At 73.2% G+C, this 57,671-nt stretch carries 49 protein-coding genes (1 of these 49 running past the window's edge); 15 read left to right on the top strand and 34 right to left on the bottom strand.

The window, feature by feature from the left end; all coding sequences use genetic code 11:
- The 4 genes from LG395_RS11950 to LG395_RS11930 form a co-directional block, all read right to left on the bottom strand.
- A protein-coding gene (locus LG395_RS11950) for a YlbL family protein (RefSeq protein ID WP_171152991.1) crosses the window boundary here: on the bottom strand, positions 1-147 show its 5' end (the start). The gene continues 951 nt to the left of window position 1, outside the view; only the first 147 of its 1,098 coding nucleotides appear in the window; its start codon is at positions 145-147; the stop codon falls past the left edge of the window.
- Positions 148-197: 50 nt separating this feature from the next.
- The gene (locus tag LG395_RS11945) at positions 198-371 is read right to left on the bottom strand and encodes a hypothetical protein (RefSeq protein ID WP_171152993.1); all 174 of its coding nucleotides are present in this window, start codon (positions 369-371) and stop codon (positions 198-200) included.
- Between the two features lie 707 nt (positions 372-1,078).
- Entirely contained in the window at positions 1,079-1,540 is a 462-nt protein-coding gene (locus tag LG395_RS11935; protein ID WP_171152995.1) for a molybdenum cofactor biosynthesis protein MoaE, read from the bottom strand.
- A gap of 115 nt (positions 1,541-1,655) precedes the next feature.
- The gene (locus tag LG395_RS11930; RefSeq protein WP_171152998.1) at positions 1,656-2,819 is read right to left on the bottom strand and encodes an SDR family oxidoreductase; all 1,164 of its coding nucleotides are present in this window, start codon (positions 2,817-2,819) and stop codon (positions 1,656-1,658) included.
- Positions 2,820-3,011: 192 nt separating this feature from the next.
- Between LG395_RS11930 and LG395_RS11925 the strand changes: the two genes are divergently transcribed.
- Positions 3,012-4,481 (top strand): zinc-dependent metalloprotease, encoded by a 1,470-nt coding sequence (locus LG395_RS11925; protein ID WP_225809340.1) that lies wholly within the window; start codon positions 3,012-3,014, stop codon positions 4,479-4,481.
- The gene (locus LG395_RS11920) at positions 4,478-4,999 is read left to right on the top strand and encodes an NUDIX hydrolase (RefSeq protein WP_171153002.1); all 522 of its coding nucleotides are present in this window, start codon (positions 4,478-4,480) and stop codon (positions 4,997-4,999) included. The genes LG395_RS11925 and LG395_RS11920 overlap by 4 nt, the downstream gene beginning before the upstream one ends.
- A 49-nt stretch (positions 5,000-5,048) precedes the next feature.
- Here LG395_RS11920 and LG395_RS11915 read toward each other — a convergent pair whose 3' ends face one another.
- From LG395_RS11915 to LG395_RS11900, 4 genes are all read right to left on the bottom strand, one after another.
- Positions 5,049-5,804, bottom strand: coding sequence for an AIM24 family protein (locus LG395_RS11915; protein ID WP_171153004.1), 756 nt, complete (start codon positions 5,802-5,804; stop codon positions 5,049-5,051).
- Between the two features lie 17 nt (positions 5,805-5,821).
- A complete protein-coding gene (locus LG395_RS11910; RefSeq protein WP_171153006.1) occupies positions 5,822-6,502 on the bottom strand; it encodes an AIM24 family protein in 681 nt (226 codons plus the stop codon).
- 12 nt (positions 6,503-6,514) lie between these two features.
- A complete protein-coding gene (locus LG395_RS11905; protein ID WP_225809339.1) occupies positions 6,515-8,185 on the bottom strand; it encodes a TerD family protein in 1,671 nt (556 codons plus the stop codon).
- A 194-nt stretch (positions 8,186-8,379) separates the two neighbouring features.
- Entirely contained in the window at positions 8,380-8,985 is a 606-nt protein-coding gene (locus LG395_RS11900; protein ID WP_225809338.1) for a M48 metallopeptidase family protein, read from the bottom strand.
- 238 nt (positions 8,986-9,223) lie between these two features.
- On the opposite strand from LG395_RS11900, the gene LG395_RS11895 reads away from it, so the two are divergent.
- Complete coding sequence (locus LG395_RS11895; protein ID WP_225809337.1) at positions 9,224-10,438, top strand: TOMM precursor leader peptide-binding protein; 1,215 nt, start codon at positions 9,224-9,226, stop codon at positions 10,436-10,438.
- Complete coding sequence (locus LG395_RS11890; RefSeq protein ID WP_225809336.1) at positions 10,431-11,813, top strand: ABC1 kinase family protein; 1,383 nt, start codon at positions 10,431-10,433, stop codon at positions 11,811-11,813. Before LG395_RS11895 ends, LG395_RS11890 begins: the two co-directional genes overlap by 8 nt.
- A 72-nt stretch (positions 11,814-11,885) precedes the next feature.
- Here LG395_RS11890 and LG395_RS11885 read toward each other — a convergent pair whose 3' ends face one another.
- From LG395_RS11885 to LG395_RS11865, 5 genes are all read right to left on the bottom strand, one after another.
- Positions 11,886-12,098, bottom strand: coding sequence for a hypothetical protein (locus LG395_RS11885; RefSeq protein ID WP_225809335.1), 213 nt, complete (start codon positions 12,096-12,098; stop codon positions 11,886-11,888).
- A gap of 161 nt (positions 12,099-12,259) precedes the next feature.
- Entirely contained in the window at positions 12,260-12,583 is a 324-nt protein-coding gene (locus LG395_RS11880) for a putative WhiB-interacting protein (protein WP_225809334.1), read from the bottom strand.
- Positions 12,580-12,948, bottom strand: coding sequence for a WhiB family transcriptional regulator (locus LG395_RS11875; protein WP_041665490.1), 369 nt, complete (start codon positions 12,946-12,948; stop codon positions 12,580-12,582). Before LG395_RS11875 ends, LG395_RS11880 begins: the two co-directional genes overlap by 4 nt.
- A gap of 174 nt (positions 12,949-13,122) precedes the next feature.
- Complete coding sequence (locus tag LG395_RS11870; protein ID WP_171153017.1) at positions 13,123-13,446, bottom strand: hypothetical protein; 324 nt, start codon at positions 13,444-13,446, stop codon at positions 13,123-13,125.
- A 166-nt stretch (positions 13,447-13,612) separates the two neighbouring features.
- Complete coding sequence (locus tag LG395_RS11865) at positions 13,613-15,922, bottom strand: ATP-dependent DNA helicase UvrD2 (RefSeq protein WP_308071237.1); 2,310 nt, start codon at positions 15,920-15,922, stop codon at positions 13,613-13,615.
- A 299-nt stretch (positions 15,923-16,221) separates the two neighbouring features.
- On the opposite strand from LG395_RS11865, the gene LG395_RS11860 reads away from it, so the two are divergent.
- Positions 16,222-16,464, top strand: coding sequence for a mycoredoxin (locus LG395_RS11860; protein ID WP_103817699.1), 243 nt, complete (start codon positions 16,222-16,224; stop codon positions 16,462-16,464).
- A 64-nt stretch (positions 16,465-16,528) separates the two neighbouring features.
- On the opposite strand, the gene nudC is transcribed toward LG395_RS11860, so the two are convergent.
- From nudC to LG395_RS11835, 5 genes are all read right to left on the bottom strand, one after another.
- A complete protein-coding gene (gene nudC / locus LG395_RS11855) occupies positions 16,529-17,473 on the bottom strand; it encodes an NAD(+) diphosphatase (protein ID WP_225809333.1) in 945 nt (314 codons plus the stop codon).
- 160 nt (positions 17,474-17,633) lie between these two features.
- Positions 17,634-19,037, bottom strand: a complete 1,404-nt coding sequence (locus LG395_RS11850; RefSeq protein WP_225809332.1) for a dipeptidase — start codon at positions 19,035-19,037, stop codon at positions 17,634-17,636.
- Between the two features lie 53 nt (positions 19,038-19,090).
- Positions 19,091-22,705: an ATP-dependent helicase gene (locus tag LG395_RS11845; RefSeq protein ID WP_225809331.1), complete on the bottom strand. Its 3,615-nt coding sequence runs from the start codon at positions 22,703-22,705 to the stop codon at positions 19,091-19,093.
- Positions 22,706-22,815: 110 nt separating this feature from the next.
- Complete coding sequence (locus LG395_RS11840) at positions 22,816-26,232, bottom strand: ATP-dependent helicase (RefSeq protein ID WP_225809330.1); 3,417 nt, start codon at positions 26,230-26,232, stop codon at positions 22,816-22,818.
- A gap of 257 nt (positions 26,233-26,489) precedes the next feature.
- Positions 26,490-26,897: an MGMT family protein gene (locus LG395_RS11835; protein ID WP_225809329.1), complete on the bottom strand. Its 408-nt coding sequence runs from the start codon at positions 26,895-26,897 to the stop codon at positions 26,490-26,492.
- Positions 26,898-27,308: 411 nt separating this feature from the next.
- Here LG395_RS11835 and LG395_RS11830 point away from each other — a divergent pair, with 411 nt between their 5' ends.
- The 3 genes from LG395_RS11830 (at position 27,309) to LG395_RS11820 (ending at position 33,296) form a co-directional block, all read left to right on the top strand.
- A complete protein-coding gene (locus LG395_RS11830; RefSeq protein WP_225809454.1) occupies positions 27,309-29,951 on the top strand; it encodes a lysylphosphatidylglycerol synthase domain-containing protein in 2,643 nt (880 codons plus the stop codon).
- Between the two features lie 96 nt (positions 29,952-30,047).
- Positions 30,048-31,592 (top strand): alpha/beta hydrolase, encoded by a 1,545-nt coding sequence (locus LG395_RS11825; RefSeq protein ID WP_225809328.1) that lies wholly within the window; start codon positions 30,048-30,050, stop codon positions 31,590-31,592.
- Positions 31,593-31,736: 144 nt separating this feature from the next.
- Positions 31,737-33,296: an alpha/beta hydrolase gene (locus tag LG395_RS11820; protein WP_225809327.1), complete on the top strand. Its 1,560-nt coding sequence runs from the start codon at positions 31,737-31,739 to the stop codon at positions 33,294-33,296.
- Positions 33,297-33,391: 95 nt separating this feature from the next.
- Here LG395_RS11820 and moeZ read toward each other — a convergent pair whose 3' ends face one another.
- The 13 genes from moeZ to LG395_RS11765 all read right to left on the bottom strand — a co-directional run bounded on the left by moeZ (position 33,392) and on the right by LG395_RS11765 (position 48,273).
- Positions 33,392-34,570: an adenylyltransferase/sulfurtransferase MoeZ gene (gene moeZ / locus LG395_RS11815; protein ID WP_171153032.1), complete on the bottom strand. Its 1,179-nt coding sequence runs from the start codon at positions 34,568-34,570 to the stop codon at positions 33,392-33,394.
- Positions 34,571-34,633: 63 nt separating this feature from the next.
- On the bottom strand, positions 34,634-35,383 hold the full coding sequence (locus tag LG395_RS11810) for a spherulation-specific family 4 protein (protein ID WP_225809326.1): 750 nt from the start codon (positions 35,381-35,383) through the stop codon (positions 34,634-34,636).
- Positions 35,371-36,330 (bottom strand): NAD-dependent epimerase/dehydratase family protein, encoded by a 960-nt coding sequence (locus LG395_RS11805; RefSeq protein ID WP_171153036.1) that lies wholly within the window; start codon positions 36,328-36,330, stop codon positions 35,371-35,373. The genes LG395_RS11810 and LG395_RS11805 overlap by 13 nt, the downstream gene beginning before the upstream one ends.
- Positions 36,327-36,449: a hypothetical protein gene (locus LG395_RS41140; RefSeq protein ID WP_263982449.1), complete on the bottom strand. Its 123-nt coding sequence runs from the start codon at positions 36,447-36,449 to the stop codon at positions 36,327-36,329. Before LG395_RS41140 ends, LG395_RS11805 begins: the two co-directional genes overlap by 4 nt.
- Positions 36,450-36,515: 66 nt before the next feature.
- Positions 36,516-37,595 carry a hypothetical protein gene (locus LG395_RS11800; RefSeq protein WP_443743010.1) on the bottom strand — a complete coding sequence of 360 codons (1,080 nt, stop codon included), beginning with the start codon at positions 37,593-37,595 and terminating at the stop codon, positions 36,516-36,518.
- Between the two features lie 350 nt (positions 37,596-37,945).
- Positions 37,946-39,787, bottom strand: a complete 1,842-nt coding sequence (locus LG395_RS11795; RefSeq protein WP_225809325.1) for a DUF3492 domain-containing protein — start codon at positions 39,785-39,787, stop codon at positions 37,946-37,948.
- A gap of 250 nt (positions 39,788-40,037) precedes the next feature.
- On the bottom strand, positions 40,038-41,675 hold the full coding sequence (locus tag LG395_RS11790) for a dipeptide ABC transporter ATP-binding protein (RefSeq protein WP_225809324.1): 1,638 nt from the start codon (positions 41,673-41,675) through the stop codon (positions 40,038-40,040).
- Entirely contained in the window at positions 41,672-42,670 is a 999-nt protein-coding gene (locus LG395_RS11785) for an ABC transporter permease (protein WP_225809323.1), read from the bottom strand. The genes LG395_RS11790 and LG395_RS11785 overlap by 4 nt, the downstream gene beginning before the upstream one ends.
- On the bottom strand, positions 42,667-43,701 hold the full coding sequence (locus tag LG395_RS11780; RefSeq protein ID WP_171153043.1) for an ABC transporter permease: 1,035 nt from the start codon (positions 43,699-43,701) through the stop codon (positions 42,667-42,669). The genes LG395_RS11785 and LG395_RS11780 overlap by 4 nt, the downstream gene beginning before the upstream one ends.
- Before the next feature lie 4 nt (positions 43,702-43,705).
- Positions 43,706-45,424, bottom strand: a complete 1,719-nt coding sequence (locus tag LG395_RS11775; protein ID WP_225809322.1) for an ABC transporter substrate-binding protein — start codon at positions 45,422-45,424, stop codon at positions 43,706-43,708.
- Positions 45,425-45,616: 192 nt separating this feature from the next.
- Positions 45,617-45,712 (bottom strand): Ms4533A family Cys-rich leader peptide, encoded by a 96-nt coding sequence (locus LG395_RS41650; protein WP_309550493.1) that lies wholly within the window; start codon positions 45,710-45,712, stop codon positions 45,617-45,619.
- A gap of 57 nt (positions 45,713-45,769) precedes the next feature.
- Entirely contained in the window at positions 45,770-47,266 is a 1,497-nt protein-coding gene (locus LG395_RS11770; RefSeq protein ID WP_225809321.1) for a DUF3152 domain-containing protein, read from the bottom strand.
- Positions 47,267-47,274: 8 nt separating this feature from the next.
- Positions 47,275-48,273 (bottom strand): alpha/beta fold hydrolase, encoded by a 999-nt coding sequence (locus tag LG395_RS11765; RefSeq protein WP_225809320.1) that lies wholly within the window; start codon positions 48,271-48,273, stop codon positions 47,275-47,277.
- A 197-nt stretch (positions 48,274-48,470) separates the two neighbouring features.
- Between LG395_RS11765 and LG395_RS11760 the strand changes: the two genes are divergently transcribed.
- The 4 genes from LG395_RS11760 to LG395_RS11745 all read left to right on the top strand — a co-directional run bounded on the left by LG395_RS11760 (position 48,471) and on the right by LG395_RS11745 (position 50,415).
- Positions 48,471-48,713: an Rv3202a family protein gene (locus LG395_RS11760; protein ID WP_171153051.1), complete on the top strand. Its 243-nt coding sequence runs from the start codon at positions 48,471-48,473 to the stop codon at positions 48,711-48,713.
- A 261-nt stretch (positions 48,714-48,974) separates the two neighbouring features.
- Complete coding sequence (locus tag LG395_RS11755) at positions 48,975-49,616, top strand: TetR/AcrR family transcriptional regulator (protein ID WP_171153052.1); 642 nt, start codon at positions 48,975-48,977, stop codon at positions 49,614-49,616.
- A gap of 133 nt (positions 49,617-49,749) precedes the next feature.
- A complete protein-coding gene (locus LG395_RS11750) occupies positions 49,750-49,977 on the top strand; it encodes a DUF3107 domain-containing protein (RefSeq protein ID WP_212768354.1) in 228 nt (75 codons plus the stop codon).
- 168 nt (positions 49,978-50,145) lie between these two features.
- The gene (locus LG395_RS11745; RefSeq protein ID WP_171153056.1) at positions 50,146-50,415 is read left to right on the top strand and encodes a hypothetical protein; all 270 of its coding nucleotides are present in this window, start codon (positions 50,146-50,148) and stop codon (positions 50,413-50,415) included.
- 105 nt (positions 50,416-50,520) lie between these two features.
- Here the strand turns inward: LG395_RS11745 and LG395_RS11740 are convergent, their stop codons facing one another.
- Positions 50,521-51,267 (bottom strand): ferritin-like fold-containing protein, encoded by a 747-nt coding sequence (locus LG395_RS11740; protein ID WP_263982447.1) that lies wholly within the window; start codon positions 51,265-51,267, stop codon positions 50,521-50,523.
- 504 nt (positions 51,268-51,771) lie between these two features.
- Between LG395_RS11740 and LG395_RS11735 the strand changes: the two genes are divergently transcribed.
- Both LG395_RS11735 and LG395_RS11730 read left to right on the top strand, forming a co-directional pair.
- On the top strand, positions 51,772-54,531 hold the full coding sequence (locus LG395_RS11735) for a DEAD/DEAH box helicase (RefSeq protein ID WP_225809452.1): 2,760 nt from the start codon (positions 51,772-51,774) through the stop codon (positions 54,529-54,531).
- A gap of 164 nt (positions 54,532-54,695) precedes the next feature.
- A complete protein-coding gene (locus LG395_RS11730; protein WP_225809319.1) occupies positions 54,696-55,619 on the top strand; it encodes an alpha/beta fold hydrolase in 924 nt (307 codons plus the stop codon).
- Here LG395_RS11730 and LG395_RS11725 read toward each other — a convergent pair.
- Positions 55,616-56,521: an NYN domain-containing protein gene (locus tag LG395_RS11725; protein WP_225809451.1), complete on the bottom strand. Its 906-nt coding sequence runs from the start codon at positions 56,519-56,521 to the stop codon at positions 55,616-55,618. The two genes, LG395_RS11730 and LG395_RS11725, sit on opposite strands and share 4 nt — an antisense overlap.
- Positions 56,522-56,738: 217 nt before the next feature.
- On the opposite strand from LG395_RS11725, the gene LG395_RS11720 reads away from it, so the two are divergent.
- The gene (locus tag LG395_RS11720) at positions 56,739-56,891 is read left to right on the top strand and encodes a DUF8834 family protein (RefSeq protein ID WP_171153060.1); all 153 of its coding nucleotides are present in this window, start codon (positions 56,739-56,741) and stop codon (positions 56,889-56,891) included.
- Positions 56,892-56,964: 73 nt separating this feature from the next.
- On the opposite strand, the gene LG395_RS11715 is transcribed toward LG395_RS11720, so the two are convergent.
- Positions 56,965-57,570 carry a MarC family protein gene (locus tag LG395_RS11715; protein ID WP_225809318.1) on the bottom strand — a complete coding sequence of 202 codons (606 nt, stop codon included), beginning with the start codon at positions 57,568-57,570 and terminating at the stop codon, positions 56,965-56,967.
- Positions 57,571-57,671: the final 101 nt, after the last annotated feature.

Below are 57,671 nucleotides of genomic sequence, written 5' to 3'. Positions count from 1 at the left end.
CACCGGCTCGCCGTCGTGCTCGCCGAGCGTGTTCACGGTCGGGCCGGGAGACATCTCCGCATACGGCACGGGGATGAGGACTCCCGCGCACAGGAGCGCGATCAGCATCAGGGTCGAGGCGAGCATCGTCGCGGTGCGGCGTGGCATGCCACGACAGTACGGGACGCCTCTGTCAGCGCACTGTCAGGGCACCCCCGTCAGGCGCCGCGCGCACCCGTGTGGGACTTCTCCATGGCCTCGCGGAACCGGGCGTATCCGTCCAGCTCAGGGCCGTCGCTCCGCGTCTTGCGGGTCCGATTGGCCCAGGTACCCCACAGCCCGCCGCCGATCGCGGCCAGAAGCGGGATCAGCAACCAGACGAGCACCCCCATGCCGACCTCCCATACGCCACGAGCGTCCGCAAATGACTGATCAGCAGATTAACGGTCTGCACGGACAACGCTCACGCTAGGGTCCCGGTTACGCAACCGGGGGAAACCGTGTGCCGCGTGTGACGCCTTCGGGGGACGCCGAAAGCCCAGACGGATCAGCGGCGGGGGACGAAAGCGGCGGTCCGGGGGGCGGGCGCCGCTCTGGAGAGGGGGTGGGGCCGGCGTCGGCGGGCGCCGGACTCGGGGTGGGGCTGGACCCGCCGGGTGGATGGCCAGGGCCGGCGGACCAGCGGCGCCGGGCCCGAACAGGGGCGTCGAAGGGCGCCGGGCGGGGGCAGCGGCCGCCGGGCGCGGATCGGCGCGCGGCCGTCCGGCGGCAGAGGGCTCGGGTCTCCGGCAGGCGGCCACGCCGGGACGAGCCGGCGACGGGCCGGGAGTCAGCAGGCGCCGGCCCGGACACGCGGGCGGCCGTAGGGCACCGGTGATCCCCGGCCGGGTCAGCGGGAATCACGCCAAGACCACCTGAGGACCGGACCGGAAGTCCGCGGGCGACCAGGGCGCGAGAGCGCATACGCCCGCCCGACCCGGGAGGCTGCCATCCGGTCTCGGTGGCCCGGCGCGCTGACCGGGCGGTCCGTCCGGCGCGGGCGGGTTCCGGTCGGAACACGCCGGCTCCCCCGACCGGGATCAGGTGGCGGTCGGTGGGGTCAGCAGGCGCCCACCCACTCCTCCGTGCCGTCCGAGAACTTCTGGTGCTTCCAGATGGGCACCTCGTGCTTGAGGTCGTCGATCAGCTTGCGGCAGGCGTCGAAGGCCTCCGCGCGGTGCGGGCAGGCCACGGCGACGACGACGGCGAGGTCCCCGATCCGCAGGTCCCCCACCCGGTGGACGGCGGCCAGCGCGCGCACGGGGTGGTCCGCGACGACCTTCTCGGCGACCCGCCGCATCTCGGCCTCGGCGCTCGGGTGGCAGGAGTACCCGAGCGCGTCCACGTCGGCACCCCCGTCGTGGTTCCGCACGGTCCCCACGAACAGCGCGACACCCCCGGCCGCGTCGTCCCCGACGGCCTGGAACACCTCGTCCACGGAGAGCGGGGTCTCCCGGATGCCGATCAGCTTGATGGGGTCCTGAGCGGCCTGCTCACCGGGGTGATCGTTCGTAAGCGCCATGCCCCCATCGTGCCCCACGGGGGTGACAACGCGGAATACGAGTTTCCGCAGGCACGCGCGCGGGCCGCTTGGAGGCTCCTACAGCGGGGCTTCCGCATCGGCCGCTCCCCGCACGTCAGACGCGTCGCCGGGCCTTCCGGGCACGCCGTACGACGGCTGCCGCGCCCAGCAGGGCGACCGTCGCCCCCGCCGCACCGGCGGCCGTCGCGTCCTTGCGGCCCAGCCGTCGCCCGGCCACCGTGTGCCGGCCGGACACCTCCTCCAGCAGCGCGGCGAGGACCTCCTCGTTGGTCCACTTCGGCCGCCACCCGGAATCGTGCAGCCGGCTGCCGCTGACCACCCAGGGGTACATCGTGTACGCGAGGTCGCCCGCCGGGGACGGGGTGAGCCCGATCCGGTGCAGCCGGGCCGCCGCGCCGAGCGCGACCGTGGAGGGCAGCTCCATCCGCCGGATGCCGCTCAGCTCCTCGACCTCCTCCTGCTCCAGCCATCCGTCGCAGCCGACGGCCAGTTCCCCGTCGACCTTCTCCAGCACGGCGTACTCCAGGGCACTGCACAGGTCCTCGACGTGGCAGAACTGCCACGCGGGCCGCGACCCGGCCACGACCAGCAGCCGCGGCGACTCGAAGTACCTGGTCAGGGCGGTGTCCGTGCCGCCGACCAGGACGGCCGGCCGCACCACGGTGACGTTCAGGCCCGGGTGCGCGCGGGGGGCGCGCCGCGCCAGGCGCTCGATTTCCAGCAGGTCCCCGACGCCGGTCGCCTCGGCGGTGGCGCGCAGCTCGGCGTCCTCCGACAGCGGCAGTTCGTTGTCGGGCAGCGCGCCGTAGACCATCGCGGAGGTGCACAGCACCACCCGGTGCACGCCGGCCGCCGCGGCGGCGGTCAGGACGGTCTGTGTCCCCCGGACGTTGTAAGCGGTGCGTGCCGCCGGGTCGGTCTCCAGGTCGAGGTCGAGCGCGAGGTGGACGACGACGTCGGCGCCCCGCAGCTTGTCCGCGATGGCGGGGTCGCGGACGTCGAGGATGTGCCACTGCGCGTCGGCGCACTCGCCTCGCCGTTCGTCGATGGCGAGGACCTGTCTGATCTCCTGCGACGCGGCGAGTCGCTCGGTGAGCAGGGCGCCGACCCCGGTGGCGGCGCCGGTCACCGCGACGACGGGCCCGCGCACGGCGGTCGTCTCGCCGGCGCGCAGCGCCGTCGTCGAGGGGCGGTGGTCGGGCGACGGGTGGGCTGAGAGGTTTCGCGCTGCGCGAACCTGAGGGTCTGGGGAACTCACCGGGCGTCTCCAGCGGTTGTCTTCAGTACGGGCGCGAGTGACGCGTACGTACCAGGTGCATCCATCCTGCCGCAGGCGTTCCGTGGGCGAAGCACCGAGGCCCGATCGGGTCGGGGTGTCTACGCTGGGTGGTGTTGTCGGGCAGCCGCGCCACCGGAGCGAAACCGGTGGCCTTACCAGCCGAGGATTCCCGTGAGTGACACCCCATTCGGTTTCGGCCTTCCGCCGGAGGAGCCGGAAGACGGCGACGAGGGCAAGAAGAAGGACCAGCAGAGCGGTGGTGGGCAGGGACCGGCCAATCCGTTCGGTTTCGGCGGCCTGCCCGGAGCCGGCGGCTTTGGCGGCCCCGGTGCCGACAACCCGCTCGCAGCCATGTTCGGTTCCCTGAACCCCACCGACCTGGGCGCCGCGTTCCAGCAGCTCGGCCAGATGCTCTCGTACGAGGGCGGCCCGGTGAACTGGGACATGGCCAAGCAGATCGCCCGCCAGACGGTCGCCCAGGGCACGTCGGACGGCACGAAGGACGCGAGCGTCGGCCCGTCCGAGCGCAGGGCGGTGGAGGAGGCCGTCCGCCTGGCCGACCTGTGGCTGGACGACGCGACGTCCCTGCCGTCGGGCTCCGGCTCGGCGGTGGCCTGGTCGCGCGCGGAGTGGGTCGAGGCGACCCTGCCCGCCTGGCAGGAGCTGGTCGACCCGGTCGCCGAGCGGGTGGGCGCGGCCATGGGCGACGTGCTGCCGGAGGAGATGCAGGCCATGGCGGGCCCGCTGATCGGCATGATGCGCTCGATGGGCGGCGCCATGTTCGGCACCCAGATCGGGCAGGCCGTGGGCGTGCTCGCGGGCGAGGTCGTCGGCTCGACCGACATCGGCCTGCCGCTGGGCCCGGCCGGCAAGGCCGCGCTGCTCCCGGCCAACGTGGCGGCGTTCGGCAAGGACCTGGGCGTCCCGCAGGAGGAGGTGCGGTTGTACCTGGCGCTGCGCGAGGCCGCGCACCAGCGGCTGTTCGCGCACGTGCCGTGGCTGCGCTCGCACCTGTTCGGCGCGGTCGAGGGTTACGCCCGTGGCATCAAGGTCGACACGGCCAAGCTGGAGGACGTGGTCGGCCAGTTCGACCCGCAGAACCCGGAGCAGTTGCAGGACGCGCTCCAGCAGGGCATGTTCCAGCCGGAGGACACGCCCGAGCAGAAGGCCGCCCTCGCCCGTCTGGAGACCGCCCTGGCGCTCGTGGAGGGCTGGGTGGACGCGGTGGTCCACGCCGCGGCGAAGCCGCGCCTGTCGTCCGCCGACGCCCTGCGCGAGACGCTGCGCCGCCGCCGCGCGACCGGTGGCCCGGCGGAGCAGACGTTCGCCACGCTGATCGGCCTGGAGCTGCGTCCGCGCCGGCTGCGCGACGCCTCCCGGCTGTGGGCCTCGCTCACGGACGCGCGCGGGGTCGACGGCCGGGACGGCCTGTGGGCCCACCCGGACATGCTGCCGACCGCGACCGACCTGGACGACCCGGACGGCTTCGTCCACCGCGAGCAGATGGACTTCTCCGAGCTGGACAAGATGCTCGGCGAGGCGGCGGGCGGCTCCGCGGGCAAGCCCGACCTGCGCAAGAAGGACGGCGGCGAGAAGGACGAGGCCGAAGGCGACGGCGGCAAGGGCGACGACACCGAGTGAGCCTGTACGACGACGCGGTCCTCGTCCTGAAGGGGTACGAGGGCCAGGAAGAGCTGCGCCAGGCCTACCTGGACCATCTGGCGGCCCACCCGGACGGCCTGTGGAAGGCCTGCCACGCGGGTCATCTCACGGCCAGCGCCCTGGTGGTCGACCCGGAGCGCGGCAGGGTGCTGCTCACGCTGCACCGGAAGCTGCGGATGTGGCTGCAGATGGGCGGCCACTGCGAGCCGGGCGACCCGACGCTCGAGGCGGCGGCCCTGCGGGAGGCCACCGAGGAGTCCGGCATCACCGGGCTGACGCTGCTTGCCGGTGGCCCGGTGCGGCTGGACCGGCACCCGATCCCGGCGCCGTGCCACTGCCATTTCGACGTCCAGTACGCGGTCCTGGCCCCGCCCGGCGCGGTGCACGGGATCAGCGACGAGTCGCTCGACCTGCGCTGGTACGCCTACGACGAGGTGGCGGGCGTGGCCGACGCGTCGGTCGTACGCCTGCTGGACGCCACGCGCGCCCGGCTCTGAGCGTGCGAGGGGTGGCCGCCGGGGCGGTCACCCCCTCGCCTCGCGCGGCTCAGCTCCAGACGTTGCCCTGGTTCTGCCCGCGCGCGCCCTGCTGTCCCATGCCGAACTGGGCGGCGAGGCCCTGTCCGATCACCGCGTTCTGCGGCGGCAGCAGTTCGCTGGGCTGGACCAGCGCGAAGCCGGTGCCCATGAAGCTCAGCTCCCAGCCCTCACCGGTGTTGCCGCGCCGGCGCCACACGCCGGAGGAGTGCGTCTGGGCCTGCATCTGCACGCGCAGCCCGGTGGACCAGGCCACGATCGCGTCGGCGTCGCAGTTGACGTACCGGTCGGGCGTGACCTGCATCAGCAGCGGCGCCCCGGAGGTCATGAGGGCGACCCGGCCCCGGCCGGTGATGTTGAGCTGGTACTTCCCGGAGCCGGAGATGCCGTAGAGGCTGTCGACGGCGACGACCTCGTGGTGCAGCGAGGAGTCCATGGCGAGGACGTAGGAGCTGTCGACGGTCAGCCCGTCCTGCTCGACGTCCATGATGTGCACGTGCTGGGCGAGGTTCGCGAGGTAGACGGTGCCCTGTCCGTGACAGCGCATCAGGTCCAGACCCTCACCGGTGTACGCACGCGCGCGTGCCTGGCCGTTGCTGCGGTACTCGGCGTCGAACTCGACCAGGCCCTGGTAGGCGACCATGGTGCCCTTGCGGGCGAGCAGGTCGTCGTGGCCCTCCAGGGTGACCCGGAGCATCTGCGGGTTCTGCAGGCTCCAGCGCTCCTGCGTCTGGACGTCGTTGTGTGCGAAAAGCGGGCTCTGCATGGTGTTCTGGCTCCCCCTCAGCCCCGGAACCGGAGGCGGTCGGTGCTGTCCTCGCTGGGCTGGACGACGACGATGCCCTGGCCGGAGAAGGCCATCTGGTAGGCCTCGCCGCTGCCCCGGCCGATCAGCGACTGGGCCTTGAAGCTGCGCTTGCCCTTCACCTTCAGGTTCGGCGACCAGGCGACGAGCGCGTCCGGGTCGACGTACGTCTCGTCCTCGCCGCCGCCGCAGTCCACGACGATCGGCTTGCCACGGGAGGTCAGCGCGACCCAGCCCTGCCCGGAGATCCTCGTGTTCCACAGGCCCTGGCCGGCGAACTTCGCGAGTCCCTTGACGCGCTCCACGCCCCAGGTCAGGTGCGCGTCGAAGGCGAGGAGGTTGGTGGCGTTGACGGAGATGCCGTCGCCGTTGAGGTTGATCACGACGACGTCGGCGCCGTAGTCGGCGAGGTAGAGCAGGCCGTCGCCGGAGCACTTCATCAGCGGCGCGCCCTCGCCGGTGACCCAGTCGCGGGCGATCTGGCGGACGGCGGGCGGGTTGGGCTCGTACTGGATGAAGCCTTCGTAGGCGACCATCGACCCCACGCGCGCGAGGAGGTCGTTCCCGGTCTGGAGGGCGACCTTCAGCATGTGGTTGCCGTGGTTCTCCATGCGGGCGGTGACGGGTGCGGGGGCGAAGCCCGCGAGCGGCTGGTTCATGACGGGCTCCCTCTAGACCTCGTAGGGCTGGACGACGATGAAGTTGCCGGGCGCGCCCCGGAACTGGAGGTTGACGCTCTCGCCGGTGTCGCCCGGGTAGGCGTTGCGGCGCATGCGGACCTGGCTGGAGACGATCACCTGGGAGGCGGCCGACCAGGCGACGACGGCGTTGCAGTCGGCGAAGGTGGTCGGCGTGACCGGCAGCACCACGGGGGTGCCGTGCGTCTTGACGACGATCGTGCCGGTGCCCTGGAACTGCATGGTGAACAGCGCGCCGCCGGGGATGCCGTGGCCCTCGATGCGGCGGACCTCGTACTGGAGGCTCTCGTCGAAGGCGAGGACGTTCTCGGCGGACACGCAGATCGCGTCGCCCTGGAGCTCCACCGGGTGCAGGTGGGTGGAGCTCTCGGCGAGGAACACCTGGCCCTGGCCGGTGCAGCGCATCAGCTGCATCTCCTGGCCGGTGGCGTTGCCGACGATCCGCCCGGCGAACCCGGCGCCCTTGTAGCTGAAGTCGACCTTGCCCTGGTAGAGCACCATGCTGCCCTGCTTGGCCAGCACGGGCTGACCGCCGATGCCGAGGTCGACGCGGATCAGCTTCTTGTTCTGCTGGGTCCAGCGCTGCCCGGTCGGCGTCTCCTTGAACGCCTGGAGCGCGGCCGTCACCCCGGCACCGCCCTGGGGCGCGCCCTGCGGCACTTGGTACTGGGCGGGCTGCTGGCCGGGGACCTGTCCGTAGCCCGGGGGCATGGGCGGGGTGGGCTGGCCGCCGTAGGGGGCGGGCTGGCCGTAGCCGGGGGGCAGCGGCGCGCCGGGCTGGCCGCCGTAGGACGGCTGCTGCGGGGGCTGGCCGTAGGGCGCGGGGGCCGGGGGCGCGGCCGGCGGCGGGACGGTGCCGGCGCCGGGCGGGGTCAGGGGTGCGACGACCGTCGGCGCCGCGTGCACGTCCGGGCCGGGCGCCGGGGCCGGGGGCGGGGTGTGGCCGGGCGGCGGGGCGAACCCCTGCGGGGCGGGCGCGGGGGCCGGAGCGGGTGCGGGGGCTGGGGCTGGGGCTGGGGCGGGCGCGGGGGCCGGGGCGCCGAAGGCGGGCGGGGCGAAGCCGGGTGCCGCGCCGGCCTGCGGCTGCGGCTGCTGCGGGGCGGCGGGCGCCTCCTCCTCCAGCACCTCGCCGCCGAAGTTCTTCAGCAGCGCCTCCAGACCGCCGTCGAACCCCTGTCCGACGGCGGCGAACCGCCACCCGTCCTTGAAGTAGAAGTCACCGAGCATCACCGCCCGCTCGGTGGAGAACTCCGCGCCGCTGAAGGAGTACCGCGCGACCTCCTCGCCACCCGCCACGATGCGCAGGTATCCGGGAGCGATCTGGGACATCTGTCCGGCGCCGTCGACGGTCGCCGTGAAGGACAGCTTGCGGATGTGCGAGGGGATCCGGTCGAGCGTGACTCGGAACGACTCCGTGTCACCCGCCTGGGCGCCCAGCAGCTGGATGGACTCCTCCGGGGACTTCGGCTGATTGAAGAAGACGAAGTACCGGTCGTCCGAGAGACGCTCGTCGGCGTCCAGACCGAAGCAGCTGATGTCGAAGGTCAGTCCCGGGCCGGAGATCTGCACGCCTACGTACAGATCCGTGCCCGCGGTGAGGTCACTGATCCTGGCCTTGTGGCCGCGTTGGAATTCCCTGGCCATGCGTTACGACCGTCCCCCATCCCGAATGTGAGTGCGTCGCGCCAGGCTAACGGCAAAGACCGACAGTGACCCCCGAGGGTGCTGGTCGGTACAGACCCGGTACACAACCGCACCCGGCCGCTCACACGGACGGTGCCCGGCGCGCCGGACGGCTCCCGCTCACCCCGGCGGGGCGCCGGCCGCCCGGAGGCCGCTCAGGTCTCCTGCTCGTCACGTGCACCCGGCACGTGCGGCAGCCGGGCGGCGGCGACCACCCCTTCGAGATAGCCGCGGGCCCGCTCCGTGCGCGGGTAGGACTCCAGCAGCCGCCAGAAGTCGGCACCGTGACCGGGGACCAGCAGATGCGCCAGTTCGTGGCAGAGCACGTAGTCGACCACGTACTCCGGCATCCCCTGCAGCCGGTGCGACAGCCTGATGCTGCCCTCGGCCGGGGTGCACGAACCCCAGCGGGTGTTCTGATTGGTGACCCAGCGCACCGAGGCGGGCCGGGCCCGGCCGTCGAGGTACTGGGCGGACAGCCGCTCGGCACGCTCGGCCAGCTCGGCGTCGCCCAGCACCCGCTTGCTCTCCTGGGCGGCGAGCTTGTCGAGCATGAGGGTGACCCAGCGCTGCTCCTCCGCCTTCGACATCCGGGCGGGAATCAGTACGACGGTGCGGTCGCCCTCGCGGTACGCGGAGACCGTCCGGCGGCGCCGGGCGCTCCTGCGGACCTCGATCGCGCTCGTCCCCGAGCCGCGGGGCGGCTGGCTCGTCGTACTGCGCTGTGGTTCACCGGCGCGGTGCAGTGGGTCGGCGGGCACGCCCCGACGTTACCCGCTGAACAGGGGCAATGTCCCGGCCCGGGGACGGGGCACTCCGCATCCCCCACCATGCGTTTGATTCGTACGACCGATTCATTCATCCTTTTTGCACCACTTCACCCCGCCCAATTGATATGAAGAACACCCCCAACCTGTGGATAACTCCCGACACCCCGGCCACGCCCCGGGCATGCTGGCGCAGACACGCACTCACGGACACGGACACGGGGGACCAGTCATGCATCCGGTGGTGAAGCCCGCGCTGCGGCGCGGCTGGCGCGACCGCAACACCGTGCAGTTCGGGATGACCCCGGCGCACGCCCTGACCCTGGGCCCGGTCGCCACGGCGACCGGCAGCTTGCTGGACCTGCTCGACGGCACCCGCGGACTGCCGCTGCTGCGCGAGGAGGGCCGCCGCGCGGACGTCCCGGCCCACCACGTCGACGCGCTGGTGGAGCGCCTCGCCCGCGCGGGCCTCCTCGACGACACGCGCGGCGGCGGACCGGCCGCCGACGCACTGCGGAAGAAGACGGGCGTCCTCGAACGGCTGCGCCCCGACCTCGCCTCACTGTCCCTCCTCACACCCGAGCCGGGCGGCGCGCTCGCGCGGCTCGCGGCCCGGCGCGCGCTGCGTGTCCGGGTGCACGGCGCGGGCCGGGTCGGCGCCCTGCTCGCGTCGGTGCTCTCGGGCGCCGGCGTCGGCGAGGTCGACGTGGGCGACGTGGGCCGGGTGGAGCCGTGGGACCTGGCACCGGGCGGGCTGACCGCCGAGTCGCTGGGCGACCGCAGGGACGCCGCCGCCCGGGCCGCCGTCCGCCGCGCCGCACCGGACCGCCCACCACGCCACGCCCACTCCCCGGGCTCCGGCGCAGAGGAGCCCGGCCTCTCCCTGGTGATCTTCGCGCCCCGCGACGACGTCGCCGTACACGCCCCGGACCCGTCCACCGCCGAACCGCTCATGGCCACCGGCACCCCTCATCTCTACGCCGGCGTCGTGGAGGGCACGGGTGTCGTCGGCCCGCTCGTCCTGCCCGGCGAGTCGGGCTGCGCCGGCTGCCTGGACCGGGACCGCACGGACCACGACCCGGCCTGGCCCCGTCTGGTCACCCAGTGGCGGTCCGGAAGGGCCCGCCGGGTCGGGGCCTGCGACCTGACGCTGGCCACGGCGGTGGCCGGCCTCGCCGCGGCACACGCCCTGGCCTTCCTCGACGGGTGTTCACCGTCCGCCGCGGGTACCCGCTGGGAGGTGTCCCTGCCCGGTCTGGACTGGCGCGCCCGGCAGGTCCGGCCGCATCCGGAATGCGACTGCGGGGCGGCCGGGCGAGTAAAACGGCAGCACTCCGCAACCGATGGCGGGACGCGCGCGACAATGGCGGTGCGACGGCCGTCGACGAAGCGGCGACGCGAAGCAGGCGCGGCACGGCCGACTGGCACCTGGAGGGCGCATGTCTGATCTTCCCCGGAAGGCGGTCACCCGGACCGCCAAGCTCGCCGCGCTCCCGCTCGGCTTCGCCGGCCGGGCCACCTGGGGGCTGGGCAAGCGGATCGTGGGCGAGTCCGCGGAGATCGTCGGCCGTGAGCTGCAACAACGCACGGCGGAGCAACTGTTCAAGGTGCTCGGCGAGCTGAAGGGCGGCGCGATGAAGTTCGGGCAGGCCCTGTCCGTCTTCGAGTCGGCGCTGCCGGAGGAGATCGCCGGCCCCTACCGCGTGGCCCTGACCAAGCTCCAGGAGGCCGCCCCGCCGATGCCGACCCGCACCGTGCACGGGGTACTCCAGGAACGGCTCGGGCCGGACTGGCGCGACCTCTTCGAGGAGTTCGAGGACAAGCCGGCCGCCGCGGCCTCGATCGGCCAGGTGCACCGGGCGGTGTGGCACGACGGCCGTGAGGTGGCGGTCAAGGTGCAGTACCCGGGCGCGGGGGAGGCACTCCTCTCCGACCTCGGTCAACTGAGCCGGTTCGCCCGGCTGCTGGGTCCGCTCATCCCGGGCATGGACATCAAACCGCTGATCGCCGAGCTGAGGGACCGCGTCTCGGAGGAGCTGGACTACGGGCTGGAGGCCCAGGCGCAGAGCGCCCACGCGCAGGAGTTCGCGGACGACCCGGACGTGGTCGTCCCGGCGGTGGTGCACCAGTGCGAGCAGGTGCTGGTCACCGAGTGGATCGACGGCATCCCGCTGTCCGAGGTCATCGCGGACGGCACCCGGGAACAGCGCGACCGGGCCGGCCAGCTCCTGGCCCGTTTCCTCTTCTCCGGCCCCGCCCGCACCGGCCTGCTGCACGCCGACCCCCACCCGGGGAACTTCCGGCTGCTGCCCGGCGGCCCGGACGGTCCGGACGACTGGCGCCTGGGAGTGCTGGACTTCGGCACCGTCGACCGGCTCCCCGGCGGCCTGCCGACCCCGATCGGCGTCTCGCTGCGCCTGACGCTGGACGGCGAGGCGGAGACGGTCTACGAGCTGCTGTGCGCCGAGGGCTTCGTGAAGGAGACCGTCGAGCTGGACCCGGACGCAGTCCTCGACTACCTGCTGCCGATCATCGAGCCGGCCCGCGTGGAGTCGTTCACCTTCACCCGCTCCTGGATGCGCAGCCAGGCCGCCCGCATCGCCGACCCCCGCTCCCCCGCCTACCAGCTCGGCAGACAGCTCAACCTGCCGCCGGCCTACCTGCTGATACACCGGGTGACCCTCAGCACGATCGGGGTCCTGTGCCAACTGGGCGCCGACGTACGCCTCCGCGAGGAACTGGAGGAATGGCTGCCGGGCTTCGCGGCCGAGGCACCCGAGGACACCGGCACCGACGACGGGGAGTCGGCGGAGGGGGCGTAATCGGCGTGCCTTGAGTTCTGGGGGGTGGGGGGAGGGGTGGGGGCGGGGGGGAGGCCCCCAGGAGAAGGAAGCTCACCACCAGGCCGAGTCCAGCCGCCCCTCGATCGCCCGGAGGTTTTCCCGGGAGCAGGCGTCGCAGAAGTACTGGCGGGCGCCGTTCTCCACCGAGCAGGTCCAGGTGGCCGGCTGGGGGCCGTCGGCGGGGGAGCCGCAGCGGGCGCACACCGGGCGGTGGCGTTCCGCGGTGGAGCCGCCCTGATCACTTCCGCCGGGAAGACTCGTCACCCGGTGACGATAACTCCGTGACCGCCGGATCGTCGTGCGCAACGCACCGCGGGGCCGCGTGCGCAACGCACCGCGGGGGCCGGTCCGTTCGGCCGGACCGGCCCCCGCGGGGAGGCTTCGCCTCCCTGTTGGGGGAGGCCACCGCTGCTCAGGTGTGTCCGTTACTGCATGACGGCCATGGCGAGCGCGCGGCGGGCGCGCAGCGAGGCGCGCTCGGCTCGCCGCTGCATCCGCTGCGCGACCGCCAGGCGCACGGCCCGGCGTTCCTGCGCGGCGTCATGGAGTCGCTCGTGCATATGGGCACGAGCCAGGGCTTCTTGCATGAGTTGCATCTCACGGTTCCTGTTCTGGCGCGCTTCGGTCGGGCCGGTGGTGGTGAAGTCTGTGGTCGCGGAGCCGGCGGGCTCGCTGGTGGACGGCTTCATCGGGGCCTGCTTCTTGGGGTCGTGCGTGAGGGGGCGGTCGATCGTTCCTGCGGTGTTCATGCTGTGACCGGGTTCTTCCGCGGGCGGCCACGGGGACGCTTCCGGGCGACGACGACGCCCTGGACGAACAGCTCGCCACCCCAGACGCCCCAGGGCTCGCGCCGCTCCTTGGCGCCGGCGAGGCAGGCCTCCATCAGCGGGCAGGTGCGGCAGAGGGACTTGGCGTACTCCACGTCCGCCGGCGACTCGGCGAAGAAGACCTCGGGGTCGTAGGAGCGGCAGGGGACGGGTACGCCGAGGTTCTCGATGGCGTCGTCGAGCGCGGTGAGCGCGGTGAGGGGGGTCAAGGCGGAGTCCTCCGTGAGGCCGGGCGGGGGGATGGTTTGCGAAGGCGGTACGGACGGGGCGTGCGCTTCGAGTTGCACGGGTGGTCTTCCTCGTCTGGTCGTTCCGGCCGGTTGACCGGGTGTCGGCTGGGTACCGGGTTCTCTTCCTGTCCCGAGGCCCCTTCGCTCCGTCGTCCCCGTTCGGGGAAAACAGAAGGGCCGCGGATCCCGGATGGGGTTCCGCGGCCCTGAAGGCGCCGGCCTGATCGGCGATCAGGCTGGATCACTCCAGGGTTCTGGCCCACGGAAGGCCCACATCTGGTGGTGCTGCGTCGTCTGCTTCCGGAATCCGGCACCGGCCGCCGCAAAGGCATAGGCGTGTGCCTGTGCCGCTACCGCTTCCAGTGCCTTGGTCGGTCGCTCATTGCGCTCACGGATGGGAAGACCCGCGAGGGCAGGGGAGGACGCCGGGCGCACGGCACGGATGCCGGACAGACCGGTGCCCTGGTTCGAGGCGCCGAGCATGCACGTGGAGACGGCCGAGCGATCGGTCAGTTTGGCCGCGCTGACGATGGTGCTGGTGTTGATGCTGATCACTGGACTCGCCTCCTCTCGGCGTCTCAAGGGACCGGGGTGAACCGGTCCCGTTCGGATGTGCAAGTACATCACGGAACCTGGGCCTCGGAGAAGGCCGCTGCTTCCGTGCGTAGAACCTATGGGGATTCGCGGGGCGTGCGCAAACTATTTTTTCGACGAGTTGGCATCAGTTGCCGCCGTCGTCTCCACCGGGCTCTTGACCTGCGCATATGGCCAGAACGTCGGCTCCGTAGCTGCGCAGCTTGCGGTTGAGGACGCCGGGGATGCGGGCGAGTTCGGCGGGGCTCTCCGGGCACGCCTCGGCGATGGCCATCAGCGTCCGGTCGGTGAAGACGCAGAAGTCGGGCTGGCCGCTGCGCTCGGCCTGTACCGCGCGCCATTCCCGGAGCCGCTCGTAGAGACCCTCGTCCATGTCCGAGGGGCAGTCCTCGCAGCGCATCAGTTTCATCTCGCCCGCGTCGGTGAGCGTGCGGCCGCAGACCCGGCAGCGGGCGGGGGTGCGCTGGGTGCGCCGGGGGGTGACGGCGGCGCTCGCCGGGGCGCCGCGTTCGACACCCGCGCCCGTGCCGGCGCCGGTGCGGCCGACGGTGGGCGTGGTGCCGGGGCGCAGGCCGTCGAGGAAGCGGCTCGGCCGCCGGTTGGGGCGTCCGCCGGGTGAGCGGGACAGGGCCCAGGACAGATGGAGTCGTTCGCGGGCGCGGGTCACGCCGACGTAGAGCAGGCGGCGTTCCTCCTCGATCTGTTCGTCGGTGCGGGCGTAGGTGATGGGCAGCATGCCCTCGGCGATGCCGACCAGGAAGACGACGTCCCACTCCAGGCCCTTGGCGGCGTGCAGGGAGGCCAGGGTGACGCCCTGGATGGTGGGGGCGTGCTGAGCGTTGGTCCGTTCGTCCAGTTCCGCCACGAAGTCGGCGAGGGTGACTCCGGGTCTGGCCGCGGCGAGGTCGTGGGCGAGGTTGACCAGGGCGGCCAGGGATTCCCAGCGCTCCCTGACGGCGCCCGAGCCGGCCGGGGGTTCGCTGGTCCAGCCCTCTCCTGAGAGGACCGCGCGCACCTGGGAGGGCAGGTCGACGACGTCGTCGAGGAGGGAGTCGTTGCCGCCGAAGCGGGCCGCGCCGCGCAGGGCGATGCTGGCCTTGCGGACCTCCGGCCGGTCGAAGAAGCGCTCGGCGCCGCGCAGCTGGTAGGGCACTCCGGCGTCGGCGAGCGCCTGCTCGTAGGTCTCGGACTGGGAGTTGGTGCGGAACAGGACGGCGATCTCGGCGGCGGGGACGCCCGCGTCGATCAGCTCGCGGATGCGGCGGGCGGCGCCTTCGGCCTCGGCCGGCTCGTCGGTGTACTCGGTGTAGACGGGTTCGGGTCCCGGGGGGCGCTGGGAGACGAGTTCCAGTCGGTGGCCGGCGGCGCGGCCCCGGGCGTGGGCGAGCAGGCCGTTGGCGAGGTGGACGACCTGGGGGCTGGAGCGGTAGTCGCGGACCAGTTTGACGACGGTCGCGCCGGGGTGGCGGGCGCGGAAGTCGAGGAGGTGGTCGGGTGTTGCTCCCGTGAACGAGTAGATGGTCTGGCTGGCGTCACCGACGACGCACAGGCTGTCGCGGTCGCCGAGCCACAGGTCCAGCAGCCGCTGCTGCAGGGGGCTGACGTCCTGGTACTCGTCCACGACGAAGTGCTGGTACTGCGCGCGGACCTGTTCGGCGATGTCCTGCCGGTCCTGGAGGATGGCGACGGTGAGCAGCAGGACGTCCTCGAAGTCGATCACGCCGCGGTCGCGCTTGAGGTCCTCGTAGGCGGCGTAGAGGTGGGCGATCTCGGCCGGGTCGCGGGGGGCCTCTCGGCCGGCCTTCGCAGCCGCGTACGGGTAGTCGGCGGGGACGGTCTGGGTGACCTTGGACCATTCGATCTCGGCGGTCACGTCGCGCAGCTCGTTGCGGTCGAGCCGGGTGCCGAGGGCGGCGGCCGCGTCGGCGACGAGCTGGATCTTGCGGTCGACGAGCCGGGGCAGGGAGCCGCCGATCGCTTTCGGCCAGAAGTACTGGAGCTGGCGCAGGGCGGCGGAGTGGAAGGTGCGGGCCTGGACGCCCTGGGCGCCGAGCTGGCGCAGCCGGCCGCGCATCTCTCCGGCGGCGCGGTTGGTGAAGGTGACGGCGAGCACGCTGGACGGCTGGAGGATGCCGGCGCGCACCCCGTAGGCGATGCGGTGGGTGATCGCCCGGGTCTTGCCGGTGCCCGCTCCGGCCAGCACGCACACCGGCCCGTGCAGAGAGGTGGCCACCTCGCGCTGCTCGGGGTCGAGCCCTTCGAGCACCGCGTCGGCCCCGCTCGGCGGAGCCGCGTGGGCGGAGGCGCCGGTGCCCTGCGGGAAAAGGGTGGAATGCGTTGCTGCTGTCACCCCGCCATGCTGCCAGGTCGCCCGGGACGGCTGCGCCGGTTGTCCACAGGCTGGGGCTCGCAGTCGTACTAATGCGGCAGGCGTCACAGCCGGCAGCGGGTGCCGGGCCCTGTGGGCCCGGTCGGCCGGTGATCGCGGCCGGGCGCGCCTGACCGGCGGGGCGGTCGCATGTGACTGGCGGGACGGCCGCGCCTGACTGGCGGGACGGCCGCTTGGGACTGGCGGGGCAGACAGACGTCGCTGAGGGGGGCGGTCGCATGGGTCGCGCGAGACCGGCGGCCTGGCCGCACAGGACTGGCGGGCCGGTCGCGCGGGAATGGCGGGACGGTGGCTTACGTTCTCTCCCCGGACGACCTTTTCCGAGCTGCCTGAGGAGCGCGAGAGACATGCAGGGCACTGTGACGATGTACAGCACGACTTGGTGCGGTTACTGCCGGCGGCTGAAGAGCCAGCTGGACCGGGAGGGCATCGCCTACACCGAGGTCAACATCGAGCAGGACCCCGAGTCCGCCGCCTTCGTGGAGAAGGCGAACGGCGGGAACCAGACCGTCCCGACCGTGCTCTTCGCGGACGGCTCCACGCTGACGAACCCGTCACTGGCCCAGGTCAAACAGAAGCTCGCCGCCTGAGTCCGAGTGCGCCGAACGGCGGCTCCCGAGTCCACAACCGGCTCGGGGGCCGCCGTTCGTCGTCTCAGACGAAGCTGCGGGTCGGCAGGGGCTTGCCGTACCACATCTCGATCAGGCGGGCCGCGATGGAGATGCCGTAGGGCGGCAGTACCTCGCCGGCCTCGAAGGCCGCGTGCAGCTCCTCGCGGGAGAACCAGCGGGCCTCGTGGATCTCGTCCCCGTCGACGTCGATCTCGGTGGAGGTGGCGCGGGCCATGAAGCCGAGCATCAGGCTGGACGGGAAGGGCCAGGGCTGGCTGGCGACGTACTCGACCGGGCCGACGGTGACGCCGACCTCCTCGGACACCTCGCGGCGCACCGCCTGCTCGATGGACTCGCCGGGCTCCACGAAACCGGCGAGCGTCGAGAAGCGGCCTTCGGGCCAGTGGACCTGGCGGCCGAGCAGGATGCGGTCGTCCTCGTCGGTCACGGCCATGATCACGGCGGGGTCGGTGCGCGGGTAGTGCTCGGCGCCGCAGGCGGGGCAGCGGCGGATGTGGCCGGCCGCGGCGATGACCGTGCGCTCGCCGCAGCGGGAGCAGAAGCGGTGGGTGCGCTGCCAGTTCTCCAGCCCGACCGCGTGCACCATGAGCCCGACGTCGCGGGGTGACAGCAGCAGGCCGGCCTCCCGCAGCCCCGCCGGGCGCGCGGACTGGTCGATGCGGCCGGGCAGCGCGTCCTTCTGGAGCGCGAAGTAGCTGACACCTTCCTCGTCGGTGCCGAGGAAGTAGCGGTGCGCCTCGGTGAGCGGGGCCTCGAAGGACGGCGTCATGACGAGTTCGGTCCGGCCGTCCGGGGCCTCGTCGATGAGCACCTGGCCGCCGGACACCACGAAACAGCGGGTCGTGGGGTGGCTCCACGCCGCCGCGAGCCAGGCCTCGTCCAGCCGGTGGTGGGCGGCGCGGTCGATGCCGCTCGGGGCGGTCAGTGAGATGGGTCGGTCGGCTGTGTGGTCGGTCCAGGTGGTCACGGGTGCTTCCAACTCCCCCAGTGCGGTTCTTTCGGCGGGCGGTTCGGCGGGACGTAGGGCGGGAGGGCACCGGGCCGGGCGCGGCCGGGGCGGCGGGTCGGTCGGGGCGGTTCTTCCAGTGTGCCCCGCGCGCGGTGCCCAGCCGTGCGGCGCCGGCCGGTCAGGGTGCGGTGCGCCAGTTCCGGGCCAGGTCACCCCATAGGTAGGCGCTGGTCTCGACGCCCTTGAGGAGGAGGTCGAGCTCGACCTTCTCGTTGGGTGCGTGCCAGCCGTCGGAGGGGACGGAGACGCCCAGGAAGAGCACGGGGGCGCCGAGGACCTCCTGGAGGTCGGCGGCGGGTCCGGAGCCGCCCTCCCGGGTGAAGCGGACCGGCTCCTGGAAGGCGCGGCCCATGGCGCGGGCCACGGACTGCAGCGCGGGGTGGTCGAGCGGGGTCAGGCAGGGGCGTGTGGCGGAGCCGAAGTCGACCTCGTGCCGGATGCCGGCGGGCACCTGTTCGGCGGCCCAGGCGCGGACGGCCTTCTCGATGTGGTCGGGGTCCTGGCCGGCGACCAGCCGGAAGGACAGCTTCACCATAGCCGTGGCGGGGATGATCGTCTTGCTGCCGGGGCCCTGGTAGCCGCCGCCCATGCCGTTGACCTCGGCGGTCGGGCGGGCCCAGATGCGTTCCAGGGTCGAGTAGCCGGCTTCGCCGTGCAGGGCGGAGGACTTGGCGGTGCGCAGCCAGCGCTCCTCGTCGAAGGGCAGCTCGGCGAAGAGTTCACGCTCGCGGTCGGTCAGCTCGACGATGCCGTCGTAGAAGCCGGGGATCGCCACGCGCGCGTGCTCGTCGTGGAGGGCGGCGACCAGGCGGGCGGCGGCGGTGGCCGGGTTGGGCACGGCGCCGCCGAAGGAGCCGGAGTGGATGTCCTGGCCGGGGCCGTACAGCCGGATCTCGCACTCGGCGAGGCCGCGCATGCCGGTGCACACGGTCGGGGTGTCCTCGGACCACATGCCGGTGTCGGAGACGATCACGGCGTCGGCGGCGAGGCGCCCCGCGTGCTGCTCCACCAGGGCCCGGAAGTGCGGGGAGCCGGATTCCTCCTCGCCCTCGATCAGCAGCTTGAGGTTGACGGCCGGCGCGGTGCGGCCGGTCGTGGCGAGGTGGGCGCGGACGCCGAGTGTGTGGAAGAACACCTGGCCCTTGTCGTCGGCCGCCCCGCGCGCGTAGAGGCGGTCGTCCCGGACGACCGGTTCGAAGGGGTCGCTGTCCCAGCCGTCCTCGCGGGCGGCGGGCTGCACGTCGTGGTGGCCGTAGACCAGGACCGTGGGTGCCTCGGGGTCGCCGGACGGCCATTCGGCGAAGACGGCGGGGGCCCCGGGGGTCTGCCAGACCTCGGCGGTCGGGAAGCCGGTGTCCGACAGCTTGGCGGCGAGCCAGTCCGCGCTGTGCCGTACGTCGGGAGCGTGCTCCGGCTGGGCCGACACGGAGGGGATGCGCAGCCATGCGGCGAGGTCGTCGAGGAAGGCGGCGCGGTGCTGCTCGATGTACGTGCGGACGGCGCTGTCCGGGGTCTGGCTCATGCTTCCGAGCCTATCCGCCCGCGGCGGCATCCTCGGCGGGCGGTTCGTCACACTCAGCTCGCCTGCGGTGTGCGCTCCGTCTCACCTGTGAGCAGCCGCTCCAGGGCGGCCCGGTCCGGCAGGCCCTCGGGGCGGACGACCTCGCCGCTGCGCACGTACAGGAACGTGGCGGTGACCGACTCGGGCGGTATGCCCTGCTGCTCGGCCCAGGCCAGCCGGTACACGGCGAGCTGGAGCGGGTCGGCGGTGCCGGTGCGGCCGGTCTTCCAGTCGACGATCTCGTACGTCGTCTCGTCGCCGTCGCCGTGCCGGTAGACGGCGTCGATGCGGCCGCGGACGACGCGTCCGGCGAGGGTGAGCTGGAAGGGGGCCTCGACGCGGTACGGGGTGCGCCGGGCGTACTCGGTGCGTTCGAAGGCGGCCTTGAGGGCTTCCAGGTCGCGTTCGTCGGCGATCTCCGCGTCGGTGCCGGGCAGCTCGTCGGGTTCCAGCAGGGGCAGGGTCAGCTCCTCGAAGCGGGTTTCCACCCAGGCGTGGAACCGGGTGCCCCGGCGTGCGGCCGGTTGCGGGGGGCGGGGCATGGGGCGCGCGAGCTCCTGTGCGAGCCCGTCCGGGTCCTCGGCGAGCCGCAGCAGCTGGGTCGCGGTGAGGGTGGTGGGCAGGGGGACCTCGGTGACGGTCTGCCGGGCGCGCAGCAGTTCGCCGGTGAGCGCGTCCAGGTCGCGGTCCCAGGAGGCGATGGTGCGGGCCTCCTCCGGGGTGAGGGCGGTGGCGAGCCGTGGTGCGGCGGCACGGGGGCGGTCCTGCGGGGCGGGCGCCTGGTGCGGGACCGTGGGCCGTTCGGCCTCCCAGGTGTCCTGGCCGAAGGGCTCACCGTCGACGGCGCCCGCTGGCGGGTCACCGGCGAAGGGGTCGTCGCCGAAGGGGTCGCCGTCGGGGTCGTCGAAGGGGGCGTCGCCGAACGGATCGTCGGGCTGACCTTGCCGAGGGAGGTCCGCGTACCGCTCCTCGTCATACGGACCATCGCCGTACGGGTCGTCGCCGTCCGGGTCGTCACCGTACGGGTCGTCGCCGTACGGCTCGTCCTCCGGTGGGGCGGGCCAGTCCGGGTCCTCGGCGCCGGCGGGGTCGTGCGGGGCAGCCGGCCGTCGCCCGTCGGCGGGCCCGGCGGCGAGGGCGTCCAGGTGGGTGAGGACGGTTTCGGCGGCGGCGCGGCGGCGGGCCAGGGCGGCGGCGTCCAGCGGGAGCGGCCACACCTGGTCGGCGGTGGCGGCGTGCAGGGCCGGGTTCTCCTCGTCCTCGGCCGGCGACTCCGCCCAGACCTCGATCTCGCCGTACCCGGCGGCGCAGTGGTCGTACAGGGCCGTGAGGAAGTCCGACGGGCCGCGCGGCTTCTTCTGGCTGGGCCCCCACCAGTGGCCGGAGCCGAGCAGGAGGGAGCGGGGACGGGTGAAGGTGACGTAGCCGAGGCGGAGCTCCTCGGTGTGCTGGTGCTCCTTCATGGCCTCGTGGAAGGCCTTCATGCCACGCGAGTCCCAGGACTGCACGTCGGGCAGGGTGTCGGTGTCGCCGCGCAGGGCGTGGGGCAGCACCTTGGCCTGGGCGGTCCACTTCTCGCGGCCCTGGGAGCTGGGGAAGGTGCCGGTCACGAGTCCGGGGACGGCCACGACGTCCCACTCCAGGCCCTTGGACTTGTGCGCGGTGAGCACCTTGACGGTGTTCTCGCCGCCGGGCAGGGAGTTGTCGAGGCCCTTCTCGTACTGGGCGGCGGTGCGCAGGAAGCCGAGGAAGGCCAGCAGGGTGGCCTCGCTGTCGCCGGCGGCGAAGGAGGCGGCGATGTCCAGGAAGTTGGACAGGGTCTCGCGGCGGCGGGCGGCGAGCGCGTGCGGCGACGCCGACAGCTCCACTTCCAGGCCGGTGACGGCGAGGACGCGGTGCAGGACGTCCATCAGCGGGTCGGACAGCGATCGGCGCAGGTCGCGCAGTTCGGCGGCGAGCCGGGCGAAGCGCACGCGCGCGTCCGGGGAGAACGGCAGCCCGTCGTCGTCGCCCCCCTCCACGGGTGCTTCCAGGAAGGTGTCCAGGGCGTCGGCGAGCGAGATCACCTCGGACGGGTCGACGCCCTCCACGGCCTCGGCGAGCCGGCGGTCCGGGTCGTCGGTGCCGTCCACGCGCGCGTGGGCGACCAGCAGCCGGGCGCGGCGGCCCAGCAGGGCGAGGTCGCGGGGGCCGATGCGCCAGCGCGGTCCGGTCAGCAGGCGTACCAGGGCGGCGTTGGCGCCGGGGTCCTGGAGGACTTCGCAGACGGCGACGAGGTCGGCGATCTCGGGCAGGTGGAGCAGGCCGGAGAGGCCGACGACCTCGACGGGGACGTCGCGGGCGACGAGGGCGCCCTGGATCTCGGCGAAGTCGGTCGCGGTCCGGCACAGTACGGCGATCTCACCGGGTGGCGTGCCGGTGCGCACGAGGTGGGCGAGGGAGTCGGCGATCCAGTCGATCTCCTCGGCGTGGGTGGGCAGCAGGGCGCAGCGGACCGTGCCGTCGTACTCGGCGCCGGGGGCCGGGCGGAGGGCCTCCACGCCCGCGTGCATCGCGCGCAGGGGTGTGGCGAGGCCGTTGGCGAGGTCGAGCAGGCGCCCGCCGCTGCGGCGGTTCTCGCTGAGCGCCTGCCGCTTCGCGGGGCTGCCGTCGGCGTGCGCGAAGTGGTCGGGGAAGTCGTCCAGGTTGGCGACGGAGGCGCCGCGCCAGCCGTAGATGGCCTGGCAGGGGTCGCCGACGGCGGTCACGGGGTGGCCGGTGCCGCCGCCGAACAGGCCGGCGAGCAGGACGCGCTGGGCCACGGAGGTGTCCTGGTACTCGTCGAGGAGCACCACGCGGAACTCCTCGCGCAGCAGGCGGCCCACCTCGGGGATGCCGGCGAGGCGCGCGGACAGGGCGATCTGGTCGCCGAAGTCGAGCAGGTCCCGCGCGCGCTTGGCGGCCCGGTAGCGCTTGACGAGTTCGGCGAGTTCCCGGCGGGCCGCGGCGGTCTCGGGGACCTTGCGCAGGTCGGCGTTGGTGAGCCTGGTCCCTTCGAGGGTGCGCAGCAGACCGGTGTCCCAGGCGCGCAGTTCCTCGGGGTCGACGAGGTGTTCGGCGAGTTCGGAGTCGAGCGCGAGCAGGTCGCTGACGAGGTCGGCGAAGGAGCGGGTCAGCGCCGGGTACGGGCCCGGGGCCTCGCGCAGCACGCGCGCGGCGAGCTGGAAGCGGGTGGCGTCGGCCAGGAGGCGCGAGCTGGGCTCCAGGCCGAGCCGCAGGCCGTGGTCGGTGAGCAGGCGGCCGGCGAAGGAGTGGTACGTCGAGATGACCGGCTCGCCCGGAGGGTTGTCGGGGTCGATGACGTCGGGGTCGGTGACGCCGGCCTTGATCAGGGCCTTGCGGACGCGTTCGGCCAGCTCACCGGCGGCCTTGTTGGTGAAGGTCAGGCCGAGGACCTGTTCGGGGGCGACCTGTCCGGTGCCGACGAGCCAGACCACGCGGGCCGCCATCACGGTGGTCTTGCCCGATCCGGCACCGGCCACGATCACCTGCGGGGCGGGCGGCGCGGTGATGCAGGCCGTCTGCTCCGGGGTGAACGGGATACCGAGGAGCTCTTTGAGCTGCTCGGGGTCGGTGATACGGGCGGGCATGTCGACAGAGGCTAGCGGCGGGGACTGACAGTCGAGACCGGATCGGTCGGCGGGACGGAAGAAGCGCAGGTCAGCGTCTGTGGTGCCGTACGTCACGCGGATCGTTCGGATCACTCGACCACGTGCTGTCCCTCCGGGCGGGCGCTGCACGACGCCCGGAACGCGCAGTGCGCGCAGTGCTGGCCGGCGCTCGGTGTGAACCGCTCGTCGAGGACCTTTCCGGCGGCGGTGGCCAGCAGCTCGCCGACCCACTCCCCCGTCGGCGGCTCCTGGGTCTGCACCTTGGGCAGTCCGTCGCCCCCGTCGCGCTTGGCGGCTCCCTGTCTGAGGTGGACCAGCTCCGCGCCGCCCGGTTCGGGGCGTGCGCCGTCGAAGGCCGTGTCGACGGCGCCTTCGCGGACGGCGAGCTGGTAGACGGCGAGCTGGGGGTGCCGTTCCACCTCGCTCGCCGTGGGCGCCTGTTTGCCGGTCTTGAAGTCGACCACGTAGGCGCGGCCCTCGGCGTCCGTCTCGACGCGGTCCATCTGGCCGCGGATGCGGACCTGGTAGTCGCCCGCTTCGAGGGTGACGTCGAAGTCGTGCTCGCTCACCACCGGCGTCCGGCCCGCCCGGTCCAGTACGTGCCAGTTCAGGAAGCGTTCGAGCGCCACGCGCGCGTTGTCCTTCTCCTGCCGCGACTTCCACGGCGCGTCGAAGGCCAGCGCGTTCCACACGGAGTCCAGGCGTTCCATGAGGACGTCGAGGTCGGCGGGCGTGCGGCCGGAGGCGACCTCGTCGGCGAGGACGTGGACGACGTTGCCGAAGCCCTGGGCGGTGGTGGCGGGGGCGTCCGCCTTCACCTCACGGCCCAGGAACCACTGCAGCGCGCAGGTGTTGGCGAGCTGGTCGAGGGCGCTGCCGGAGAGCACCACGGGCTGGTCCCGGTGGCGCAGCGGCACCTTGCTCTCGGTCGGGTCGAACATGCCCCACCAGCGGTAGGGGTGTGCGGACGGCACCAGCGGGCGGCCGTCCTCGTCGGCGAGGGCGGCGAGCCGGGCGAGTCTGCGGGCCGCTGCCTCCCGAAGCGGGGCCGACGCGCGCGGGTCGACCGTGGTCGCGCGCAGCTCGGCGACGAGGGCGGCGACGGACAGCGGCCGGCGGGGTCGCCCGGTGACGTCCCTCGGCTCGACGCCCAGCTCGGTGAGGAACCGGGACGGCTGGTCGCCGTCGTCGGCCGGTGCCTTCACCGCGGTGACGACGAGGCGGTCACGCGCGCGCGTGGCGGCGACGTAGAACAGACGGCGCTCCTCGGCGAGCAGCGCGCCCGGGGTGAGCGGCTCGGCGAGCCCGTCCCGGCCGATGCGGTCGGCCTCCAGCAGCGAGCCGCGGCGCCGCAGGTCGGGCCAGAGCCCTTCCTGGACGCCGGCGACGACGACGAGCCGCCATTCCAGGCCCTTGGCGCGGTGCGCGGTCATCACACGGACGGCGTCCGGGCGTACCGCGCGGCGGGCGAGCGTGTCGGCGGCTATGTCCTCGGCCTCGATCTGCTCCAGGAAGTTCAGGGCGCCGCGGCCGCCGAAGCGCTCCTCCGCGCGCGCGGCGGTGGCGAACAGCGCGCACACGGCGTCCAGGTCCCGGTCGGCGTTGCGGCCGGCGGCGCCGCCGCGCCGGGCGGCCCGTTCCAGGCGTCCGGGCCACGGTGTGCCCTGCCACAGGTCCCACAGCGCCTCCTCGGCCGTGCCGCCGCCGGCGAGGCGCTCACGGGCCTTGCGGAGCAGCGTGCCGAGACGCTGTGCCCCGCGCGCGTACGCCGGGTCGTGCACGGCCAGGCGCTCGGGTTCGGCGAGCGCCCGCGCGAGCAGTTCGTCGGACGGCGGCGGCAGCGGGTTCCCGCCGGCCCGCTCCTCCTCGCGCAGGGCACGCCCGAGGCGGCGCAGGTCGGCGGCGTCCATGCCGGCGAGCGGGGAGGTGAGCAGGGTGAGAGCGGTCTCGGTGTCCAGCCAGGAGGAGTCCGGGACCGGTTCCGCGGTGGCTACGGCGCGTTCCGCGGCGGCTCCGGCGAGTTCCTCGGCGGCGTCGTTACGTTCACCGGCGGCCTCTCCACCGGCCGGTGCCTCGTCCTCCGCACCCGCCGCCGGGTCCTCTCCGCGGTGTCGTGCCTCCGCCGTGGCCACCGCGCGCAGGGCCGTGAGCAGCGGTGCGACCGCGGGCTCGTGCCGCAGGGGCAGCTCGTCCCCGTCGATGTCCAGGGGGACACCGGCCGCGGTGAGGGCCCGGCGCAGGGTCGGGAGGCGGGAGCCCGCGCGTACCAGGACGGCCATGTCGCTCCAGGGGACGCCGTCCTCCAAGTGCGCTCGGCGCAGGATGTCCGCGATGTTGTCCACTTCCGCGCCGGGCGTCGGGTACGTGTGGACCTCGACCCGGCCGCCGTCCCGTACGGGGGCCGGCTCCCGGTGGGCGCGGACCTTCTCGGCGGGCAGCCGGGTCAGCGGCATGCGCTGGGTGATCAGGCGGGTCGCGGCCAGCAGACCGGCACCGGAGCGGCGGGAGGTGCGCAGCACCGCCACGGGGGCGGGACGGCCGTCCGCGCGCGGGAAGGCGGCCGGGAAGTCGAGGATGCCGTTCACGTCGGCTCCCCGGAAGGCGTAGATCGACTGGTCGGGGTCGCCGAAGGCGACCAGGGTGCGCCCGCCGCCCGCCAGGGCGCGCAGCAGCCGGACCTGGGCGGGGTCGGTGTCCTGGTACTCGTCGACGTACACGGCGTCGTACTGGGCCGCCAGCCGTGCCGCGGTCTGCGGGCGGCGGGCGAGCAGGACGGCGCGGTGGACCAGTTCCGCGTAGTCCAGGACGCCCTGGAGGTCGAGGGTGTCGAGGTACTCGGCGAGGAACGCGGCGGCCGCCCGCCAGTCGGGGCGGCCGATGCGGCGGGCGAAGGCGTCCAGGGCGTCCGGGCCGAGACCGAGCTCCCGGCTGCGGGCGAGGACGGCACGGACCTCGTCGGCGAAGCCACGCGTGGTCAGGCAGGCGCGCAGTTCGTCCGGCCAGCGCACATGGGTCAGGCCGAGGCGCTCCAGCTCGGGCTGGCCGGCGAGCAGCTCGCGGACGGCGACGTCCTGCTCGGGGCCGGAGAGCAGGCGCAGGGGTTCGGTGAACCGGCCGCTGTCCTGGTGGGCACGGACCAGCGCGTAGCAGTACGAATGGAATGTGGTCGCCCTGGGGGCGCGGGCGGCGCCCATGCGCAGGGCCATGCGGTCGCGCAGGCCGACGGCGGCCTTGCGGCTGAACGTGAGCACCAGGATCCGCTCGGGGTCGCCGCCCCGGGCGATCCGGTCGGCCACGGACTCGACCAGCGTGGTCGTCTTGCCGGTGCCGGGACCGGCGAGGACGAGGAGCGGTCCGCTGCGGTGGTCAACCACGGCACGCTGTGCCGCGTCCAGACGAGGGGGGTCCACGACGGCCGGAGGGGTACGGACCAGTCGGTAAGCGCCACGGTTCCCCTGCCGCACCGGTGGGTGCGGCAGGCGCCGGGTGGAGGAAGAGGAGCTCACGTGATGTGCCGGTCCTGGTGGTCGTGCTGGCGGGCAGGCGGTCACGCGCGCGAGGCGGTGGCCGCGGGATGAGGAGGACACGTGCTGCCGACGCTACGCCGCCGCTCCGGACGGAAGCAGGGCTTCCGCTTCTTCCCTCGCGGCACTCCGGTCACGCGCATCCCACATCTCACGAACGTACGGCATGCCACGGACGTCCCCCATGTCCCCCGAACGGGCCACGGCCCCTCCGAGGCGGCATCCGATGGCGGAAGCTGTCAGGTGTGATCCTCCGCACCCGCGCCGCCGTCCCATCGGGCACGGCGCATGTCGAGCCGCGGCAGATGGCCCTCGGCGCCGCTGCCCGCCTGCTTCAGCGGGGTGCCCTCCTCGCGGTAGTGGGCGAGCGCGCGCAGCTCGTGTCCGGGCAGCAGCACGCCGTCGGCGCGTACGACCCGCCACCACGGGACCGCGCCGCCGTACAGGGCCATCACCCGGCCGACCTGGCGCGGCCCGCCCTCCTCCAGCCACTCCGCGACGTCGCCGTAGGTCATGACCCGGCCCGGCGGAATCCGCTCGGCGACGTCCAGGACCCGCTCGGCGTACTCCGGGAGTGCGTCCGCGAGTCCCGGCAGCGCGTCCGCGCACTCCGCGCGGGCGTCCTCGGGAGGGCTCTGCTCGCTCATCCGCCCCATCCTGCCGCACCCCGCCGACGTTCCGGAGCGCGCCGTGCGCAATGGTCCTCTCGCACCCGCCCGGTCCTTGGGGCAGACTGTCCGCCCGCGCATCCGCACCCTGATGCCCGCGAGTGTCGGTGGGGCATGCCACCATCGTGCGGGCGGTGACTGGTGATACGAGACCACGAAGAGACCACGAAGGAGCAGGGCGTGCACCCCGAAGGAGCGGCGGGCACCCCTGACGCCTCCGCGCGCCCCGGTCCCGCCCGCGCGGACGGCGGCGGCACCGGCGCGCAGCAGGAAGACGGCGGCCGGCCCGGCCAGGAAGACGCCGGTCAGCGCGAGGACGACGCCACGCGCGCGGATGACGGCGGCGCAGCGGTTGCCGCCGAGGGGCCGCCCGTCGCCGAGACGGCGCGGATGCCCGGGCCCACGCCGCCGGACCATCCTCCGTGCGCCGACGACGACCCCCACGCCGAACAGGTCGAACGCGACGAACCGCTGCTCCCCGCGCGCGTGCACCGCCCCTCCGATCTGATGCGGCTCCTGGTCGGCCTGCTCGGCATCGTGGTGCTGCTCGCGATCGCCGCCTTCGCGCACGGCACCACCTCGGGCCTCGAACAGGACATCAACAAGGGCACCGGGCAGGCCCCGGACCTGCTGATCAAGATCGCGGGGCTGGCCTCCAGCATCGCGATCCTGCTGGTGCCGGTCGCGTTCGCGATCGAACGGCTGATCAAACGCGACGGGCTGCGCATCGCCGACGGCGTCCTCGCGGCCGTCCTGGCGCACGGGGTGACGCTCGCCACCGACCTGTGGGTCGCCCGGGCCGCCCCGGACTCGATCCAGGAGGCGCTCACCCAGCCCTCGCCGGGTGACATCCACGCCCTGACGGACCCGGTGCACGGCTATCTGGCGCCCGTGATCGCCTACATGACGGCCGTCGGCATGTCCCGCAGACCCAGATGGCGCGCGGTGCTGTGGATCGTGCTGCTGCTCGACGCGTTCTCGATGCTGGTCACCGGCTACACGACCCCCTTCTCGATCATCCTGACCGTGCTGATCGGCTGGACCATCGCCTACGGCACCCTGTACGCGGTCGGCTCCCCCAACGTCCGCCCGACCGGCCAGACCCTGATGGCGGGCCTGCGGCACGTCGGCTTCCACCCCGTCGGAGCGGCCCGCGAGGAAGTGGTGGAGACGGAGAACGGCGACCGGGGCCGGCGCTACTTCGTCTCCCTGGAGGACGGCCCGCCGCTGGACGTCACGGTCGTCGACCGGGAGCAGCAGGCCCAGGGCTTCTTCTACCGCGCCTGGCGCAATCTCACCCTGCGCGGCTTCGCCACCCGCTCCAGCCTCCAGTCACTGCGCCAGGCACTGGAGCAGGAGGCGCTGCTGGCGTACGCGGCGATCGCGGCGGGTGCCAACGCGCCCAAGCTGATCGCCACCTCCGAACTGGGCCCGGACGCGGTCATGCTCGTCTACGAGCACACCGGCGGGCGCACCCTGGACTCGCTGGCCGACGAGGAGATCACCGACGAGCTGCTGCGGAACACCTGGCATCAGGTGCGGGCGCTGCAGTCCCGGCGCATCGCGCACCGCAGGCTGGCCGGGGACGCGATCCTGGTGGATCGTTCCGGCAGGGTGATCCTCACCGAACTGCGCGGCGGCGAGATCGCGGCCGGCGATCTGCTGCTGCGGATGGACGTCGCCCAGCTGGTCACCACGCTCGGCCTGCGGGTGGGTGCCGAGCGGGCGGTGGCCTCGGCGGTGAAGGTGCTCGGCCCGGACGCGGTGGCCGACTGTCTGCCGATGCTCCAGCCGATCGCGCTGACGCGCTCCACGCGCGCGACGCTGCGCCGACTGGCCCGGGAGCGGGCCCAGCGCGAACGGGAAGCCGTGCTCGAAGCCTCCCGGCAGGCCAAGCTGGCCCGTCTGGAGGAGGCGTCCGAGACGGCCCCGCCCGAGCCCGGGAAGCCCGACAAGAAGGCGGTGCGCGCCGAGCAGCGCGCCGAGAAGCGGGCCATCGACGAAGCCCTCGAAGAGGCCCGCGAGGAGGATCTCCTCACCCAGATCCGGCACCAGGTCCTGCGGATCAGGCCCCAGGCGCCCGTGGAACCGGCCCGCCTGGAGCGGGTCCGGCCGCGCACCCTCATCAGCTTCATCGCGGGTGCGATCGGCGCCTACTACCTGCTGACGCAGCTCACCCACATCGAGTTCGGCACGCTGTTCGCGCGGGCCCAGTGGGGCTGGGTGGCCGCCGGGGTGCTGTTCTCCGCGCTCAGCTACGTCGCCGCCGCGATGGCCCTGCTGGGCTTCGTACCGGAACGGGTGCCGTTCCCGCGGACCGTGGCCGCGCAGGTCGCCGGGTCGTTCGTGAAGATCGTGGCGCCGGCCGCGGTCGGCGGTGTGGCCCTCAACACGCGCTTCCTGCAGCGCGCCGGCGTACGCCCGGGACTCGCGGTGGCCAGCGTCGGCGCCTCGCAGTTGTTCGGGCTCGGCTGTCACATCCTGATGCTGCTGTCCTTCGGCTATCTGACCGGCACCGAGAAGACGCCGTCCCTGTCGCCGTCCCGCACGGTCATCGCGGGTCTGCTGACCGTGGCCGTCCTGGTCCTCGTGGTCACCTCGGTGCCGTTCCTGCGGAAATTCGTCGTCACGCGCGTGAGGTCGCTGTTCGCCGGTGTCGTACCGCGGATGCTCGACGTGCTCCAGCGACCCCAGAAGCTCGTCACGGGCATCGGCGGGATGCTGCTGCTGACCGCCTGCTTCGTGATGTGCCTGGATGCCTCCATCCGGGCCTTCGGCGACGGATCGACGTCGCTGAGCATCGCCAGCGTCGCCGTCGTCTTCCTCGCCGGCAACGCGCTCGGCTCCGCGGCGCCCACCCCCGGTGGCGTGGGCGCGGTCGAGGCGACCCTCACCGTCGGCCTGATCGCCGTGGGCCTGCCCAAGGAGGTCGCGGCTCCGGCCGTCCTGCTCTTCCGGCTGCTGACCCTGTGGCTGCCGGTGCTGCCGGGCTGGCTCGCCTTCAATCACCTCACCCGCAAGGGAGCCCTGTAAAGGGGGCTTGCCCGGTGCGGTTCCGGCCCCGCCGGCGGGTACCTCTTACGGCTCGCGTCCCGCGCGCCCCGGCGGGCGCGCCCCCACGATGGGGGTATGGCGAACCCGTTCCGGCTGCGCGCCGCCGCGCTGACCACGACCGCTGTGCTGCTCTCCGCCGTACTGGCCGGATGCGGAGGCAGCGGCAAGGGCGGGGACCTCACGGCGCAGAAGCTGGACTGGAAGTCCTGCCCGGCCCCTTCCGAGGCGGAGGGCGGCGGCAGCCCTCCCTCGCCGCTGCCGAACGGCGGGGAGTGGCAGTGCGCGACCATGAGGGCGCCGCTGGACTGGAGCAGGCCGAAGGGCGACACGATCGGCATCGCCCTGATCCGCGCCCGGGCCAGCGGGCCCGCGAGCGCGCGCATCGGCTCGCTCGTGTTCAACTTCGGCGGCCCGGGCGGCAGCGGCGTGACCACGCTGCCCGCGTTCGGCGCGGACTACGCGGCCCTGCGCACCCGCTACGACCTGGTCAGCTTCGACCCGCGCGGGGTCGGCCGCAGCGCACCGGTGGAGTGCGAGAGCGACGCGCAGCTGGACGAGTACTTCCAGCAGGACGCGACCCCGGATGACCACGCCGAGCAGGTCCAGCTCGTGAACCGCACCAAGCAGTTCAACGCGGCCTGTGAGAAGAACTCGCGAGAGATCCTGCCGCATGTGCGCACCACGGACGCGGCCCGCGACATGGACCTGATGCGTCAGGTGCTGGGCGACGACAAGCTGCACTACTTCGGCATCTCCTACGGCACCGAGCTCGGCGGTGTCTACGCCCACCTGTTCCCCAAGCACGTCGGCCGGGCCGTCCTGGACGCGGTCGTGGACCCCACGCAGACCCCGGAGGAGGGCGCGCTCGGGCAGGCCAGGGGCTTCCAGCTGGCGCTCGACAACTTCGCCAGGGACTGCACCTCGAAGACCGAGGAGTGCCCGATCGGCAGCACCGAGCAGGAGGTGAAGGACCGCATCGCGAAGCTCCTCGCCGACCTGGAGAAGAAGCCGATCCCCGGCATCTTCCCGCGTCAGCTGACGCAGACGGCCGCCACCAACGGCATCGCCCAGTCCCTGTACTCGAAGGACTTCTGGCTGTACCTCACCGAGGGTCTGGAGCAGGCCTACGACGGCGACGGCAAGATCCTCATGCTGCTCTCCGACTCGATGAACGGCCGCAACGAGAACGGCGAGTACAGCAACCTCACCGCGGCGAACACCGCCATCAACTGCTCCGACGAGAAACCCCGGTACACCGCGGACGACGTCCGGCGGAAACTGCCGGAGTTCCGCGCCGCCTCCCCGCTGTTCGGCGACTTCCTGGCCTGGGGCATGGTCAGCTGCACGGACTGGGCGGTGCCGGGCGCGGCCTACCACCCCGACGTCAGCGCCCCGGGGTCGGCGCCCATCCTCGTCATCGGCAACACCGGCGACCCGGCCACCCCGTACGAGGGCGCGCGGAAGATGGTGGACGCACTCGGCAAGGGCGTCGGCGTCGAGCTGACGTACAAGGGCCAGGGGCACGGCGCGTACGACAGCAAGAACAAGTGCGTGCAGAGCGCGGTGAACGGCTACCTGCTGGACGGAAGGAAGCCGAAGGCCAACACGGTCTGCTCCTGACGGACCCCCGGCAACCACTGCTACGCAGGCAAATCCGCAGGTCAGAGGGTTATCCACAGGCCGCCGCAGGCCGGGCCCGGAGCGCCTACGATGGCGTGAACGCCCGGCGCGGCACGATGCGGCGGGCCTGTCAGGGGGGTGCGCATGATGCGATTCCTGCGGTGGACGGCCGCGCTGGCGGCAGGGCTGCTGCTGGCCGGGTGCGGGGGTTCGTCCGGCGGGGGCGGGAACAGGGACGAGGGCAAGGCGGCGGGCTCGGCTGCCCCGTCGCCGTCGCGCTCCGCCACCGCGCCGACGCCGGCGGTCCTCCCGGCCTCCCTCACCTCCCAGCGGCTCGACTGGCACCGCTGCGAGGCCACCGGCACCTCGTCCCCGCCGGGCGACGCCTGGCGGTGCGCGACGCTCAAGGTGCCGCTGGACTGGTCCCGGCCGGACGGCAGGACGATCGGGCTCGCCCTCGTCCGCGCACGGGCGACCGGCGGCGACCGCATCGGCTCGCTGCTGTTCAACTTCGGCGGCCCGGGCGGCTCCGGCGTGTCGACGATGCCGTACTTCGAGCCCTCCGTCTCCTCCCTCCGCGAGCGCTACGACCTGGTGAGCTGGGACCCCCGAGGGGTCGGCGCGAGCGAGGGCGTCCGCTGCCGCGGCGACCGGGAGATCCAGGCCGCCGAGTCCGTGGACGCCACACCGGACACCCCGGCCGAGGAGAAGGCGTACCTCCAGGACGCCACCGACTTCGGCAAGGGCTGCCGGAAGGCCGCCGGCCCACTGCTGGCCCACGTGTCCACCACCGACACCGCCCGCGACATGGACCTGATGCGCCAGGTCCTCGGCGACGACCGACTGCACTACTTCGGCATCTCCTACGGCACCGAACTCGGCGGTGTCTACGCCCACCTGTTCCCGCAGCGGGTGGGCAGGCTGGTCCTCGACGCGGTGGTCGACCCGGCCGCGGACACGGTGGGCCACGCCGAGAACCAGGCGCGCGGCTTCCAACGGGCCCTGGACGACTACCTCAGGTCCACCGGCCAGGACCCCGCACAGGGCTCCCGTAAGGTGGCCGGCCTGCTGGCGCGGATCGACGCCGAACCGCTGCCGACGTCCTCCGGCCGGAAGCTCACCCAGTCGCTCGCGACCACCGGGATCATCCTGCCGCTGTACAGCGAGTCGACGTGGCCGAGGCTGACCGACGCCCTGAAGTCGGCGGAGCGGGGGGACGGTTCGGGGCTGCTGGCGCTCGCCGACGAGTACAACGACCGGGACGCCTCGGGGCGCTACGGCACGACGACGCACTCCCAGCGGGTCATATCGTGCCTGGACGACAGGCAGCGGCCCACGCTCGCCCAGACGAAGCGGCGGCTCGCGGAGTTCAGGCGGATATCGCCGGTCTTCGGGGACTTCCTCGGCTGGGACACGGCGGGCTGGTGCCACGACTGGCCGGTGCCGGGCCAGTACGACACTCCGGAGGTCAGCGCACCGGGCGCGGCGCCGATCCTGCTGGTCGGCAACACCGGCGACCCGGCCACCCCGTACGAGGGCGCCCGCAGGATGGCCGACGAACTGGGCCGGGGCGTGGGCGTCGAACTCACCTGGAAGGGCGAGGGACATGGGGCGTACGGCAACGGGAGCGACTGCGTCGACTCCACGGTGGACGCCTACCTGCTGAACGGGACGGTGCCGAAGGACGGCAAGGTCTGTTCCTGACGGGAACGGGGGCGCAAGGTCTGCTCCTGACACGAACGGGGGCTCCGGGCGCCGTACGCACCCGAAGCCCCCACCATGCTCACCGGATCACCGGATCAGTAGACCGGCTTCTCCGGCTCGATCTGGTTGACCCAGCCGATGACGCCGCCGCCGACGTGGACCGCGTCGGAGAAGCCCGCGGACTTCAGGACCGCGAGGACTTCCGCACTGCGGACACCCGTCTTGCAGTGCAGGACGATCTTCTTGTCCTGCGGGAGGCCCTCCAGAGCGGTGCCCATGAGGAACTCGTTCTTCGGGATCAGCTTGGCGCCCGGGATGGAGACGATCTCGTACTCGTTCGGCTCACGGACGTCGATGATCTCGATGTTCTCACCGTCGTCGATCCACTCCTTGAGCTGCTTCGGAGTGATCGTGGAGTCGGCCGCCGCCGCCTGGGCCTCCTCGGAGACGACGCCGCAGAAGGCCTCGTAGTCGATGAGCTCGGTGACCGTCGGGTTCTCGCCGCAGACCGCGCAGTCGGGGTCCTTGCGGACCTTGACCTGGCGGTACTGCATCTCCAGGGCGTCGTAGATCATCAGCCGGCCGACCAGCGGCTCACCGGTGCCGGTGAGGACCTTGATCGCCTCGGTGACCTGGATCGAGCCGATGGACGCGCACAGCACGCCCAGGACGCCGCCCTCGGCGCAGGAGGGGACCATGCCGGGGGGCGGGGGCTCCGGGTAGAGGCAGCGGTAGCAGGGACCGTGCTCGGACCAGAACACGGAGGCCTGACCGTCGAAGCGGTAGATCGAGCCCCACACGTACGGCTTGTTGAGCAGCACGCACGCGTCGTTGACCAGGTAGCGGGTCGCGAAGTTGTCGGTGCCGTCGACGATCAGGTCGTACTGGCTGAAGATGTCCATCACGTTGTCGGCCTCGAGCCGCTCCTCGTGAAGGATCACGTTCACGTACGGGTTGATGCCCTTGACGCTGTCGCGCGCCGACTCGGCCTTGGAGCGGCCGATGTCGGACTGGCTGTGGATGATCTGACGCTGCAGGTTCGACTCGTCGACCTCGTCGAACTCCACGATGCCGAGAGTGCCGACGCCCGCGGCGGCCAGGTACATCAGCGCCGGCGAGCCCAGGCCGCCGGCGCCCACACAGAGCACCTTGGCGTTCTTCAGCCGCTTCTGCCCGTCCATGCCCACGTCGGGGATGATCAGGTGGCGGGAGTACCTGCGAACCTCGTCTACGGTGAGCTCAGGAGCTGGCTCCACCAGGGGTGGCAACGACACGGGGACTCCGTTGGTCGGTCGATCACTACAGTTGTTCTCTCCATAACACTGCCACGGCCTTCTTCATTCCGAGACACCCGTTCCGAGTCGCGAGACGATGTCGTCCCAGTAGCCGGGCATGGTCTCCCAGGGGTCCACGCGACCGTCCCTGTCCGTACGGTCCGTGAAGTAGATCGTGGCCGCCCCCTGCCAGCGGGCGATCCTGAGCGCCTCGTCCAGGTGGCCGCGGGGCACACCGTGCACGAAGTGGCAGAAGCGGTCGGGCGGGTAGTCGGCGGTCCATTCGGCCGCCTGCGACCAGCGGTAGTCGGACCAGGGGCCGGAGAAGGTCACGAGCTGGTCGGCGTTCTCGGCGTAGCCGGGGTGCGGATGGCGGCCGTGGCCGAGGACGATGTGGGCGGTGCCACTGATCGCCCGGAGCGTCGTGATCGCGCGGCGCACCTCGGGGAGCGCGGTGCGCTCGGTGGGGCAGCGGTCCAGCAGGAAGCCGTCGACGCCGTACCAGTCGAGGTGGCGGTGGGCGTCGGAGAGCAGGTCGCCGAAGGAGCGGGCGCCGTAGGTGAGGTCCAGGTGGCCGAGGACACGGACGCCGGCGTCGCGGAGCCGGCCCGCGGCTTCCAGGCAGTGCGGGTCGGGGCGGGTGCCGGGGCCGGCGGCGACGTCGAGGACCACCCAGTCCAGCGGGGTGCCGGGGCGGGCGAGTTCCGCCCACTGGGCCGGGGCGACGAGCGGGTGGGCGTAGCCGGGGATGCCGAGGGCGGTGCGCAGGCCGGTGCCGGTGGTGCCCGCAGGGGTGCTGGTCAGATGCGGCACGCCGCCTCCATCCAGATGTCGGCCAGGGATTCCTCGAGGTTGATGCGGGGCCGCCAGCCGAGCCGGTCGCGTGCGGTGCGCACGTCGGCCTGCTGCCAGCTGCCGCAGCCGTCCGGGTACGGGTACGCCACCGGGACCGCGTGCTCGGAGTCGCCGCGGGGGTGCCCGATGGCCCCGCGCAGGGGACCGGGCGGCGCGTCGAGTTCGTGCAGGGCGCCGCCGTATCCGGCCACGCGCGCGAGGACGGCGGCGGCGTCTCTGAGCCGGACGGCGCGGCCGGAGCCGATGTTGATCACGCCCTGCGCGGCGGAGAGCGAGGCGGCGTGCACGGCCCGGGCCACGTCGCGGACGTCGATGAAGTCGCGCTGGACGCCGAGGCCGCCGAGCTTGAGTTCGCCGTCGCCGGACTGCATGGCGCGGCGCATGGCCTCCGCGAGCCGGCCGAGCGGGGAGCCGGCCGGGGTGCCGGGGCCGGCCGGTGAGAAGACCCGCAGGACGACGGCGTCGAGTCCGGAGCCGAGGACCAGTTCGGTCGCGGCGAGCTTGCTGACGCCGTACGGGCCGCCGGGGCGGGGGACGGCGTCCTCGGCCGTGGAGGAACCGGGCTGGCTGGGGCCGTACTCGGAACCGCAGCCGATCTGCACCAGGCGGGCGCCGCAGCCGCTGCGCCGCAGCGCCTCGCAGACGGTGGCCACGGCGACCGTGTTGTGCCGGGTGAGGTCGCGGGCGCCCCCGCGCGTGGCGCCGGCGCAGTTGACGACGACTCCGGGGTGGACCGCGTCGAGGAAGCGGGTGAGTGCGCCCGGACTGCCCGTGGCGAGGTCGAAGCGGACGTCGGCGTCGTCGCCGCGGCCGAGTGCGGTGAGCTGGACGGCCGGGTCGGCGAGCAGACGGTCGGCGACGAAGCGGCCGATGAATCCGTTGGCTCCGATCAGCAGGACCCTCATCGGGCGGCTCCCGGGGTGTGCGCGCCGGTGGTACCGGCCGTCTCGACGGCTCCTTCGGCTGCGCCGGGCGCTCCGGTGGTTCCGGGGGTGCCGGGCGCTCCGGGTCGGGAGGTGGTCATCTGGTGTTCTCCTTCAGGGGGTGATGCGATGGCCTCCGGCGGGGCGTCGGGCCGGTGGCGGAAGGTTCAGTCGGGGGCTCCCGTCGGCGCGTGGGCCGCGGCCTGGGTGAGGGTGCGGCCGGCGTGCCAGAGCAGGGCCAGGGCCGCGGTGCCGCAGGCGAGAGCCGGTACGGCGGCCTCGCCCCAGGCGCCGACGAGGGTCTCGACGGGAGTCGCCAGGAAGGCGCAGCCGGGCAGCCGGCCGACGAGTGGCAGCGCCAGGGCCGCCGCCTCCGTGGCCACGGCGGCGCCCAGCGCGAGGGCGGGTGCGCGCCGGTGGCGGTGCACGGTGAGCAGGCGGGCGAGCAGGAGCAGGGCGCCCAGGGAGAGTGCCTGCGGAGGGGACGCGGGCGCGTGCAGGAGGGTGCCGCACAGCGCGTTCAGCGCGGCGAGGGCGCCCAGGAACACGGCGAGCACGCCGAGCAGCAGGGGTCTCGCGGCGGCTGTGAACTCCGCCAGGCCCCGGCTGCGGGCGAGCCTGCGACGGGCGCCCGCGGCGAGGAGGTGCGCGGACCAGGCCGCCGGGGCGCAGGCCAGCAGGAGGGCCAGGACGGGCGCGGTGGCCGTGGGCCAGGCGCCGTCCGGGGCCACGGTGGGCGCGGTGTCGGGGCCGCCCGTCAGGACGGCGTGCAGGAGGCCGTCGCCGAGGAGGGCGTATCCGAGCAGCCAGATCGTCCACGCGCGCGTGCCGATCGTGGTGGCCCACGCGGGCGGGCCGGGTGGGGCGGCGAGCGGGCCGTGACGCAGTGCCGCGCGCGTGGCGAGGGCGACGGCGAGGAGGCCACCGAGTGCCACCGACTGGCGGGGGTGTCCCTGGGTGAGGCGCAGCCCGGTCACCGTGGCCGCGCCGAGCGCTCCGGGCAGGACGGCGAGCAGGACCCAGCCGGCGCGGACGCGCGGGGCCGGCAGGAAATCGGGTTCGGGGCGCGGCTCGGCGGTGCGCGGCACGCGCGCGTACAGCTCTTCGGCGAGCGAGAAGACGTCACGGTGCCGGAAGCGTGCGGCGGTCCGGTCGGTGAGGCCGTGCGCCTCCAGTCCGGCGGCGATCTCCAGCGGATCCACGGCCCGTTCACACAGTTCCCGGTGCCGGTGCAGCAGGGATTTCACCGGGTCGACGGGGCCACGGCGGGGCGCGGGTGCCCACCGCCGTCGGCCGCCCTCCCCCGGCCCGGCGTCCGCTGCGGCGCGGGAGCCGGGCGGAGATGATGACGCAGAGGGCTGCCCGGCCGGGGCGAGCGGCGATCCCGTGGCTCGCGTGGAGCGCTCGTCGGGTGCGTCCGCCAGCCACTCCCCCGACCGCGTGTCCCACGGATCGGCTCCGCTCGGCATGCCCGGCCGGTCCGCCCCGGCCGGCTCGCTCCGGCCCGGCGTGTCGCCGCCCCTGACGACGTCGGCACCGTCCGGCTCGCGCGCCGGGCCGGTGGCCGGCCCGTCCGCCGGAGGGGCGTCCAGCTCGCTCATCGGGCGCCCTCCGTCGCCAGCGGGGTCGCCCGGACCGGGGTGTTCGTGGCCCAGGTGGGCAGGCCACGGGGGAGGACGCGGGGGGTGGGGCCGGTCCAGTGGCCGGGGACGTGGGACTCGGCGGGGGCGGCGAACGGCAGGGGTTCACCGGACTCGTCCAGGACCACGCGGCGGACCGGGCAGTGCGAGAGGATCTCCAGGTAAATGCCGTGAAATGCCGTGATGTTCTGCTCAACGGTGAACAGTTCCAGTGCCCGGGCGCGCGCGGCGGCACCGAGGCGCTCACGGCGCTCGGGGTCGCGCAACAGGGCCAGGCACGCCTCGGCGAGCGCCCTGGGGTTGCGCGGTGGGACGACCAGTCCCGTGCCTCCGATGACCTCCACCACCGCGCCCACGTCCGTGGAAACGGTGGCCCGGCCGCAGAACATCGCCTCGACGAGGCTGATCGGGAAGCCCTCCACGACGCTGGAGAGGACGACGACCGCGCCGGCGGCGTAGGCGTCGGGCAGCGCCGGGACGTCGGGGCCGCCGATCTCCTCGAAGGAGACGGGGTTCTCGCCCACGGCGTGCGCGCCCTCCGCCTCGTCCGGGAACAGCTGCGCGGCGAGCGCCCGGCAGTGGCCCAGGTAGGTTCCGCCCTCGGGGCCGGAAGGTGTGCCGACGATCCGCAGACGGGCCTCGGGCTCGTCCTTGCGCACCTCCGCGAAGGCGTGCAGCAGCGACACCAGGTCCTTGGCGGGGTCCACGCGTCCCACCCAGACCAGGGTGTGCGGGTCCGCCCGGTCCGGGGACTCGCCGACCTCGGTGAACCGGTCGGCCGGCATGCCGGGGTACACCGTGCGGACACGGGACCGGTCGGCGCCACAGCGCTCCTGCCAGCGGCGGGCGTGGGCGTTGCCCGGGGTGAGGATCTCGGCCCTTCGGTACACCTCGGCGGCGAGCCGGCGGTGGAGGGCGCCGAGCAGGGCGCGTACGGCGGGGGTGGCGGTGTCGGGGCCGAGGGTCAGGTAGTGCGAGCGGAGGTGCACGCCGTACTCGGTGACCAGCAGCGGCACGCCGGAGAAGTGCCGGGCGAGGAGGCCGCAGAGGGCGGCGGGGCCGCCGGAGGTGGCGTGGCAGAGGTCGGCCCCGCCGAGGCCGTCGTCGCCGTACCAGTCGAGGGACAGGGGGCGCAGGGCGCGTTCGAGGTACGCGGCGACGGTGAGCAGGTCGGGTACGCGCGCCTCGCGCGCCGTGCGCAGCGCCCGGGGGGCGCGACAGGCGTGTTCGAGCGCGTGCACGGCCGCGTCGGAACGCAGGGCGCCGATAAGTCCGCCTTCCTCGCGGGCGAGTTCGGCGAGCGCGTACAGGGCGCTGCCGAAACGGTCCGCCAGATCGGCGGAAGCATCCTGCGAGCGGATGTCCGACGCGTGCCCGGACCCGGCCCCGGACCGGCGCGAGGCCCCGGCCACGGTGCCCCCCGCGGACCCGGCACCGGCCGCGACGCCCCCGGCGCGCATAGCCCCGGCCCCGTCGCCGGCTGCGCCCCCGACGCCCTCTCCGTCGCCCCCGGCGCACACCGCGGCCACCAGTTCCCCGTAGCACTCGGCGAAGCGCCGGCGTGCGCGCCGTCCATAGGCGACCCCGTCGTCCGCGGCCGTCCACAGCGGCGCCGTGCGCACCCGGCTGACCTGCGGTGGGAGCGGAACACAGCCCTCGGCCTCCTGGTGCGGGCCGCGGCTGAGCGCGTAGACGTCGAACTCGTGCTGGTCGAGTCCCCGCACGAGCCGGTCGCACCAGAGCATGGCGTCACCGCCCACATAGGGATAGCCACCCTCGGTAAGCAGTCCTACGCGCACGTGTGCACCCCCGATCTCCCGTCTGGGGAGCCGCCGTTGTCCTGACGGCTCGCAGCGGGACGAACGTAAGGGGACAAGGCGGTGGTGCGACGGACGGTTGTCCGTCGCACCACCAAAAGGGGTGAACGGTCGTAACTTTCGCGTGCGGGTCGCGTTCCGTCGCGCTAAGAGACCAGACAGTGATCGTCCGAGCGTGAAACGTTACGCCGAGGCCGTGGCGGCCGGCGTCGGCCGCCACGGTGCCGCACCGTTACACCACCGCCGGCCGGCGCCGGTCGGCGCGCCGCCGGGCCGCCAGTTCCGGGTCGAGCGCGGGTACGGCGGCCAGGAGCTGCTTGGTGTAGGGCTCGCGGGGGCTGTCGTACACCTCGTCGGCGGGCCCGTACTCGACGAGCCGGCCGCGCCTCATCACCGCGACCCGGTCGCTGACCTGGCGGACGACGGCGAGGTCGTGCGCGATGAAGACCAGCGCGAGGCCGAGTTCCCGCTGGAGTTCGCCGAGCAGGGCGACCACCTGCGCCTGCGTCGTGACGTCGAGCGCGGAGACGGGCTCGTCGCAGACGATGGCGCGCGGGTCCGCGGCGAGCGCCCGCGCGATGCCGATGCGCTGGCGCTGTCCGCCGCTGAACTCGTGCGGGTACCGGTCGTAGTGCGCCCGTTCGAGCCCGACGCGCTCCAGGAGTTCGGCCACGCGCTCCCGGATGTGCTCCTCGTCCCGTTCGCCGCGCGCGCGGAGCGGGTCGGCGATGGACTCACCCACGCTGCGGCGGGGGTTGAGGGAGGAGACGGGGTCCTGGAAGACCATCTGGACGGACGGGTCCACGCCGGTGTGGGGGCGTCCCTCGTAGCGGATCTCCCCGGCGGTCGGCTCCAGCAGCCCGACGAGCATGCGGCCGAGCGTGGTCTTGCCGCTGCCGCTCTCGCCGACCACGCCGAGGGTCTCCCCGCGCCGGACGGTCACCGAGACGTCGTCCACGGCCGCGAACGCCCCCTTGCCGCGTCCGAACTCGCGCCGCACGCCGGTGGCCTCCAGCACGACCTCGTCGCCGGCCGGGGAGCCGGTGCGGCGGGCGTCCACGCGCGGGACGGCTTCGAGCAGTTCCCGGGTGTACGGCTCGGCGGGTGCGGTGAGGATCGTGCCGACCGGGCCGCGCTCGACGGCCCGGCCGTGCCGCATGACGAGGACGTCGTCCACGGACTCGGCGGCCACACCCACGTCGTGGGTGACCAGGAGCAGGCCCATGCCGGTCTCCTCGCGCAGCCCGTGCAGCAGGTCGAGGATCTGCGCCTGGACGGTGACGTCGAGGGCGGTGGTCGGCTCGTCGGCGATCAGCAGGTCGGGTTCGCAGGCGAGGGCCATGGCGATGAGGGCGCGCTGGCGCATGCCGCCGCTGAACTCGTGCGGCCGGGACCGGGACCGGCGGGCCGCGTCCGGGATTCCGACCCGTTCCAGAACCTCGACGGCACGCGCGCGTGCGGCACGGCGCGACACGCGCGTGTGGACGCGGTGGACCTCGGCGATCTGGTCGCCGATGGCGTAGTACGGGTCGAGCGAGGACAGCGGGTCCTGGAAGACCATGGCGGCCCTGGCGCCGCGCAGCCGGCGCAGCTCCTCGTCGGAGGCCGCCTGTACGTCGGTGCCGGCCACCCGCACCGAGCCGCCGATCCGGGCTCCGGTGCCCCGGTGCAGGCCCAGCAGGGCGCCCGCGACCGTGGACTTGCCGGAGCCGGACTCGCCGACCAGGGCCAGGGCGGCGCCCTTCGCCAGGCGGAAGGAGAGCCCGTCGACGGCGCGCAGGGCACCGAACTCGACGGTCAGGTCCGACACCTCCACCAGGCTGTCGTCCGCCGCCGCCGGGCTCGTGTCCGCCGTTTCCACCAGGCTCATGCGAGCACCACCCGTCGGTCGGCCACCGCGTACAGGACGTCCGCGACGGCGTTGGCGAGGACCACGAAGAAGCCGGTCACCAGGACCATGCCGACGACCACCGGCAGGTCGACGACCTTCACCGCGTGCACCAGCTCCTGGCCGATGCCGGGCAGGCCGAAGAGGGTCTCGGTGAGGACGGCGCCACCGACGGCGGAGCCCACGTTGTTGGCGTTCAGCGCGATCACGGGCGCGAGGGCGCCGCGCAGGGCGTGCCGGCCGACGACGGAGCGCTCCGCGACGCCGTACGCGCGGAAGGTGCGGATGTGGTCCTCGGCGAGGGTCTCCAGCATGGACGCGCGGGTGAGGCGGGCGAAGGCCGCCGCCTCGATCAGGGCGAGCGAGAGCCAGGGCAGCAGGAGGTTCCACGCCCACTGCTCGGGATCGTCCGTGAAGTTCACGTACTGCGGGAAGGGCAGCAGTCGCAGCTGGCCGCAGACGACGATCATCAGCACGAGGCCGATGACGAAGACGGGCGTGGCCGTGCCCGCGAGGGTGACGGCGGTCAGCACGCGCTCGGAGACCCGGCCGCGTCGCCAGGCGGACAGCACTCCGGTGCCGATGCCGAGGAGGAGCCACAGCACCATGGCGCCGACGACCAGCGACACACTGACCGGCAGCTTCGCCAGGATGATGTCCAGGACCTGCTGGTCGGTCTGGTACGACTGCCCGAGGCAGGGCGCGGCGCAGTGCTCGACCGAGGTGCCCGTGGAGAAGTCCTGGCCGACGAACAGTCCCTGGAGGAAGTGCCAGTAGCGCAGGTAGAGGGGGTCGCCCAGCTTGAGCTGCTCGGCGACCTGGTGCACCTGCTCCGGAGAGCAGCGCGGGCCGCAGGTGATCTGGGCGACGTTGCCCGGAGTGACGTAGAAGACGACGTAGACGATCACCGAGATGGCCAGCAGGGTGACGACGGCGCCGGCGGTACGGCGCAGCAGGAATCCGCCGAAGCCGCTCATGCGGAGGCCTCCTTCTCGGTCGCGTGCCCGGCCGCGGTCCCGGTCCCGGTGGCGGCCTTGCGGCCGGTGCCGACGCGCAGGCGGGAGGCGGCGCGCGGGTCGAGGGCGGTGCGCACGCCGTCGCCGAGGACGGTGAGGGCGAGGACGGTGACGAACAGGGCGCCGGCCGGCAGGAGCAGGTACTGGGGTGCCGCCTGGTACCAGACGTCCGCGGCGGTCAGCATCTGGCCCCAGGACGGGGTGGGCGGCTTCACGCCGACGCCGAGGAAGGACAGCGCCGCCTCGACGGAGATGTTCGCGGGCACCAGCAGCGCGGCGTACGTGATGACGGGCGCGGCGAGGCCGGGCAGGAGTTCGCGCCGGGCGATCCGCCAGGTGCCCCAGCCGCTCAGCCGGGCGGCGGAGACGTAGTCGAGGCCCTTCAGGGAGAGGGTCTGGGCGCGCACGATCTTCGCGATGGTGCCCCAGGCGATCAGACCGATGACCAGGGTCACCAGGACCGGCCGGGGGAAGCTGGAGGGCACGATGGCCAGCAGTGCCAGCGACATGATCATCAGGGGCATCGAGACGATGATGTCCGTGATCCGGCTCAACAGTTGATCAACCCAACGGTTGCCGAGCGCGGCGGCCACGCCGACCGCGACGCCGATGGCGACCTGGACCACCGTGGCGGCGAGCGCCACGCCCAGCGAGACCCGGGCGCCGTAGACCAGCCGGGCGAACATGTCGCGTCCGGTCTGCGGTTCGACACCCAGCCAGTGGTCGGCGCTGACGCCGCCGAAGGAGCCGATGGGCACGCCGCCGCGCGCGGAGTCGATCAGGGTGGGGTGGTAGGTGGTGGGGTCCTGGCCCTCCAGCGCGGTGAGCAGCGGCGCGGCGAGCGCGACCAGGACGAGCAGCGCGACGACGGCCGCGGCGACCAGGGCGGCGCGCTGCGCCCGCAGCCGCCGCCAGAACTGACGTGCCCCCGAGACCGCCGGGACGGAGGTGCCCGTCCCGGCGGTCTCGACGACGGCAAGTGCCTCGCTCACGGTGCTACTTCACCGCGACCTGGGAGATGTCCAGGACGCCGGTCCAGTCGCTGATGACGATGTTCTTGACGTCCTTGCCGTACAGGCGCTTGTACACCGGGTGGAACAGCGGCACGACGAGGGCCTTGTCGCCGATCTTCTTGTCCAGAGCGCCCCAGCGCTGGGCCGCGGCGTCAAGGTCGGTCAACTTGTTGATCGCGTCAATCTCGTCATTGACCGACTTGTCGTTGAGCTGGCCCGTGTTGAAGTTCGCTCCGTCCTTGACGATCTGCCGGCCGTCGAAGATGGGGGCGAGGAAGGGACCGCCGGAGGGCCAGTCGGCACCCCAGTGGGCGAGGAAGAGACCGGGCTCGGTCTTCACGCTGTGGATCTTGTCCCGGTAGTCGTTGTCCTCCAGGCCCTGTAGCTTGACCGTGATGCCGGCCTTCTTGAGCGCGTCCTGGACGGCGGTGGCGATCTCCGGGCTGGTCTCGAAGTCCTTGCTGTTGGAGTGGGTCAGCGTGATCGTGAGGCCGTTCGCGTGGCCGGCCTGCTTCAGCAGTTCCCTGGCCTTCGCGGGGTCGCCGGACTTGCCCGCCGGGAAGGGGTCGTACGGCGTGTAGCCGAAGGACTTCTGGTTCGGCAGGAACGTGGTGGCGGGCTCGGCGAGGGCGCTGCCGCCGGCCGCGTTGACCACGGAGGACCGGTCGATGGCGTACGCGACGGCCTGGCGCACCATGGGGTCGTCGAACGGCTTCACCTTCGGGTTGAAGGCGAGGTAGTTCGTGTAGCCGAAGTGGCCGGTGCCCACGCGCGCGGCCAGCTCCTTGTCGCCGGTCACCTTGGCGAGTTCGGCCGGGCCGAGGTTGGTGTCCGTGGTGACGGCGGCGGCGTCCGCACCCTGGGACGCGGACAGCCGCTGGTTGATCACCGAGGAGTCGAGGCCGGAACGCACGTCGATGCGGTCCGGGTACGCCTTGCGCTCCTGGTCCGTCGCCGCCGACCAGTGCGTGTTGCGCTCCAGGACGAGGTGCTCGCCGTCGTTCTCGTTCTTGACGACCTTGTACGGACCGGACGAGACCGGGTGCGACTCGTACTTGGTGCCCGTGTCCTTGCTCCGCGGCACCGGGGTGAACTGCGTCTGCGTGGCGAGGTACGGGAACTCGCCCTCGGGCTTGTTCAGATGGAAGACGATCGTCCGGGAGTCCGGCGTCTCGATCGCGGACAGGCCCTTCTTGTCCTTGTACGGCCCCTGGTAGTCGGCGGCGCCGACCAGCCAGTCCCGCAGGTAGGGGGCGCCGCCGGACAGCTCGGGGGCGAAGGAGCGCTCGACGCCGTACTTGATGTCGGCCGAGGTGATCGGCGTGCCGTCCTCGTACGTCAGCCCCTTCTTCAGGGTGTACGTCCACACGGTCGCGTCCTTGTTGGGGCGCCCGGTGTCGGTGGCGAGGTCGGGGACGACCTTGGCGCCGGCCGCGCCGTTCTCGCGGTTGCGGGTGGTGAGGGTGCGGAACACCAACGAGGGAACGTTTCCGCCACCGGAGGTGTACAGGCGCGCGGGGTCGAAGTCCGACTGCGGCTGTGAGTTCAGGACCGTGAGCGTGCCGCCCTTGTGGGGCGTGGAGTCGCCACCGGAACCCTTGGCATCGTTGTCCTCCGGGCCGCAGGCGGCGGCGCCCGCTGCCACGACCAGGCTGACGGATGCCACTGCCACGCGGCGCGCTATGACGGACGGTTGACGCATCGGAATGACGACCTCTCGGGGTGACGTGGTGGGGCTCGTCGAGGTTTTTCTCGACTGCTGAGACATGTGGACGAGGAGTGAGACGTCTGCGGACAGACGTCGCCCCCGGCGCCGGGTCGTCGAAAAAGTCCGTGACGCGGTCACGGACGAGAAGGAGGAGAAGGTCGCGACGCGAACGCCGGGGAGGCGGCGTCAGCGACAGTGGATGTCGGCCACGCAGAGTGCGGTCACGCCGATGAGCGCCAGCTCGATGGCGGCGCTGCTGCAGACGGCATGACTAGACCACATGGGCAGAAATATGGACGACCCATGAGGCTGATGTCAATGTGACGTATGCGGCGCTTGTCAACTGGCGGGGTAGGGCCAGGGGTTGGGCCGGCAGTGGATCCCGTCGTGGTCCAGGAACTTGGTCTGCTGCTGCATGACGGGCGCCAGCTCGCCGTCCTTCTGGCAGCTGACGTGTCCGTGGCCGAGCCGGTGGCCGACCTCATGATTGATCAACATCTGCCGGTACGCATGGATCCGGTCACCGTACGTCTTGCTTCCCTGAGCCCACCGGTACGCATTGATCATGACGCGTTCGGTCGCGGCCGAGTCGCAGGAAACGTTGTCCTGCGTGGTGTCCAGGCCCGACTTGGCACACCACGTCGCCGTGGTGCCGGGGCTGGCCAGCGTGATCACGAAGTCCGGCTCGCCGGAGGAGATCCGCTCGAAGGTACGGGCGCCGCCGTGGGCCCAGCTGCGCTTGTCGTTCAGGGTCCGCTGCACGGCCTCGGCGAACAGCGCGCCGTCCAGTCCCAGCCCCTCCTCGACGTCGACGCGGTACCGGTACTTCCGGCCCGTGCCGGGCGCCTTGTCGGACCCCGGCACGGCCTCGAACTTCCCCGGGCCCTTCAGCGTGGCGTCGAGCGGGTACGTCCGGCCCATCTTCTGGTCGTACGTCAGTGTCACCGCGCTCGGTGCGGCGGAGGGCGCCGGCCCACCCGGCAGGTCCCCCGGGAGACGCGCCTCACCGGCCGTGCCGGCGGCCGGCCGCGACCGCGCGCCGGTGCCGTCCTGCCCCTTGGTCACCTGTCCGGCGACGACCACCGCGAGCACGGTGGTGACGGCGGCCGCCGCGATGCCGGTGAACGCCCACCCCCTGGTCCCGCCGCGCTGCGCGGGCACACCGGCGCCCGGCGCGGGACTGACGGCGTTCCCGGTGTCCCGCGGGCCGTCTCCGGAGCCGCCGGAGCCGTCGAAGGCCTCCAGGTACTCCTGCCGGGGCCCGGAGCGGCGCCGTGCCCCGCCCGGACCCGGAGCACCCGGTTCCGCCTGCCGCTGCCGGGGCAGCACCACACCGGGCCCACCGGTGCCGGACCGCCGCCCGGGCAACTCGCCCCAGCCGCCACCGGCTTCCCACTGCTCGGGATGCCCGCCCCGCGCTCCGCGAGCCGACGCGCCACCGGCGAGCCCCGGCGCGCCGTGGGCGGGAGTGCCGTCGGCAACCCTCGGCACACCCCCGGCCGGGGTCGCGTCGGCAGCCCGCGGAACCCCGCGGGCCGGGGTACCGCCGGCAGCCCTGGGCACACCGCGCGCCGGGGTGCCGTCGGCGGCACGGGGCGCACCGGCGGGGCCGCCCCCCGGCAGCCGGACCGCGCCACCGCCGGCGCCCCGGTCGCCGCTGTTTCCCCGGTCGCCTCCGTCGAGCCGGCCGGCCCTGTCGAGACCGTCGCCCCTGTCACCCTCCGAGCGCGCCCCGCGCTCGTCCTCGGAGCGCGCACCGCGCCGCTCCCCCCGCCGTGCGGCTATGTCCGCGGAGTCGCCCTTCGGGGCCGGTCCGCGGCGGCTGTGACGTCCCACCCCGGACCTCAGCTCCTCGTGTCCGTGACGGCCGGGCGGCCGGCCTCGCCGGCGCCGGCCGTCTGCGTCAGCAGTTCGCGGACGGCGCCCGCCACCACGCCGGGGTACTCCATCATCGCCACGTGCCCGGCGTCCGGCAGGGACAGCAGCCGGGAGTCGCGGAAGGCCCGGGCGGCCTTGCGCGCCATGCGGAAGCCGACGAGCTGGTCCCGGCCGCCGTAGATCAGCAGCGTGGGGGCCAGCACCCGCTCGGCCTGGCGCCACAGCCCGTGCTGCCCGCCGAGCGTGTAGGCGCTCACGATCCCGCGCGCGGAGCGGGTCATGGCGTCCCAGAAGTACGGAAGGCGCTGGCGCCGTTCCAGTTCCTCCACGGCGTAGCGGAACGCCTCCGGCGAGACCCGGCCCGGGTCGCCGTAGCAGAGCGCCATGACACCGCGTACGCGCTGCTCCGCCGTCCACTGCCTGGTGAGCCGGGTGAACAGCGCGGCGATGCCCGGGACGCCGAGCAGGGCGGTCGGCACCGCGCTGCGCTGCACCCGCAGTTCGGGCAGGGCGGGCGAGACGAGCGTGAGCGTGCGGACGAGGTCGGGCCGTACGGCGGCGACGCGCGTGGCGACCGCGCCGCCGAGCGAGTTGCCGAAGAGGTGGACCGGGCCGCGGCCGGCCGCGTCGAGGTAGCGGATCACCGCGCGCGCGTGGCCGGTGACGGAGTAGTCGCCGTCGTCCGGGGGCGGGGAGTCCCCGAAACCCGGGAGGTCGAGGGCCTCGCCGTCGACGACGCCGTCCAGTTCCGCCATGAGCGACGACCAGTTCTGCGAGGAACCGCCCAGCCCGTGGACGTACAGGGCGGGCGGCAGGTCCTCGCGCGCGGGGGGCCGGGAGCGGACCGTCAGGGTGACGCCGGGCAGACCCACGGACCGCAGCCGCTCGCCTTCGCCGACCCGGACGGGCGCCACCCTGGGAAGCACACTGGCGGCCGGCACGGAGGGCGACTCGGTCGAAGACATGCGGCAATGTTACGAGGTGATCACGTCACGGTTGATGTGTTCGCCGTCACAGACTGAACCGGCCGGATCCGGAGAACCAGGCACCGAACGGGCCCGACGGCATGGCGTCCGGATCAGCCGTCTCCTAGTCTCGTACAGAGGGCACCCGCGTGTGGCCCCTGTCGCTACCAGGGACGTTCGTAGGAAGGGAGCCCACCATGGCCTATGACCCCACCGAGCCCGACGCGATCGAGGACATCGAGGACATCAAGGACCTGGAGGCCGACGCGGCAGTGGAGAGGGACGTCGAGGCGCCCGAGGTGGACGCCGCCGAGCAGCACACGGACATCGCGCCGGACCGTGACGACCCGCTGACGGGCGTGGACCCGTACCGGGGGAACGAGGCCGATCTCGTCGAACAGGCGCGCGTGGTCTCGCTCGACGAGGACGACTACCGCTAGCCGCGCGGAGGACGGCCACCGCCGCGCCGGGAAGGGGCACCGCCGCCCCGAAGAGGGCCACCGTCCGCGCGGGGCGACGGGGGCCGGGCGCTGACCTCGCAGGACCGCGCGGGCGCCGCCCGGTCCCGGTCGGCGGGCCGAACGGCTTTCGCCACCCGTCCGGTACGTGAAATTCTGCGCTCGCACCGCGCACACCACGGTTACCGAAAAGTACGATGGCCGCGCGGCCTACACCGCATGTGGACGACTTTGGGAGGCGGCGTGACAGCCATCGAGCAAACTGAGGCGGCGCGCCCACGGGGCACGCGTCTGCCGCGCCGAGCCCGGCGGAACCAGTTGCTGGGCGCCGCTCAGGAGGTTTTCGTCGCGCAGGGCTACCACGCGGCGGCGATGGACGACATCGCCGAGCGGGCCGGCGTGAGCAAGCCGGTGCTCTACCAGCACTTCCCCGGCAAGCTCGACCTCTACCTCGCCCTGCTGGACCAGCACTGCGAGTCGCTGATCCAGGCGGTGCGCAGCGCGCTCGCGTCGACGACCGACAACAAGCAGCGCGTCCGGGCGACGATGGACGCCTACTTCGCCTACGTCGAGGACGACGGCGGCGCCTTCCGTCTGGTCTTCGAGTCGGACCTGACGAACGAGCCCGCGGTGCGCGAGCGCGTGGACAAGGTCACCAACGAGTGCGCCGAGGCGATCTGCGACGTCATCGCCGAGGACACCGGCCTCTCCCGCGCGGAGTCCATGCTGCTCGCCTCCGGTCTCGGCGGACTCGCCCAGGTGGTCGCCCGCTCCTGGCTGCACAGCGACCGCAGTGTGCCGCGCGACCAGGCGGTGCAGCTGCTGGCCTCGCTGGCCTGGCGCGGCATCGCCGGTTTCCCGCTGCACGGCAGTGAGCACCACTGACGCCGTTTGTTCCCGCGCGGTGTTCGCTCCTGGCGTTCCGGCCCGCAGCGTGTACGCCCCCTCACCGGGCTAATGTGTGCAGCGTAGGGCGCGGAAGATCGCGCACATCACTGACCGTCGGAGGGACATAGCCGTGGAGGTCAAGATCGGCGTGCAGCACGCGCCCCGCGAGATCGTTCTGGAGAGCGGTCAGAGCGCCGAGGAGCTCGAGCGCGTGGTGGCCGAGGCGCTGACGGGCAAGACGGGACTGCTCAGCCTTCAGGACGAGAAGGGCCGCAAGGTCCTCGTGCCGACGGACCGTCTGGCGTACGTGGACATCGGCGAGCCGACCGTACGCAAGGTCGGTTTCGGCGCGCTCTAGTCCGCAGTCGTGAGAAGGGCCCGGCGGCCGTGTGCCGCCGGGCCCTTCCGCGTGACGTGCACACGGATGGAGCACAGGTCCCTCACAGGGCAGGATTGCAATCCGCAGGTCACGGGTAAGACGGGCTACGACCGTCGAGCCAGACCGGCCGTGGGAGGGACCCCCGACATGATCCTCGAAGCACTCGGCTCCGCCGTGCTCGGTCTGCTCCTCGCGTGGGCGGCGGCCCAGCGCCTCGCCCACCGGCTGCCGGCCCGCCCGCTGGTGTACTGCACGGGCATCGCCGGAGCCCTCTTCGGGGACTTCGTCACCCACACCGCCCTGGGCCCCGGCACGGCCCTGCTCAGCCTCCTGGGCGCCGCGGTCATCTCGGTCGCGTCCCTGTCCCTGCTCCTGCGCCCCGCGGGCCGCCTGCGCCGCCGATCAGCGACGGCGTGAGGACGGTGCGCGAAGAGCGCGGGAAACCGCGCGGGCGACCGGGCCACGACGCACCCGGAGCCGCGCGACTCCGCTCGGCACGCCGCGACCGCTCCCGCCGAAGCGCTACGCCGCCAGGCCCAGCGCGGCCATCCGCTTCGTGTGCGCCTCGGTGATCCGCGAGAACATCCTGCCGACCTCGGCGAGGTCGAACCCGTCGGCGACCCCGCCCACGAGCATCGTCGACAGCGCGTCCCGGTCGGCGACCACCCGCTGGGACTGCGACAGCGCCTCCCCCATCAGCCGCCGCGCCCACAGCGCCAGCCGGCCGCCCACGCGCGGGTCGGCGTCGATGGCGGCCCGCACCTTCTCCACCGCGAACCCGGCGTGCCCGGTGTCGTCGAGGACGGCGAGCACCAGCTCGCGCGTGTCCGAGTCGAGCCGGGCCGCGACCTCGCGGTAGAAGTCGCTCGCGATCGAGTCGCCGACGTACGCCTTGACCAGGCCCTCCAGCCAGTCCGATGGCGCGGTCTGCCGGTGGAAGCCGTCGAGCGCGGCGACGAACGGGTCCATCGCGGCCGTGGGCTCCTCGCCGATCTCGGTCAGCCGGTTCCGCAGCCGTTCGAAGTGGTGGAACTCGGCCGAGGCCATCTTCGCCAGCTCCGCCTTGTCCGCGAGGGTCGGCGCCAGCTTGGCGTCCTCCGCGAGCCGCTCGAACGCCGCCAGCTCCCCGTACGCGAGAGCGCCGAGCAGATCCACGACCGCGGCGCGGTACTGCGGGTCGGCGGACGCCTGCGCCCAGTCCTGGGCGGCGACACCGGTGGGTTCGGCGGGTGCGGCGGACGCGTTCTCAGGCTTGTCAGAGCTAGTCATGAGGCGCACAATAGCCCGCTCCACGCCCTGCTCAAGCCCTGGTCAACGAGTGTGACCACGACTACGTGACCAAATCGGCCATCGCGTGTGCGCGATTCCGGGGTATGGTGGTAATGCGCCTGCCAGAGTGCGTCGACGATGCTCGACGTGTCGCGACAGGCCGCACGCATGAGGATGCCCGGTCGGTGGCCCGATCGGCTCCGACCCGACAGCCCTCCAAGGCCGTACGGCAGTGACCGTACGACGGCAGGAGGGAACCCTCAGCGGTACGAGCGCTAGAGCGTCGGCAGAGGTCCCGTGTCATACGGCTTGCCCGAGTGGCTCGTCCGTACGGCAGCCGACGTCCCCGGCACGGTCAGACATGACCCCCGCTCGCTCGCCTCGCACCGCGCACACAGAAGAGGCAGCACCCTGACTACGACGTTTCGAGAACTCGGAATCCTCCCCGAGACCGCCGAGGCCCTGGAGGCCGTCGGCATCACCACCCCCTTCCCCATCCAGGAGATGACACTCCCCGTCGCCCTCTCCGGCACGGACGTCATCGGCCAGGCCAAGACCGGCACCGGCAAGACGCTGGGCTTCGGTCTTCCGCTCCTGGAGCGCGTCACCGTCCCCGCCGACGTCGAGGCCGGACGCGCCACCCCCGAAGACCTCACGGACGCCCCGCAGGCGCTCGTCGTCGTCCCCACGCGCGAGCTGTGCACCCAGGTCACCAACGACCTGCTGACGGCCGGCAAGGTCCGTAACGTGCGCGTGGTCGCGATCTACGGCGGCCGGGCCTACGAGCCCCAGGTGGAGGCCCTGAAGAAGGGCGTCGACGTGGTCGTCGGCACCCCGGGCCGCCTGCTCGACCTCGCGGGCCAGAAGAAGCTCGACCTGAAGCACGTCAAGTGCCTGGTCCTCGACGAGGCCGACGAGATGCTCGACCTGGGCTTCCTGCCCGACGTCGAGAAGATCGTCAACATGCTGCCGGCCAAGCGCCAGACGATGCTGTTCTCGGCCACGATGCCGGGCGCGGTCATCGGTCTCGCCCGCCGCTACATGTCCCGGCCCACGCACATCCGCGCCACCGCGCCGGACGACGAGGGCGTCACGGTCGCGAACATCAAGCAGTTCGTCTACCGCGCGCACAACATGGACAAGCCGGAGATGGTCGCCCGCATCCTCCAGGCCGAGGGCCGCGGACTTGCGATGATCTTCTGCCGTACCAAGCGCACGGCCGCCGACATCGCCGAGCAGCTCCAGCGCCGCGGGTTCGCCTCCGGCGCGGTCCACGGCGACCTCGGCCAGGGCGCCCGCGAGCAGGCCCTGCGGGCCTTCCGCAACGGCAAGGTCGACGTCCTCGTCTGCACCGACGTCGCCGCGCGCGGCATCGACGTCGAGGGCGTGACCCACGTCATCAACTACCAGTCCCCCGAGGACGAGAAGACGTACCTGCACCGCGTCGGCCGCACCGGCCGCGCGGGCGCCAAGGGCACGGCGATCACGTTCGTCGACTGGGACGACATCCCGCGCTGGCAGCTGATCAACAAGGCGCTGGAGCTGGACTTCAACGACCCGGTGGAGACGTACTCGAGCTCCCCGCACCTGTTCTCCGACCTTGGTATCCCCGAGGGCACCAAGGGCACCCTGCCGCGCTCCGCGCGGACCCGCGCCGGGCTGGACGCGGAGGTGCTGGAGGACCTGGGCGAGACCGGCGGACGCGGCGGCGGTCGCGGTCGGGGCGGCCGCGGTGGCCGCGCCGAGTCGGCCCCGGCCGAGCCCGAGCGTCCGGCGCGTACGCCGCGCCGCCGTCGGCGCACCCGCGGTGGCGCCGTGCTGGACGCCTCCCCGGCCGCGCCGGCCGTGGAGACCTCCGGTGAGGAGACGCCGGGCGCGACCCGCACCCCGCGCCGCCGTCGCCGTACGCGCGGCGGAGCGTCGGCGGAGCCGGTGACGGCAGCCGCCACGCCGACGACGGCCCCTGAGGCCGCCGTCGAGACGGTGACCACGGCCGAGGGCCCCGCGGCCCTCGACACCCCGGAGAAGCCGCGCCGCCGCCGCACCCGCCGGCCGGCCGCGACCGAGTCCCAGGTGACCGAGTCCTCGGTGACCGACTCCGCCGTGGCTCCGGCCGAGGCCGTGCCCCCGGCGACCGGGCAGACGGTGGACAAGACCCCGGTGGCCGAGCCCGTCACCGCACCGGTGACCGCGGACAACCCCGTGACGGAGCCCGTCGCCGAGGCCGCCCCGGCCGCGGAGACCAAGCCGCGCCGTCGCACCCGCAAGGCGGCCGAGCCGGCCACCCCGGCGGAAGCGGCGCTGGACGCGGCCGAGGCCGCCGAGGCCAAGCCGCGCCGGACCCGCAAGACCGCCGCCGCACCGGAGGCCCCCGAAGCGGAGGCCGAGGCCAAGCCGCGCCGCACGCGGAAGACCGCGGCTGCCCCCGAGGCCGCCGTCGACACCGCCGAGGCCACGGAAGCCAAGCCGCGCCGCACGCGCAAGGCCGTGGCTGCCGCGCCGGAGGCGGCCGAGGCCGCCGAGGTGAAGCCCCGCCGCACCCGCAAGGCGGCGGAGCCGGCCACGCCCGACGCTCCTGAGGCCGAGGCAGAGGTCAAGCCGCGCCGCACGCGGAAGACCGCGGCTGCCGCCGAGGCCGCCGTCGACACCGCCGAGGCCACCGAGGCCAAGCCGCGCCGCACCCGCAAGGCCACGGCTGCCGAGCCGGAGACGGCCGAGGCAGAGGTCAAGCCGCGCCGCACGCGCAAGACCGCCGCCGCCGCAACGGCCGCCGTCGACACCGCCGAGGGCACGGAAGCCAAGCCGCGCCGCACGCGCAAGGCCGCGGCTGCCGCCGAGGCCGCCGAGGCCAAGCCTCGCCGCACCCGCAAGACCGCCGCCGCCGCGCCGGAGGCCCCCGAAGCGGAGGCCGAGGCCAAGCCTCGCCGCACCCGCAAGGCCACGGCCGCCGCGCCGGAGACGGCCGAGGCCGCCGAGGTGAAGCCCCGCCGCACGCGGAAGACGGCTGTCGCCGCCGTGGACGCGGTCGACGGGGAGGCGGTCACCGCTCCCAAGGCCCGGCGGACCCGCAAGGCGGCCGAGCCGGCCACCCCGGAGATTCCGGCGCAGGCCACCGAGGAGCCCGAGGTCAAGCCGCGGCGCCGGACCCGCAAGACCGCGGCGTCCGCCGCCGAGGCGGCCGGTGCCGGTGAGGGCGTCGAGACGACGCCGAAGCCGCGCCGGACCCGCAAGGCCACGGCGGCCGTGGAGGCTCCCGAGGCCTGATCCCGCGTGCGATGGCCGGGTTCACGACAGTGGACCCGGCCATCGGCGTTTCCGGAGGGACCCGGCGCCACCCCGTGCTTCGGCCGCTCCGCGCCCCGCGCCGTCCTCCCCCGCCCGCCCGCTCCCGGTCAGCCGGCCCCGCCCCCTGCCGATAACCTCTCCCCATGAGCAGGCCCCCCACCTTCGTCCCGCCCCCCGGTGCCCGCGCGTACCGCCTTCGGACGGCGCGCGGTGAGTTCGCCGTGGTCGACGCGCCCGTGGCCGTCGGTGTCGAGCCGAAGGGCGTCGCGCTGCTGTTGCCGGGGTTCACCGGCAGCAAGGAGGACTTCAACCCGCTGCACGTGCCGCTCGCCGAGCGCGGATACCGGACCGTCGCCGTGGACGGGCGGGGACAGTTCGAGTCGGACGGACCGGCGACGGACGAGGCCGCCTACGCGCAGGAGGAGTTGGCGCGGGACGTGCTCGCGCAGGCGGAGGCGATCGGCGGCCCGGTGCATCTGCTGGGCCACTCCCTCGGCGGCCAGATCGCGCGCGCGGCCGTCCTGCTCGATCACACACCCTTCCTGTCGTTCACCCTGATGGCCTCGGGCCCGGCACAGATCTCCCCGCACCAGCAGGAGCGCGTGAAGCTGCTCCGGGACGCGCTCGCGGTGCTGAGCATGGCGGAGGTGTGGGAGACCATCCAGGCGATGGAGCCGCCGGAGGAGACGCAGACCCCGGCGCTCGACGCGGGCCTGGACGACCGGGCCGACCTGCGGCGCCGCTGGCTGGGCACCAAGCCGGCGCAACTCCTCGCCACCGGCCGCCAGTTGTGCACGGAGCCGGACCGGGTCGCCGAACTGGCGGCCGTACCGCTGCCGTTCCACGTGCTGTCGGGTGCGCGGGACGACACCTGGCCGCTGCCGCTGCTCGACGACATGGCGGTGCGGCTGGAGGCGCGCCGGACGGTGGTCGGGGGCGCCGAGCACTCCCCCAACACCGACCGCCCGCTGGACACGGCCCGCGCGCTCGCCGACTTCTGGGACGGCGCCGCACCGGGCCCCGTACGGCAGGAGGAACGTCCAGGTCCCGCGGACGACAGGGCCTAGTACTGCGACTGCAGATGGTCCCAGAACCCGTCCCTGAGCGCCCGTCGCAGGTCCGCCTGGCCGCGCAGGGAGTACTGGAGCAGTTCCTCGGCCTCGACCAGCAGGTCCTGGTCGACGGAGCCGGGCAGATACGGGTGGCCGGGGAACAGCTCGACCATCGCGTCGCGGCCCCGGGAGGCGAGCCATCGTGCCGCGATCTGGGCGCCGACGAACCGGACGTCCTCGCGGCTGGGGCGGGCCCCGCCGGCGGGCTCGAACGCGGCGGCCGTGCGCCGGGAGACGTACGGCTTGAAGAACTGCAGGTCGAAGGTGCGCTGGCTGTCGACCTCCCAGAGCAACGGCTCGGCCTGGTTGCGGCCTTCGGGCGCCTCGATGCCCCAGAGGTGGACGCGGGCGCCGTAGCCCTGGGCCGCCTCGACCGCCGAGACCAGGTCCTCGTCGCCGCCGAGGAGGGCGGCGTCGCTGATCGCGCGGTGCCGCGCCAGTGACTCCAGGTCGGTCCGGATCAGCGAGTCGACGCCCTTCTGCTGGTTGTTGGCGTTGAGGTTGCCGAGGCGGACCTTGACGTCGGGCAGTTCGGCGATGACCTGCTGCTCCGCGGTGTGGATGCGGCGCCGGGCGCCGTCGTACCAGTAGACGCGCAGCAGCCGGCTGTCCGCGAAGATGGTGCGCGCCTTGTCGATGAGGGCGTCGATCAGGCCCTCGGCGTCCAGGTCGAAGGCGCGGCGGTCCTCGGTCCCGGCGACCAGCCGGCCGACGGCCGCGTACAGGTAGCCCGCGTCGACGAAGATCGCATGGGTCGAGGGCGTCTTGGCCACCTCGGCGAGCATGCGTTCCAGCAGCTCGTTCGTGCGGTCGATACGGGCACCGAGGCCGGCCAGGTCGTCGTTCATCGCCTCCATTGTCCCGGTGGTCACACTGCGGACACAACCGGTCCCGGTGGGTCCCGCCCGTCTCCGCCCATGTCGCTTACCGGTCGGTAATTAGTTGTTCGAAAATTTTCTTTAGCGTAGGGAATGTTCGTAACAAGCGGGGCGTTGACTACGTACGACGCTGGATACACCAGAGGTCACACGAAGTAGTTCTCCGCAGGAGGATGACCAGACGAAGGGAGAAGCCATGCGCTTCGAGATCATGCGACTCGACGAGGTCGACGGCACCGCCGTGGACAGCACCGTCGTGGACGCCGCCTCCGTCAACCGGATCGTTCAGCAGGCCGCCGCCGTAGGGCAGCGCCTGTGGATCCGCCCGGCCGAGACCCCGGCCTCGTAACCCGCACACGGGCGCCCCGGGTACGGGCCCGTCCGTCACTCAAGCTTTCCGGGGGAGCCGAGCCGCCGACGGCTCAGTTCCCCCGGATCACCTGAGTGACCCCGTTGATGATCTGCTGCACGGCGATCGCGGAGAGCATCATGCCCGCGAGCCGCGTCACCAGGACGACACCGCCGTCCTTGATGACCCGGATGATCAGCAGCGAGTAGCGCATCACCAGCCACAGCACCACGTGGATCGCGAGGATCGCGGACCACACCGAGAGCTGTGACGACACGCTGTCGGCCTTCTGCACGGCCAGGATGACGGACACGATCGCACCGGGCCCCGCCAGCAGCGGCATGCCCAGCGGTACGAGCGCCACGTTGACGTCCTTGGTCTGCTGGGGCTCGTCGTTCTTGCCCGTCAGCAGGTCCAGCGCGATCAGCAGGAGCAGCAGCCCGCCCGCGATCATCAGGGCGGGCACGGACACATGCAGGTAGTCCAGGATCTGGTGGCCGAGGACGCCGAAGACGGCGATGACCCCGCCCGCCACGCAGACGGCCTGGAAGGCCATCCTCCGCTGCACCTTGGCCGGCCGCCCGGCGGTCAGGGCGAGGAAGATCGGGGTGATCCCAGGGGGATCCATGATGACGAAGAGGGTCAGGAACAGCGAGCCGAAGACGGCGATGTCGAACATGGGGAAGGTACAGGCCTTGCGGGAAGAGGAACTACGGGCGTGAGGCGGTCCGGACCGCGGGCATGAGGCGGTACGGAGCGCGGGTGTGAAGCAGTACGAAG

Origin of the sequence: Streptomyces spinosus, from assembly GCF_020400655.1 — a bacterium.
Lineage (GTDB): Bacteria > Actinomycetota > Actinomycetes > Streptomycetales > Streptomycetaceae > Streptomyces > Streptomyces argyrophylli.
The sequence above is the reverse complement of the archived record's forward strand: the minus strand, read 5'-3'. Positions and strand labels throughout refer to the sequence as shown.

What these genes read in the sequence shown, in the direction of transcription:
- LG395_RS11945 (WP_171152993.1), bottom strand. Translation starts at nt 371, where the DNA reads ATGGGGGTGCTCGTCTGGTTGCTGATCCCGCTTCTGGCCGCGATCGGC.
- LG395_RS11935 (WP_171152995.1), bottom strand. Translation starts at nt 1,540, where the DNA reads ATGGCGCTTACGAACGATCACCCCGGTGAGCAGGCCGCTCAGGACCCC.
- LG395_RS11915 (WP_171153004.1), bottom strand. Translation starts at nt 5,804, where the DNA reads ATGCAGAGCCCGCTTTTCGCACACAACGACGTCCAGACGCAGGAGCGC.
- LG395_RS11910 (WP_171153006.1), bottom strand. Translation starts at nt 6,502, where the DNA reads ATGAACCAGCCGCTCGCGGGCTTCGCCCCCGCACCCGTCACCGCCCGC.
- LG395_RS11905 (WP_225809339.1), bottom strand. Translation starts at nt 8,185, where the DNA reads ATGGCCAGGGAATTCCAACGCGGCCACAAGGCCAGGATCAGTGACCTC.
- LG395_RS11895 (WP_225809337.1), top strand. Translation starts at nt 9,224, where the DNA reads ATGCATCCGGTGGTGAAGCCCGCGCTGCGGCGCGGCTGGCGCGACCGC.
- LG395_RS11890 (WP_225809336.1), top strand. Translation starts at nt 10,431, where the DNA reads ATGTCTGATCTTCCCCGGAAGGCGGTCACCCGGACCGCCAAGCTCGCC.
- LG395_RS11880 (WP_225809334.1), bottom strand. Translation starts at nt 12,583, where the DNA reads ATGAACACCGCAGGAACGATCGACCGCCCCCTCACGCACGACCCCAAG.
- LG395_RS11860 (WP_103817699.1), top strand. Translation starts at nt 16,222, where the DNA reads ATGCAGGGCACTGTGACGATGTACAGCACGACTTGGTGCGGTTACTGC.
- LG395_RS11850 (WP_225809332.1), bottom strand. Translation starts at nt 19,037, where the DNA reads ATGAGCCAGACCCCGGACAGCGCCGTCCGCACGTACATCGAGCAGCAC.
- LG395_RS11845 (WP_225809331.1), bottom strand. Translation starts at nt 22,705, where the DNA reads ATGCCCGCCCGTATCACCGACCCCGAGCAGCTCAAAGAGCTCCTCGGT.
- LG395_RS11835 (WP_225809329.1), bottom strand. Translation starts at nt 26,897, where the DNA reads ATGAGCGAGCAGAGCCCTCCCGAGGACGCCCGCGCGGAGTGCGCGGAC.
- LG395_RS11830 (WP_225809454.1), top strand. Translation starts at nt 27,309, where the DNA reads ATGCCCGGGCCCACGCCGCCGGACCATCCTCCGTGCGCCGACGACGAC.
- LG395_RS11825 (WP_225809328.1), top strand. Translation starts at nt 30,048, where the DNA reads ATGGCGAACCCGTTCCGGCTGCGCGCCGCCGCGCTGACCACGACCGCT.
- LG395_RS11820 (WP_225809327.1), top strand. Translation starts at nt 31,737, where the DNA reads ATGATGCGATTCCTGCGGTGGACGGCCGCGCTGGCGGCAGGGCTGCTG.
- LG395_RS11805 (WP_171153036.1), bottom strand. Translation starts at nt 36,330, where the DNA reads ATGAGGGTCCTGCTGATCGGAGCCAACGGATTCATCGGCCGCTTCGTC.
- LG395_RS41140 (WP_263982449.1), bottom strand. Translation starts at nt 36,449, where the DNA reads ATGACCACCTCCCGACCCGGAGCGCCCGGCACCCCCGGAACCACCGGA.
- LG395_RS11790 (WP_225809324.1), bottom strand. Translation starts at nt 41,675, where the DNA reads ATGAGCCTGGTGGAAACGGCGGACACGAGCCCGGCGGCGGCGGACGAC.
- LG395_RS11785 (WP_225809323.1), bottom strand. Translation starts at nt 42,670, where the DNA reads ATGAGCGGCTTCGGCGGATTCCTGCTGCGCCGTACCGCCGGCGCCGTC.
- LG395_RS11775 (WP_225809322.1), bottom strand. Translation starts at nt 45,424, where the DNA reads ATGCGTCAACCGTCCGTCATAGCGCGCCGCGTGGCAGTGGCATCCGTC.
- LG395_RS41650 (WP_309550493.1), bottom strand. Translation starts at nt 45,712, where the DNA reads ATGTGGTCTAGTCATGCCGTCTGCAGCAGCGCCGCCATCGAGCTGGCG.
- LG395_RS11765 (WP_225809320.1), bottom strand. Translation starts at nt 48,273, where the DNA reads ATGTCTTCGACCGAGTCGCCCTCCGTGCCGGCCGCCAGTGTGCTTCCC.
- LG395_RS11760 (WP_171153051.1), top strand. Translation starts at nt 48,471, where the DNA reads ATGGCCTATGACCCCACCGAGCCCGACGCGATCGAGGACATCGAGGAC.
- LG395_RS11745 (WP_171153056.1), top strand. Translation starts at nt 50,146, where the DNA reads ATGATCCTCGAAGCACTCGGCTCCGCCGTGCTCGGTCTGCTCCTCGCG.
- LG395_RS11740 (WP_263982447.1), bottom strand. Translation starts at nt 51,267, where the DNA reads ATGACTAGCTCTGACAAGCCTGAGAACGCGTCCGCCGCACCCGCCGAA.
- LG395_RS11735 (WP_225809452.1), top strand. Translation starts at nt 51,772, where the DNA reads ATGACACTCCCCGTCGCCCTCTCCGGCACGGACGTCATCGGCCAGGCC.
- LG395_RS11730 (WP_225809319.1), top strand. Translation starts at nt 54,696, where the DNA reads ATGAGCAGGCCCCCCACCTTCGTCCCGCCCCCCGGTGCCCGCGCGTAC.
- LG395_RS11725 (WP_225809451.1), bottom strand. Translation starts at nt 56,521, where the DNA reads ATGGAGGCGATGAACGACGACCTGGCCGGCCTCGGTGCCCGTATCGAC.
- LG395_RS11720 (WP_171153060.1), top strand. Translation starts at nt 56,739, where the DNA reads ATGCGCTTCGAGATCATGCGACTCGACGAGGTCGACGGCACCGCCGTG.
- LG395_RS11715 (WP_225809318.1), bottom strand. Translation starts at nt 57,570, where the DNA reads ATGTTCGACATCGCCGTCTTCGGCTCGCTGTTCCTGACCCTCTTCGTC.